Below are 57,671 nucleotides of genomic sequence, written 5' to 3' on the forward strand. Positions count from 1 at the left end.
GAGTGGGACACAGTTCACAATCTGGTATACGGATGGCAACGGCAATTACACGTCGAACGCTGGGTTGCTCGCGGCGAGTAGCAACGCTCTGAAGTCTTTCGAAACGAGCTTTCATCAGGATCTGAACGGTGACGGCGTCATTGGCGCCTCGGCTGCACCGCCGGCCGGTGCCATCAAGGTCCCAGGACCATCCAGCTTAGTCCAGGTCGATCATCCGGGCAGCGGTGACATGGATAAGCATAGCTTCGCGGCTGGAAATTTTTCTTTCATCGAAGCGTCGACCTTTGGACTTGCAAATTCTAATGCAGCTGAAACCTTGCCCGCGCTGGTCCCTCTCGCGCCGCACCAAGAGCCCGCCACTTTTTACGAGACGGTTGCTGCCGCCCACGAGACAAACGTCGCGCAGACCACCTTCGATGTGCGCAGCGCCTATTATTTTGACGGTCACCAAGCCGATTTCATTTTGCGCTAACCGAGAGCCCTTAAAGCGGCTTGATGATTTGTATGATGTCACATTTCGAGTTCGCAATTCTCCGAATGTCGACATGAACCTCTATGCAGTTCGCCTTTAGTTTTTGGGTCTCTTCGCCGGAAATCGGCCATGCCCCGTACCTCGTCAGTAGATAAACCGCATAGTCGTGCTCGATATCAGAGACTCCAGTGATGTCTGCGTAGACTGGAGTTCCCGACAATCGAAGCTTCAGATAAAGCGCGAGGGCAAGGGCCGGCTCCCATATTCCGGGCGTGGGGCCGCTGACAAATAGTGCAGGATTACCACCGGCTAACCGTCGCTCGACCAGCTTATGGCCGACGTCTTTGATGGCTTGGTCCGCATCCGAGTTAAACTGGCGCCACAGGTCAACTGACTGCTTGACCATAGGATGCAAGATACCCTGGTTGCTTACCAGCACGGCTAATACAATTGCCGAGGAAAGCATCGCTCCGATGGAAGCATTGGCCCAAATCTTCGGAATCGAGAGGATTGCCAAGCGCTCGCTCAAGACTCCCACGACCAATGCGATAGCAAGCGCCTGCATCAATACGAACGGGAATGCATAACGCATCGAGAGTGCGTCGAATCCGTCGACACCGGCGATTGGGTGGGTGAGAAAGTAGGTTGCGAGGCGCGTTGGCTCCAGCGCAAGGACCAGCAGAAGAAGCGCGTAATGCCTTCGATCCGCCTGGCCCTTCCTGATGAAGTCGATCGCTAACAGAATGACCATGAGAACGGCTGTGACTAAGCCGATAATGCGGAAGACCTGATCTCCGCGCAAATGCATCCGAAAGTCGGAAATGGCGCCCTTGAGCGTGAGTGCTGAAGACGTTTCGCGCACTGTCATCAGGAGAAAAGCAAACACTGCGCAGGCGATCAATCCAGAGAGCAGTCCAAGCCTGACGAGTCGTGGCGCCTGCAAAAAGAGTCCGCAGGAAATCGCCAGGACGGACGCTTCCAGGAGATAGAGCGAGTTAACTTCTTTCAAGATCGAAAACAAAAATGAAGCCATGGCAAGGAGCCAAAGCACATATTTTCCCGAATTGTCGTCTGTTGCGTACTTCCACGCGGACCAAACGACGAGAGCCGCGGCGCAATTGCCTTGGAATTCGGTTGGTCCAAGTCGGGGTATCAAATCGCTCCAACTCTGGTGTCCCATGTAGAGAAGGATGAAAGCGACTGCGGACGGAAGACCAAACGTTCGCAGGAATAGTGCGGCGATCAACATGGTTGTTCCAATGTCGGCCACGTATCTGAAAAGATACCAAAGCCGCATGTTGTCTCCCCATGCGTAAATCTCGATTGCCTTGAGTACATAGTAGCCGGGACGAAACCGTGTGGTCTTCCCGGACTCCAGAAGTTCTCGGTACTCAGGTGTCTGCGCGAGCCAAGTCCCGATCGACCTCAACGAGACGGTACTCCCGCCGTCGAGCGCGAATACGATGTCGTGGTCGTCGACCAGGCTGGGCTTGGCCTGATCAATCATGGGAAGCACGATTTTTGCCAAGCAGGCCATGAGCAGGATCGCGAGAATGAGTAGCGCGGCCCGGCCTTTATTTCCTGACCATCCGGGTTTAAGGCTTGGTCGTTGACTGGTTTCAAAGCGTGCGTTCATAATTCTTCTTCGGTCCCGGTTCCCACAGGTGAGGGCAACCACTGGCGGCTGGCAGGATCCGGCTCTGTCGAGACGGCAAAAACGTCAATTCTTCCAACAATTTTGATTGGCGTCGGGCGGAATACTGTTCTACTTGCAATTGGAGGTTGGTCGCAATGGGAGAGGGCGGGGTTAATTGAATGAAAGTGGTGATCCTGGCAGGAGGTCTGGGCACGCGCATTGCGGAAGAGACGACAACCCGCCCCAAGCCCATGGTCGAGATCGGCGGGCGGCCCATCCTGTGGCACATCATGAAGATCTACAGTCATCATGGCTTCCATGATTTCGTGATCTGCCTCGGCTACAAGGGGTACATGATCAAGGAGTATTTCGCGAACTACTTTCTGCATATGTCGGACGTCACGTTCCATCTGGCCGAAAACCGGATGGAGGTGCACCGCGAGACGGCCGAGCCGTGGCGTGTGACGCTCGTCGATACCGGGGAAGAGACGCAGACCGGCGGCCGATTGAAGCGCGTGCTGCCTTACGTCGCCGACGAGCAGTTCTTTGCTTTGACCTATGGTGACGGCGTGGCCGATATCGATCTTCATGCCGAAATTGCGTTCCACCGGGAGCATGGGCGCAAGGCGACCGTTTCGGTGGTGCGCCCGGCGCGACGGTTCGGCGCGGTGACCATCGAAGGAGATAAGGTCGTCAATTTCGCGGAGAAGCCGCTTGACGATGGCGGCTGGATCAATGGTGGATTTTTCCTGCTGTCGCCTTCGGTCGGCGATCTGATCGCCGGCGATCATACGGTGTGGGAGCGGGATCCGATGGAGCGACTTGCGCGCGGGGACGACCTGCGCGCCTTCGTGCATCATGGCTTCTGGCATCCGATGGATACGTTGCGCGATCGTAATTTCCTGGAAGATGAGTGGGCGAACAACCGCGCTCGTTGGAGGAAGTGGTGACGGACCCGGCGCTCTGGCGCGGCAAGAAGGTCTTCCTGACCGGACATACCGGCTTCAAGGGCGCCTGGATGGCGCTGCTGCTGCGCCGCTTCGGCGCCAGCGTCTACGGTTACGCGCTCCCCCCCACCCACCGATCCTCGCTGTTCGAGGCGGCCAATGTCGCCGGTGACATCAAGCAGCGCCTGGCCGACATCCGCGACCTCGGCACCCTCAGCGCTGCTTTGTCGGAAGCGCAGCCCGAGATCGTCATTCACATGGCTGCGCAGGCATTGGTGCGGCCCTCCTATGAGGAGCCGGTGGAGACCTTCGCGACCAACGTGATGGGTACGGTGCATGTGTTGGAGGCGGCACGGCATCTGCCTTCCGTCCGAGCCGTCCTGATCGTCACCAGCGACAAATGCTACGAGAACGACGGTAGCCAGACCGCCTTCCGCGAGGGCGATCGTCTCGGCGGCAGCGATCCCTACAGCAATAGCAAGGCCTGTGCGGAGCTCGTCGCCCATTCCTATCGCCGGAGCTTCTTTGCGGGGAGCAGCGCGGCGCGTATCGCGACGGCCCGCGCCGGCAACGTCTTCGGCGGCGGCGATTGGGCCCGTGACCGCCTGGTCCCGGATGCGATGCAGGCGTTCATGGACCGGCAGCCGCTGCGGATTCGCAACCCCAATTCGGTGCGGCCCTGGCAGCATGCGCTCGATCCTATCCTGGGCTACCTCACCCTCGTCGAGCGCCTGATGGATGACGCGAGCTTCGCCGAGGGCTGGAACTTCGGTCCGAACGCCGAGAGCGAGCAGCCGGTGCGAAATGTGGTGGAGCATCTGCAGGCGCTATGGGGCGAGGGCGCGCGCTGGGTCAGCGACGACGGTCCGCACCCGCACGAAGCCGCCTTCCTGAGGCTCGACTGCGAGCGAGCCCGCGCGCGGCTGAATTGGTCGCCCCGGCTCGACCTGCTGGGGGGGCTGACTCTCACTGTCGACTGGTACAAGGCGAATCAGCGCGGCGAGGATATGCGCCGGCTCTCACTGGACCAGCTTGAGCGCGTGTTGGCCAGCGATGCCCTGAACGGCACGTCCCAGCCGGTATCCGAAACCACCCGCGGCCTGGCATCCGCGTCCAAGGCGAAGTCATTGACATGAAATCGGCGCCAGCACCCGCAGCGGCGGGTCAACGAAGCCCTGAAGAGATCAGGGCATCGATCATGGATCTGGTGGAGGAATACTCCGCCGTCGCGCATGCGCCCAAAGCGTTCGTCGCCGGCCAGTCGCCCGTGCCGGTATCGGGGCGGGTATTTGATGCCAGCGACGTCAAGTCGCTGGTGGATTCGGCGCTCGATTTCTGGCTGACCACCGGCCGTTTCAACGACGAGTTCCAGCAGAAGCTCGCCAAGCGCGTCGGTGCGCGTTACGCCTTGACTGTCAACTCCGGCTCCTCGGCCAATCTCGTCGCCTTCTCGGCGCTCACCTCGCCCCTGCTGCGCGACCGCCAGGTGACGGCGGGCAGCGAGGTGATCACGGCCGCAACCGGCTTTCCGACGACCGTCAATCCGGCGATCACGCAAGGCATGGTGCCGGTGTTCGTCGACGTCGACATCCCCACCTACAACATCGTGCCCGAGCTGATCGAAGAGGCGATCACGCCGAAGACGCGCGCCATCATGGTGGCGCATACGCTCGGCAATCCGTTCGATCTCGGCAAGATCGCCGACATCGCCAAGCGCCACAAGCTCTGGCTGATCGAGGATTGCTGCGACGCGCTCGGAGCTACATATTCCGGCCGTCACGTCGGGACGTTCGGCGACATCGGCACGCTTAGCTTCTATCCCGCGCACCACATCACGATGGGCGAGGGCGGCGCGGTATTCACGAGCCATCCTGGCCTGCGCCGCGCGATGGAGACGTTCCGCGACTGGGGACGCGACTGCTATTGCGATCCGGGCAAGGACAACACCTGCCAGCGCCGCTTCGATTGGCAGCTCGGCGAGCTGCCCTACGGTTATGACCACAAGTACATCTACAGCCATCTCGGCTTCAATCTGAAGATCACCGACATGCAGGCGGCCGTCGGCGTCGCCCAGCTCGACCATCTCGAGGGCTTCATTGCCGCGCGGCGGCGGAATTTCGGTCTTCTGAAGAACGGGCTCAAGGCGCTCGAGGAGTTCTTCATCCTGCCCGAGCCGACGCCGAACAGTGAGCCGTCCTGGTTTGGCTTCGTGCTGACGCTCCGCCCCAGTGCGCCGTTCACGCGCGACGCCATCGTGCGTCATCTGAACGAACGCGGGATCGGCACGCGCCTGCTGTTCGCTGGCAATCTCGTGCGGCAGCCCTACATGATCGGACGGAATTTCCACGTGCACGGCTCGCTCGCCAACAGCGACACGATCATGAACCAGACGTTCTGGATCGGTGTCTATCCGGGCCTCGCTGACGAGCATATCGACTACGTGCTCGAGATCATCCGGGAGTTTTGCGCGGCAAAGGCTCGTGGCGCCAAAGGCGGGGAATGAGGCGATGAACGGAGCGCAATACATCGCGGAGTTTCTCGCGCGGGTCGGAAGCGACCGGGTTTTCCTGCTGACGGGAGGCGCCTGCGCGTTCATGATCGATGCGGTCGCGGAGCACCCGAAGCTTCACTACACCTGCTTCCAGCACGAGCAAGGCGCGGCGATGGCCGCCGATGCGCTGTGGCGCGTCAACCGCAAGGTCGGCGTGACCCTGGCGACGTCCGGCCCGGGAGCGACCAACCTCATCACCGGCGTCGCGACCTCCCATTTCGATTCCATTCCGTCGCTGCACATCACCGGCCAGGTCAACCAGCGCGAAAGCAGTGCATTCCACGGCGCCCATGTGCGCCAGGCGGGTTTCCAGGAAACCCGGATCGTGGAGATGGTCCGCCCTGTCACCAAATACGCGGTGATGGTCAGTAGCCCCGAGGAACTGCGCAAGGAGCTCGCCAAGGCCTATTCAATCGCAACCTCGGGCCGCATGGGCCCAGTTCTGATCGACGTGCCCATGGACATCCAGCAGGTCGAGGTGGGGGACGAGATCCTGCTTCCCTCCCGGATGCCCGAGCCGACGGAGGATCCGGCGAAGGTCCTGTCGGACCTGAAGAGGACGCTGGCCGAGGCGAAGCGTCCAGTGGTGCTCTGGGGCGGGGGAATCGGTCTTGCCGGCGTGGAGCGGGAGGTCGCCGACTGGCTGCGGCAGAGCGGCCTGCCATTCGTGTCCAGCTGGGCCGGCCTCAGCTATTTCGATCACGATCACCCGGGCTTTGTCGGGCAGATCGGCGTCTACGGCAATCGCGGCTCGAATTTCGTGCTGCAGAACGCGGACGCCGTACTGGTGCTCGGCAGCCGGCTCGACAATCGCCAGCGTACCGGCAACACCAAGCAGTTTGCGGTGGGTGCCACCGTCCATGTCGTTGACGTCGACAAGGAGGAACTCGCCAAATATCGCAACGACGGCTACCGCATCAGCCATCTCGACTTCGCCGAACTGCCCAACGTGCTGCGCGGGCTCGATCTCCAGCCGCTGAGCCAGGAATGGGGCAGCTATGTCGCCGAGATGAAGCAGCGCTACTACCACAAGGAGGTCAGCACCTCGGCGGCACGGCTGAACTCGTTGTCCCCCTATGACGTCATCCGTCGCGTCAACGAGATCATTGCCGAGGACGCGATCGTCATCGGCGATACCGGCGCTGCGGTGTGCTGGCTCTACCAGGCCTTCAAGGTGAAGCGACACACGTTGTTCAATCCCGGCGGCAACTCGCCGATGGGCTATGCGCTGCCGGCCGCGATCGGCGCCAAGATCGACCGCCCCGATCGCCAGGTCATCTCCTACAATGGCGATGGCGGTTTTCACCTCAACATCCAGGAATTACAGACCGTCCGGCACAACAATCTCGACATCGCGATCATCGTCATGAACAATGGGTCGTACGGGATCATCAAGCAGTTCCAGGACAGCTACATGCACGGCCGCTACAGCGCCTCGCGCGACGGCCTGAGCTTTCCGGATTTTGGGGCGTTGGCGGCGGCCTACGGCCTGCGCTATGCGCGTGTCGAGAGGCTCGACCAGATCGATCCGGCGTTGTTCACGGGCGGACCGATCGTGATCGACGTGATGCTGAGCGAGCACACGCTGATCGAGCCCAAGCTCGAGATGGGGCGTCCCATCAACGATCAGTTCCCTTATTTGAGCGAAAGCGAATACGCGTCGGGCAATCGCTTCGTCGACTATCCAAGACCGGCCTCGCTGCGAACCGTATAAGGGGCGCGGGTCCGTTACCAAAGCACTGGCGGGGATCGCGATGCGCATATTCGTGACGGGCGCCACGGGCTTTCTGGGGTCCTATGTTGCAGAAGACCTGCTCGCGCGGGGACACGACGTTGCGGTGCTGCTGCGGCCAGGCACCAGCCCATGGCGGCTGGTGGCCAGCCTGGACCGCTTGACCGTCATCGCGGGCACGCTGGAGGAATTGGGCGCCCTTGGGCGAGAACTCGTCGCCTTTGCGCCGGATGCCGTGGTGCACATGGCCTGGCGCGGGGTGGGCAACCGCGAGCGCAATAGCAAGGAGCAGGCCCGCAACATCGTCGATGCCGTGGAGCTGGCTGACCTCGCGGCGGACGCGGGGGCAACGGTCTTCGTCGGCGCGGGCTCACAGGCCGAATACGGTCCTTACAATCGCGCCATCTCGGAAGAAGACGCGCCGCACCCCACGACGCTCTACGGCGTCGCCAAGCTGGCGAGCGGGCTGATGGTCGCGCGCCGCTGCGCCGAGCGCGGACAGCGCTTTGCCTGGCTGCGCATCTTCTCGACCTATGGCCCCAAGGACGGGGATGCATGGCTGATTCCGAGCCTGATCCGGACCCTGCGCGCCGGCGGCCACATGGCTCTGACGGCCTGCGAGCAGCGCTGGGGTTTCCTCCATGCCCGCGATGCCGCGGCGGCCGTTCGTTTGGTGCTGACGAGCCCGGCGGCGCAGGGCATCTACAATCTCGGCAATCCCGAGGCGCCGCAGCTTCGCGAGACGGTTTCGCACCTGCACGAGCTGATCGGGGCCGGCGACCTCGGCTTCGGCGAGGTGCCGTACCGGCCGGATCAGGTCATGGTGCTAGCCGCGGACATGAGGCGGCTTGGGGCCCTGGGCTGGCGTCCGATGGTCGAGCTCGACCAAGGATTGCGCGACACGCTGGCTTGGCACGCGGCCGCCGAGCCTTGCGCAACGTAAGTCTCAGGGTTCTCGCGGCGCGTCGAAATTGACCCGCTCGCGCTCGAATACGACGGGTTTTTTTCGGACCTGGCCGTAGATGGCGAGGATATATTCCCCGATCATGCCCATGAAGAACAGCTGGACGCCGCCGAAGAAGAACATTGCGACGATCAGGGTGAGGATGCCGGGATCGGCGAGGCGCTGGTACAGGATCAGGCCGAGCAGCAGGTTGATCACGGCATAGGCGATGCTCACGAAAGACAACGCGAAGCCAGCATAGAGGCCGAACCGCAGCGGCGCCGAAGTGAACGAGACCAGGCCGTTGATCCCCTGGTCGATGAGCGCCGCCGCGCGATTCTTTGACAGCCCCTTCTTGCGCGCGCGCCAGGTGTATGGCACGCCGACGGCGCGGCCGCCGCATTCGAAGGTCATCATCCGCATGAAAGGATGTCCGTCGCGAACCTGCCGCATCCGCTCGACGACGCCACGATCGACGAGCTGAAAGTCACCGACGCCCGGCGGCACCTTGATTTCGGAGAAGCGAGTCAGCAGGCGATAATAGGCGTTGCGGACGCTGCGCATCAGCCGCCCTTCTTCCCGGACTGCACGGATGCCGTAGACTATCTCGTTGCCCTCTTCCCACAGCTTCACGAACTCGGGCAACAACTCCGGGGGATCCTGGAGGTCGGCAGGCATGAACAGGAGCACGGCGTCGCCGCTCGACGCCATCACGCCGTTGAACGTGTTGCGCAGGGGACCGAAATTGCGAGCGTTGACGATGATGCGCACCGATGGGTCGGCGGCGGCGATGCCGCGCAGGATTTTCACCGTGCGGTCGTCGGAAGCATTGTCGCAAAAAATGTGCTCGCGCCGATAGCCCTGAAGCTTCTCGTCGAAGATCCTCCTGACCGCCTCGTAGCAGTCCCGGACATTGACCTCTTCGTTGAAGCAAGGGGTTACGACGCTGATTGTTTTCACGAGGTGATCTCAGTAAGGCGAAGGGGACAGGATATTGCCTTTCAATAGAACATAGATGCCTCGATCAATCGTGCAAAGCAGCAACTCCGACGAAGCGGCAGTTTACGAGAATTATCGTTGGAGTTGCGATCCCTTGGACACAGCCGATGGCCCGGAAAGGTCAGCCGCGCGAGAACCAGAGCCGCGCGCGGAGTATTCGAGTCGATGACCAATCGCCAGCAGCTTGCTCTCGATCAAAATGTAGGAAGCCTTAGAATACAGAAGGGTGACTAACATTGCCAGAACCAACAAGAACGCATCGGACATCGATTTCAGCTCTTCTCTTTTTCCAACCACTGTGAAAGCCAGTCCTATGAACAGCGGATGAACCAGGTAGGCAGTGTACGAAATCGCGCCGAGCGCACGTAAGAATCCAAGGCGAAGCGCCGCGCTGAGCCGGGAGTTCGAATTCGTCAAGATCGTCGCAAGCGTCAGTGAATATAGGACCGTCAGGTAGGTGTGGCCCCAATAGTACATCGTTGTCCCAGGGCTCCAATGCAGGGCAACAAGGAAGAAGGGGATGAATGCCGCAAAGGTGCCGTTGACCTTCATCAGCGTCGAGCGATGCGCGATCATCGTTCGCCAGAGATGCGCATCACGACAAGCTAAGGCCAGCATGCCGCCAGCACAAAGGCCATCCAGCCTAAGGAAAGTCGCGACATATGGTGCAAAGGCATTTTGCGGATAGAGCAGGAAACAAGCTGCTCTGGCCAAGATCGAGCCTGTTCCTATGCAAATGAGCAGAGGAAACAGATGCCGCCGCGGGATCAAATAGACGATTACGGGAAAGATGATATAGAACTGCTCTTCGATCGCGACCGACCAGGTGACGGACGCGCCACCAGGTCCCCAATTGTTCAATTTGATGATGTACCAGTTTTGCGTGAAGGTCGCGTAGCTCCACCATGGAATCTGATGGCCAAAATAGTACCCTGCCGGCAAGAGGGCCGTCAGAATCCAAAAAACAATGAGGAGCATTGCGTAGGGGGGCAGGATCCTTAGCGCACGTCGGGCGAAGAAGACATGGAAGTAGTTATCTGCATCCCGACGATCGACCAATATTCCGATAATCAAAAATCCGGACAAAACGAAGAACAGGTCGACACCGGTGCGTCCGAAAATGACTGTCCCGCTCACGAGCTTCAAAAGAACAGTCGTCTGAGGAAGGAGGGCGCCGATGAAGTGCCACAGCAAGACAAGGAGAACGGCGAGGCCTCTGAGGCCATCGATTTCGGCGATACGAATATCCGATCGGGGCACATCGCTTCTGGAATGGGAGCCTTCGAGCAAAGGATGCGTCCGTACGGTATGGCCGGGGGGGCGAATCGTCCTAACGACGGTTCGCGGGAGCGTTTCTCAAACGCTAATGCTCGCTTCCCCGGCGCGGGTCAAGCGCGGTAACGCAACTTCTCCGCCGCGCCCGCGACCTCGCCGGTGAGGCTCTAACCTATTGATTTAATGTGCAAAGCCAAATTGGCGAACTGTGCCAGTTCCCTTGCGCTGACCGGTGGGAAGCTGATAATAACCCGCATCGATCGGGCTTGGGCGCCCGATTGGGACCAGCTTCTATCAATTGATCAGGGAATATCGCAGGCATGATCAGAATTGGCCTGCTTGGCTGTGGGCGCATAGCCAAGCGTCACGCCGATTTGTTGAGCGGCGGGCACATCAAGGGTGCCGTGCTGGCGGCCGTCTGCGACGAAGTCCCGGAGCGCGCCAATCAATTCGCCAGCAGGTACGCGGTTCCGGGGTTTCACAACCTCACGGATTTTCTCGGTCGGACCGATATGGATGTTGTTTCCGTTCTGACGCCGAGCGGATTGCATGCGCCGCATGCGATCGAGGTCGCGAAGGCGGGAAAGCACGTCATTGTCGAAAAGCCCATGGCTCTGCGGCTGGCGGATGCCGATGCGATGATTGAGGCTTGCGATGTCGCTGGCGTAAAGCTGTTCGTGGTGAAGCAGAACCGCTTCAACGTCCCGGTGGTGAAGGCCCGCGAGGCGCTGCTGGCCGGCAGGTTCGGCAAGTTGATTCTGGGTACCGTACGTGTGCGATGGTGCCGGGATCAGTCCTATTACGATCAGGACAAATGGCGTGGGACCTGGGCCTACGACGGCGGAGTTCTTGCCAACCAGGCCAGCCATCACGTCGATATGCTCGAATGGTTCTTCGGCGATGTTGTCAGCGTACATGCGCGAGCCGCCACGGCGCTCGTGAACATCGAGGCGGAGGACACGGCCGTCGCGACCTTGAGATTTCGCAACGGCGCCTTGGGGGTCATCGAGGCTACGACCGCCGTGCGGCCGAAGGATCTGGAAGGCTCGCTCTCGATCCTCGGCGAGAAGGGCACGGTGGAGATTGCGGGGTTCGCGGTCAACAAGATCCGGCATTGGCAATTTCGTGACGAGCTGCCTTCCGACGCGGATGTGATGGAAAACTTTTCGGTCAATCCTCCCAACGTGTACGGGTTCGGGCATCAGGCCTACTACGAGCATGTCGTCGATTGCTTGAGCAACCAAGGCCCGGCGCTGGTCGATGGGCTCGAGGGGCGCAAGAGCCTCGAACTCATCTCGGCTCTCTACGAATCGATCGAGACCGGCAAGGAGGTCGAGCTCCACTTCAATCCGAAGCGGTGCCGGTTGGGCGAGACATCATGATCTTGCCAACCGTCAACGAGGTTGACGTCCGCGACGTGACGTTCGGATTGCGGGTCAAGATCGTTCAGCCGTGCAACCTCTACGGTTGCGAGATCGGGGATGATTGCTTTATCGGGCCGTTCACGGAAATCCAGAAGACGGCCAGGATCGGGGCCAGGACGCGCGTGCAGTCCCACGCCTTTGTTTGCGAGTTGGTGACCATCGGTGAAGACTGCTTCATCGGTCATGGAGCCGTCTTCATCAACGACACTTTCTCGATCGGCGGGCCTGCCCGGGGCGACAAGGAGCTTTGGCACGCGACCGTTGTGGGCGATCGGGTATCGATCGGTTCGAACGCCACGATCCTTCCCGTCCGGATCTGCGACGATGTCGTCGTTGGAGCCGGGGCTGTCGTGACCCGCGATATCACCGTGCCCGGCTTTTACGTGGGAAATCCCGCCCGAAGGCTGGTCCGGAAATAGAACAGGCAGCTGTGACTGAGGGGACGCTATGAACGTACCGTTTGCGGATCTCAATCTTCAATATCAGACCATCAAGGACGAGATCGACCAGGCGATCGCTTCGGTCATCCGCGACAGCGCCTTCATCCGCGGGCCCTATGTCGATGCCTTCGAACAGGAGTTTGCCGAAGCGATCGGCGTAGGCCACTGTGTATCCTGCGCAAACGGCACCGACGCGCTCTACATCGCGCTTCGCGCGCTCGGCGTCACAGCCGGCGCCGAAGTCATCACCACCGCGCATTCGTGGGTCAGCACGTCATCCATGATCACCCATAGCGGCGCCGACGTGGTGTTCTGCGATACCGATGCGCGTACCTTCACGATCGATCCGGTTGCGATCGAAAGCGCGATCACGCCGCGCACCGTCGGCATAATCCCGGTTCACCTCTACGGACAGCCCGCGGACATGGATGCCATCATGGCGATCGCCCGCAAGCACAAGCTTTGGGTCCTGGAAGACTGTGCGCAGGCTCATTTGGCGCGGTACAGGGGACAGCAGGTCGGCACCTTCGGGGATGTCGCGACGTTCTCCTTCTATCCCGGCAAGAATCTCGGCGCGATGGGCGACGCCGGCGCCATCGTGACTAACGATGCCGCCCTTGCCAGCCGCATGGCCAAGATCGCGCGGCACGGCGGACTGACCAAGCATCAGCATGAGATCGAGGGAATCAACAGCCGGCTGGACGGTCTGCAGGCTGCGATCCTGTCGGCGAAGCTGCGGCACCTCTCGGACTGGACCAAGGCGCGCAGGGCGGCCGCCGCGATCTATGATGCCGGTCTGAACCAGATCGAGGATCTGATCGTGCCCTATGTCGCGGCCGCGCGAGAGCACGTCTATCACCTGTATACGATTCAGTATCCACGCCGCGACGAACTGGCCCGGCACCTGAACGCAAACGGTGTCCAGACGGCGGTCAACTATCCGACCGCCTTGCCGTTCCTTCAGAGCTACGAACGCCTGCATTTGCGACCGGAGCAGTTCCCGAACGCCCATCGCCATCAAAGCCGCATTCTCTCGCTGCCAATGTTCGCCGAGATCACGCCTGAACAGCAGAGCGCTGTCATTGATCTGGTGGCGAAGTTTGGCCAGTCCTAAACCATCCAATCGCCTGGGCAGATCTCTGATCGCGGCGGGATTTGGTCCCCTCGCGTCGCAGGCGTTTGCGATCGCCCTTCTGCCGGTGCTATTTCGTCTTTACGCCCCCGCCGATTTCGGCATATGGGCGGCTATCCAGGCGGCGGCGGTCACCGCGGGCTCGCTGCTCTCCTTTCGCTTTGACCTCGGCCTGGTAATCGAGCGCGACTCCGCGGCTGCGAGTGATCTTTTTTTTGCGATCGTTTGCGTCGTTTGCGCGGTGGCTCTGGTGCTCGGCTTCCTCCTCGTCCTCTCCATGGGCTCTCTTCGGGAATTCGGCATCGGGCCGCTGCCTGCGGCGCTGGGGTGGGGTTGGCTCGCTCTCGTCGGGCTCGGGGTCGCATGCCAGGCCTGGCTGATGCGCGAAGGCGCATTTGCCCAGATCTCGACGGGGGCCGTGGTGAATGCGATCGTGGCCAATCTCGTCCAGCTCGGCGGCGCTCTGAGCGGTGACGGCGCGTGGCTGGTGATCGGGAGCGTCATTGGACAGGCCGCCGCGACGCTCTTCTATGCGCGCTGCGTGCGGCGCTCCGCCGGGGCGCCCCTCCGGCCGGTGAATACGCGCGCAATGATCGCCGCGCTGGCGTCCAACAGGCGCTTCCTGCAGTTCTCGCTGCCTTTCACGGTGCTCTCCCTGCTGCGCGAGCGCGCGCCGATCTTCATCGCGGGCGCGTTCGGAACCGCCGCACAGGTCGGCCTTTACAGCCAGGCCTGGAGATTGACGCATCTTCCATCAGCTTTCACGAGCGCGGCCTTGAGGCCGGTGTTCTTTCATCGCGCGGCGACCGAAGGCCTTACCGCGCAAGGCCCGGCGATCGACCGGATCATGCGCTGGCTGCTCGTTGTCAGCAGTCCGTGGATCGCTCTGCTGGTGTTCGGAGGCGATACGCTGTTCGAGATCGTGCTCGGGCCGCGATGGCAGGGTGTAGGCGGGCTCTCGGCGATCCTCGTCGTGCCTGCATCGCTCTTCATGATGACGAACTGGATGGACCGGCTTCTCGATTCGATCGGCCGGCAAGACCTCAATCTCAAGCTCGAGGCGGTTGCCGCGATCAGCTCCGTCGGCTGTCTGTGGGCCGTGCTTGCATCCGGGTGCTCCCTGCCGGAGGCCGTGGCCCTGCAAAGCGTTGCGTTGACTCTCAGCTATCTTGCGATCCTCTGGATTTGCTATGGTGCGGCCGGGTGGAGCACCGCGAGACTGCTGAAATCCTTCGCCGTCGCCTGCATCCTCGGCGCGGCGGTCTCTGCTGTCCTTGCAGCGCTAGCGCGCTTTCTCGAACCTGTCGCGGTGATTGCGTTAGGCGTCCTGCTGGCTGGTATGATAAGTGCCTTCGCCCTATTGATGGCAAGGAGGGAATTGCGATGATTACCATCGTCGATTACGGAGTGGGGAATCCCGGCGCCCTCGTGAACATGTTGGAGTTCATCGGCTACGAGGCACGAATAACCAATCAGCCCTCGGCCATCCTCGAAGCCAGTCACCTGTTGCTGCCCGGTGTCGGCGCGTTCGACGCCGCCATGCAAAGACTGCGCGATTCCAACCTCATTCCCGCGCTCGAAAGCGCGGCCCTTGTCCGGAAAACCCCGTTGCTGGGCGTCTGCCTTGGGATGCAGCTGCTCGGGCGGGGCAGCGAGGAGGGCTCCTCGGCAGGACTGGGCTGGGTTCCAGCGGCTTCGGTTCGGATGCGGCCCGATTCCGCTCTCAAGCTCAAGGTGCCGTTCATGGGATGGGCGGACATCGAGGCCATGCCGAATGCCAAGTTGTTTGCTGGTGAGGGCCAATTCCGCTTCTACTTCACCCACAGCTATCGCATGGAATGCGACCATGCCGGCGACGTGGCGGCGACTTACCAGTTCGATCAGCCGGTCGTCTGCTCGGTGCAACACGATAATATTTACGGTGTGCAATTCCATCCCGAAAAGAGCCATCGGTTCGGCATGGCGCTGCTCCGCAATTTCGTCGAGAGAGCCGCAGGATGAGATCCCGCGTCGTTCCGGTCCTGCTGTTCGATAGCCGCCGCCGCCTCGTCAAGACGCGCCGTTTCGGCGAGCCAGTCTATGTCGGCGATCCCTTCAACGTCATTCGCATCTTCAACGAAAAGGAGGTCGACGAGATCTGCGTGCTCGACATCAACGCCTCGGTCGAGCAAAGACGGCCGGATGTCGGCTTCATCCGTGAGCTTGCGAGCGAGTGCTTCATGCCCATGAGCTATGGCGGCGGCGTCACGTCGGTTGCGGACGTGTCCCCCATCTTCGCGGCCGGCGTCGAGAAGGTTGTTCTTGGTCGCGCCGGTACGCAGACACACGTGATCCGGTCGATTGCCGACGAATTCGGATCCCAGGCCGTGACGGTCTGTGTCGATTGCAAGCACACGCAAGAGGGATGGCGGACTGCGATCGACCGCGGTCGCGTCGTGACGGATCTCGATCCAATCAAGCTGGCGCAGTTGGCTGAAGCCGCCGGTGCCGGCGAAATCCTCTTGCAAAACATCGATCGCGATGGCGAGCGCAGCGGTTACGATCTTGCACTCATCTCCGACGTGTCCAGGGCCGTCGAGCTTCCCCTGATGGCGATAGGAGGTGCGGGCGAACTCCGGCATCTGGCCGAAGGACTCGGCGCTGGTGCATCGGCCGTGGCCTCCGGCAGCACCTTCATATTCTACGGACGCCTGCGGGCAGTCCTCATCACGTATCCTTCTGCGGCTGATATCGAGCAGATGCGCGCGAACATGCGAGAGGATGCCGATGCTGCAGAGTAGCCGACGATATCAGGTCTGTTCGATCTGCGTGATGGATAACAACAATCCCGGCGTGACGTTCGACGAAACCGGCCAATGCATCTGCTGTCGGGATGCCATCGCGCGCAAGCCGCATGAATGGTGGCCGACCAAGGAGGGACGCGCCAGGCTCGAGAAAACCGTCAATAACATCAAACAGGAGATGGCAGGCAAACCCTACGATGTCATGATCGGGTTGAGCGGCGGCGTGGATAGCGCCTATCTTGCACACTTTCTCAAGCGCGAGCTCAATCTTCGGATGCTGGCCGTTCATGTCGACGGGGGCTGGAATACGGAGGCGGCCGTCCGCAATATTGAGAAGATCGTCAGGCAGCTCGACATCGATCTCTACACCTATGTGGTGGAGTGGGAGGAAATGCGCGATCTGCAACTGGCGTATCTGCGCGCCTCCGTTCTCAACCAGGACACGCCACAAGACCACGCATTCTTCTCGACTCTCTACAGGCTCGCTCACCGGTACGGTCAGCGCTATTTCATGAACGGCGTCAACTTCAGCAGTGAGAGCATCCACATCCCTGACGGCGGGTACCCCGCCATGGACGGACGCAACGTTCGCGCCATTCACAAGGCGCATGGAACGGCCCGGCTGCGGACATTTCCCCTCATGGGAACACTCCAATATCTGTGGTTGGTGCGCGTCCGCGGGCAGGTTCAGATCCTCAAGCCCCTGAACTACCTCCCCTACGATAAGGAAGCCGCAAAGCGCCTGCTGATGGATGAATACGGCTTTGTCGACTATGGCAGCAAGCACCAGGAGAGCCGCTTCACCAAGTTCTACCAGGAGATCTACCTGCCGACCCGCTATTCCTTCGACAAGCGGCGGCTTCACTATTCTGCGCTGATCGTGGCGGGGCAGATGACACGCGACGAAGCGCTGGCGCAGCTTCAGCAGCCCTTGGTCACGAAGGAGCAGGCCGCTCGCGACAAGCGCTTTATCGCCAAGAAGCTGGGAATAACGGTGAGCGAGCTGGAACGACTCGTCGCCCTGCCGTCGGTTCAGCACGAGAGCTTCGCAAACAACGCCTTGCTGTACCGGCTGAACCACTCTCTCAAAAGACTGCGAGCAGGGAGGCGATGATGGTTGTCGCGAGCTATGCGATTGCGACGCTGGCGATGATCGGCGCCGCGGCCTATCTGATCTTCCGCTGCGACAGGTTTGTCTCCGCATCGACGATGCTGCTCGGCTTCCTGCTCCTGGTTTATGGCCCCGCCTACCTGCTCTATATGCTCTGGCGCATTCCGATCTCGGCCGTGGACAAGCAGATCTCGCAGTCCGTGCATTTTCCGGAAATCACGGTCGCCTTGAATTTATCGATCGGTTTGATGTTTGTCGCGGTGGTTGCCGGGATCGAGCTGGTCAATCGGCTCATGCCGGCTGCGGTCAAGAGCGCGCGCGATGGGCTGAAGAATTGGAGCCATCAGCCCCTGGCCAGGGCTCCGGGAGAAATGTGGCTGCTGGGCATCGGTCTGGTGCTGGCGGTTTTCATGCTCTGGATCTCATACCGGGAGCATCACTTGCAGATCCTGCTCGGCTACCTCTCGACGCCGGGTGACGAGTTTGCCAAGATCGTTTATCGCCAGCAGAATGGCGGAAGCAGGGTCTACCTATTCAATCTGGTGACGGGCACCATCGCGCCGATGATCATCGTGTGGGCCGGGCTGGTTGCCTGGGGGCGGCGCTCGTGGATCCTGGGCGCTGTCACCGTGCTGCTTCTGGCCGCGACGATCCTCGGCAAGCTCGAGACGCTCAACAAGGCGCCGATCGTACTGTTCGTCCTGCAATTGCTGTTGGTCGGTTATCTTCTTTTCCGCAACAATCTCGATTGGCGCGTATGCCTTCTCGGGGTCGGCGTCGCATTCCTGATATTCATCCCGATCTTCATGATCGCAATTCCGGGCATGCAGCCGAGTGAAGCGTTCGAATTTTTCTACTACCGCGCTTTCGATTTTTCGAATGCCGCATTGATGGAGTACTGGGGCGCGATTCCGTGGCGGCTGGATCACATGTGGGGAGGCAATTTGCGCGTGCTGTCTGCGATTGTCGGTTGGAAGTGGCAGCCTTCGTACGACCTCGTTGCAAGACTGTGGAGATCTGTTGATGGAACCCACACAACGGCGATGTTTATCGCCGACGCGTGGGCGGACTTTTCCTATCTCGGGGTGGTCATCTACTCACTCGTGGTCGGCGCCCTATGCAGATGGATCGACCTGTCGCTGCTAAGGATGGGAAAGTCGGCGATGACTCTGGCGGTCCTCGCGGCGTCGTTTATAGGCATTTACAATCTCATGATTTCCGCGCTTCCGACTTCCATCGTGACTGGTGGATTGGGTTTGCCGCTTGCAGTGGCTGTGATCCAGCAGTTGAGCCGTTACTGGCAGCGAGCGAAGCCGGGTGGTCATTCAGCGGACGCAGTCGAGATCAAGGGGAGGAGTTGATGCCGGGCTCTATTCCTGTGCGGATTGTCGATGCTCTCTTAGGTTGGAAAAGCTGGAGATCGAGGTCCGTCACGCGCGGAAGCGACACCTCGGTGGATTGGCGCCGGTTGCGCGGTGTGTCGGGCAATCGACTTCAGATTGGTGGAGGCTCTATCGTTCACGCGAATATCATATTTGAAAATCAGGGAGGCGAGGTTCGCATCGGCGACCGCAGCTATCTCGGGCTGTCGACTTTGATTTGCTTTCGCAACATCGCCATCGGGGACGACGTTCTGGTTTCTTGGGGCGCTACTATCGTTGACCACGATTCGCACAGCCTGGAATGGGATTTGCGTCGAAGCGACGTTCGCGACTGGGCCCGGAATCGCAAGGACTGGACACACGTGCCCAGTGCGCCGATCGTGATCGGCGACAAGGCTTGGATCGGATTCAACGTCACGATCCTCAAGGGAGTAACGATCGGAGAGGGGGCCGTTGTCGCCGCGTGTTCGGTGGTTACACGCGACGTTCCTCCTCGTGCTCTCGTTGCGGGCAACCCGGCCCGTATCATCCGGATGCTTGACGCCGAGGACAGGATCCAACCGTCGCAATGAAGATATTTCAGAACAACGGTCTTTCGAGAGGCTTTCGCAGTCATCGGCCAAAGTCGCACGGGTCCACGTTCAGCCAGCAGATCTCTAGCTTCCTTCACAGTCGGTTTGCAGCGTTGCACATCCTGCTTCCGGTGCTCGAAGGAGATCCATTGGCATTCTACACGAACGGCGATGATGACCAATTGCAGTGCGCTTGGGCACGTGAGCATGGGGTTCGGACGAGTGACCTGACAGAGATACTGTTGGCGCAGATCGAAGAGCACAATACCGAAGTGTTTTATAACTTGGATCCCATGTTGTATGGATCCGATTTCGTAAAGAGACTGCCCGGATGTGTGAGACGCGCCATCTGCTGGCGGGCGGCACCTTCGGGCAACGTCGATCTCTCTGGATACGATCTCGTAATATGCAATTTTCCTTCAATCCTCAGGGATTGGGAGGACAGAGGATGTCGGACTGCGTATTTCGCGCCGGCATGTGATCCGGCGATGAGTGAGTATGCCGGTCGGGCGGTCAGATCGTTGGACCTCGTGTTCGTCGGAGGATTTTCTCGTCATCATGTTGCAAGGACGGCCGCTTTGAAGGAGGCTGCGTCTCTTGAGGGCGTTCGAATGAGTTTTCACCTTGAAGAAGGACGCTTGGCGCGTCTAGCCAACGCGCTTCCGTTTGTTCCCGTTCTTGGCAAGCACGCATATCCTCGTCGGGTACGAGAACTCACGGCCGGGCCGGTGTACGGACGTGAAATGTACGCTCGATTTGCAAATTCGCGTATAGTTCTGAACGGAGCGGTCGATATGGCCGGTTCTGATCGCGGGAACATGCGGTGCTTTGAAGCGACCGGCTGTGGTTCAGTTCTCCTGACGGATGCTGGAAACTACCCAGATGGCTTTATCGATGGTAAGACAATGGTGACCTATTCTTCGCCCGATCAGATTCCTGATCTGGTCCGTCGACTTCTGTCCGACCCGGCTTGGGCCTCGTCGATTGCTGAGGCCGGCAACAGCATGGTCCAAACCAAGTATAGCAAACAGCGCCAATGGATTCGATTTCAAGAATTGATCGCGGGATGATCTTCGCCTCATGAACTCGATCACCAAGAGCTCCTGGGAAGATGCAGTGTGTTGGCTTCGCGAGCAGCCAGGGCAACAGCAGCTTGTTCTGGATGCATTCTACGATGATCCGCTCATTGCGGCGGCTGAGCGTTACTACGAATCCACGGAGTGGCAAGAAGTGTCGCGGCTGTTGGCGGCCAGGCAAGGCAAGGCCTTGGACGTCGGAGCAGGACGAGGCATAGCGAGTTATGCGTTGGCACGTCAGGGATTCGAGGTCACAGCTCTCGAGCCCGATCCGAGCGCAATCGTGGGAGCGGCTGCAATCCGAAGACTATCGACCGAAGCCGAACTTGACATACAGGTCGTTGAGCACTTTTCGGAACAGCTGCCCTTCCCCGATGAAAGCTTTGACCTCGTTTTTGCCCGGGCAGTTCTCCACCACACCCGCAACCTCGAAAATGCATGCACGGAAATGTATCGCGTGCTCAAACCTGGTGGTTTGCTGCTAGCGGCAAGAGAACATGTCATCACTAGGGATAGCGACTTGCCTCGGTTCCTTGCTGCACACCCCCTGCACCATCTTTATGGCGGGGAAAATGCGTTCCGCCTGGACAGCTATCTCGGTGCATTAAAGCAAGCAGGATTTCGCTCACTTGAGGTGCTTTCACCGCTTGCAAGCCCTATCAATCTCTATCCATACACAATGGATCGCATTCGCGACGAACTGGTCGCGAAGTGTTGTGGGAAAGGTTCTCTATCGTCGCTTATGCGGTTCGCGATTCCACGAAAAGCGATCGAAGTAGCTCTTGCGATGGCCAGCTATTTCGACGACCGGCCCGGCCGGTTGTATTCGTTCGTCGCTTACAAGTAATGATTGGCAGCACTGGATACGGGACCGGAGAAGATTTGGCGCCCACCATCAAGGTCGCACACGAAGGGTGTCGGAGCATTCGTGATGCGAGCTGTCACCATTGGGTCGGGTGCGATCGTCGCGGCCGTTCGGTTGTGTCGAGAGACACGCCCGTCCACGCGGTCGTGGCCGGCAATCCAGCAACGTTCGTAAAGACGATCGAGGCTGATCGCGACGTCTCTGAGAGCAGCTGATCCATTGCCCGGCGAGAGCTCGTCAGTCCGATCTTCCGCCTCGAGAAGTGGCGCATTGCGCGCGACCGCCATCTGCGGCCCGCCGTGACGGCGGTGCTTAAGAGTTGATTCATCTCGGCTATTTCGACTATAGACCCGTCTGCCGGCTGTTTTGCCGGGCGGCCCCGTGGAAAGGACAATGAGATGATCAGGTTCGGCCTGCTAGGCTGCGGGCGCATCTCTAGACGTCATTCCGATCTCTTGGGCGGCAACCATATCGCGGGGGCCCGGCTCGTAGCCGTATGCGACTCCGAGCGAGGGCGGGCAGATGCGCTCGCCGCCAAGTTCGGGGTTCCCGCCCACTACGACCTCGACGACATGCTAGCCCGCAAGGACGTCGACGTCGTCGTGGTTCTGACCCCGAGCGGCCTTCACCCGCAGCATGCGATCGCCTGCGCGCGGGCGGGCAAGCACGTGGTGGTCGAGAAGCCGATGGCGCTGCGGTTGCAGGACGCCGACGAAATGATCCGCGCCTGCGATGAGGCGGGTGTGAAGCTTTTCGTGGTCAAGCAGAACCGATTCAATGTTCCGATCGTCAAGGCGCGCGAGGCGCTCGAGGCGAACCGGTTCGGCAAGCTCGTGCTCGGCACGGTCCGGGTGCGCTGGTGCCGCGATCAGGCCTATTACGATCAGGACCCCTGGCGCGGCACCTGGGCGTATGACGGCGGCGTCCTCACCAACCAGGCCAGCCATCACGTCGACATGCTGGAATGGTTTTTCGGCGACGTCGTCAGCGTTCATGCGCGTAGCACCACCGCGCTGGTCAAGATCGAGACCGAGGACACCGCGGTCGCGACGTTGAAGTTTCGAAATGGCGCTCTTGGCATCATCGAGGCAACGACGGCTGTTCGTCCCTCCGATCTCGAAGGCTCGCTGTCGATCCTCGGCGAAAAGGGCGCGGTGGAGGTCGGCGGCTTCGCCATGAACCAGATCCGGCACTGGCGCTTCGTCGATGAGTTGCCGTCGGACAAGGAAGTGATCGAGAGGTTCTCGGTCAACCCGCCGAACGTCTACGGCTTCGGCCATCAGGCGTACTATCAGCATGTCGTCGAGTGCCTGTCCGATCGGGGCGCCGCGCTGGTCGACGGGCTCCAGGGACGCAAGAGCCTCGAACTGATCTCGGCGCTCTACGAATCCATCGAGACGGGGCAGGAGGTCTTCCTCCGCTTCGTGCCGCGGCGCGGTCGCCTCGGCATCGCCTCTGATCACTCCGCTGTCATGCCGCTTCGCTTGCGTTGAAGGTTGAGGGCAGCCGGATGCCGCCGTGCAGCAGCAGCGGAGAGGCCACTTCCACGTTTGCCGGGCGGGGCAGAGTTGGCTTGGAACGCGCTTTTCTTCCTCTGGATGTCGGTTATGTTTCGCTACGTTTCGATTAATTCGGCAGGCTGTGAGCGTTGGGCGCTATCATGACAATCTGGATCACTGGTGCGAACGGATTCATCGGCAGGTATTTGACGCGCGAGCTTGCCCAGCGGGGATTGCCAGTCCACGGTCTTGGGCACGGCGCGCTTGATGAACCCGAGAGGCGCCGGCTTGGAATGGGCCATTGGCTCAACGGCGAGGTCGATTACACCAATCTCGGCGGGTTGGCGGTGCATACCGGGCTGCCGACCGTCTTGTTCCATCTTGCGGGCGGATCGTCCGTTGGCGCGTCCATTGCGCAGCCATACGAAGATTTTTCGCGCACGGTGGCGACCTCGGCCCGGTTGCTGGAGTGGCTACGCACCAGCGCACCCGAGTGTCACCTCGTGGTCGTGTCCAGCGCTGCGGTGTACGGTGCCGGCAATGCGGAGCGCATGAGCGAAAGGGCCCCGACCAACCCGGTATCTCCTTATGGGCAGCATAAGCTCATGATCGAGCAGCTCTGTCGCAGCTACGCGGCTACCTTCGGCTTGCAGAGCGCGATCGTGAGGCTGTTCTCGGTCTATGGCGCCAATCTGCGCAAGCAGTTGCTATGGGACCTTTGCACGCGCCTGAGCGAAGGCGCTAGGGTGTTGAAGCTCGGAGGAACCGGACAAGAACAGCGGGATTGGACCGACGTGCGCGACGTCGCGCGGCTGCTGGCGCGCATCGGCGACAACCGGCAGGATCAGCCGGTCGGTGTCATCAACGGAGGCTCCGGCGTTGCCACATCGGTTGCCGATATCGCCAGATCCATCGTCAGCAGTTGGGGAGGGGAAATTCCCATCGAGTTCTCAGGTGTGACACGTCCAGGCGACCCCTTCAGCCTCGTTGCCGATCCCGGTTTGCTGAATGCACTGTCTTTCGAGTGGCAAATCGCCGTTCGGGCCGGGATCGCCGACTACGTCGCCTGGTTCAAGGAGCAGCATCGTTGAGTCTGCCGCTCCGTGTCGGTTTCACCTTCATACCCCCTCGCCTGCATGCTGGAGGATTCAATTACCTCCGCAATCTGTTCGTCGCGCTGCACAGATATCGTCCCGGCGAGTTGGAAGCTGTCGTGTTTGCGGGCCTGTCGGACGACGACAACGACCTGGCGACCTTTGCAGGGATTCCCGGGGTTGAAGTCGTCAAGCGGAGGGCATTCGAGCGCGACCATTCAGGCCTAACGAGCGCACTCGTTGCCGGGATCGATTTCGCCGCGGCGGCCGCCTTCCGTTCGGCGGGCGTTGACGTTGTGTTCGAGCACGCGCGCTTCTTTGGCTGGCGGCTTCCACTCCCCGCTGTTTCCTGGTTTCCGGATTTGCAGCACAGGAGTCTTCCTCATCTCTTTTCGAGAGCGGCCTGGTGGCGTCGCGAGATTGGTTTCCGTATGCAACTCGCGTCGGGACGCTCCATCGTCCTAAGTAGCAAGAGTGCCCTCGACGATTGCCGGCAGTTCTATCCGCGTGCTGGAAACCAGATGTCGGTCGTCAGATTCGCCAGTCGCCCGACCGATGATCTTCTCGCGGTGAACCCGCACGGGATCATCCGTCTCTATGATCTGCCCGAGCAATATTTCTATTTGCCCAATCAGTTCTGGCGGCACAAGAATCACAAGCTGGTTCTGAATGCACTGGCGCTTCTGGCGAACCGTGGGATAAAGGCCGTCGTGGCGGTGTCAGGTGGTCCCGACGAACCACCCGACTATTTCAAAGCGATCATGCGGGAGGTCGAGGAACGCGGGCTCAGGGAGAATTTCCGATACCTTGGGATGATTCCTCTCGATCATGTTTATGCGCTGCTCCGGTCCTGCACGGCCCTCATCAATCCCTCGCGCTTCGAAGGCTGGAGCACGACGGTGGAAGAAGCGAAATCGTTCGAGGTGCCCATGATCGTTTCGAATCTGGCGGTGCACCGCGAGCAGACGGGTGGCGCGGCACTCTTCTTCGACGTCGACGATGCCGCGGCGCTTGCCGGGTATCTTGCCGAGGCCCTCTCCACGGACGAGCCGCTCCGTGTGAGGCAGTTAGGATCGTCCGTCGAAGCCCGAGTCGCAAAATTCGCCGAAGATTTCACGGATGCCATCAAGCGCGCAGCTGGGCGGGATTCCGCGTCTTTCTGAGCCGTCGAGTGGACGCGTAGACTTTGCTGCAGATGCCTTCACGGCTTGTGTGCTTCTGCTTCGTTTACGCTCGCCTGACGCTGTTCACAACGCGACGATAGCGAGCAAGCGCGATTTCCTCGGAGTATTTCCAGGCAACGTCGGCCGCACGAAGGCCTTTGTCTGTTGTCGACTGGCGGTCTCTGGCGGCCTCGCGGATCGTGCGGGCCAGCTCTGCCGGGTTTTCCGGCGGAACGACCCATCCGATTGCCTCTTCGTTGAGTACGAGAGCCCCTTCCGAGTTCGGTTCGCAGGCCACGATCACTGGCCGGCCCACGGCGAGGATGTTGTAGAGGCGGCTCGGTATCGAAGCGCCGGCTACATTGCGACGGTAGGGAATAATCCAGAGATCGGCGGCGGACAGGAATTCGACGAGCTCATTCTCGGCGACCGGCCGCAGAATGGTGACGTTCTCGAGTCGGTCCTTCGCGAACAGATCGTTCAGCTCCTTCCAGCCCACGCCCCATCCGGACAGGATGAAGTGGATATTGTCATCGTTCCGCAGCAGTCTTGCCGCGTGAAAGACCGTCGCAGGGTCGTGTGTGAAGCCGAGATTGCCGGACAGGCCGACGATGAGGCGTGAGGCATCAGGCGAGCGGAATCGGCTGGTGGGATCCGTCTGGCGATATCCGATTGGGATTAGCGGCCAATTGGGTATGTAGTGGATCTTGCCGGCCTCGACACCGCGATACTTCTGGATGAGGGGAGGGACATCCCGTCCAATCACGACGATTGCATCCAGGCGCCTGAACAACTGGGTATTTGCGGCGTGAATCAGCCGGACGGGGAAAGAGCTGGACTGCGCGATGCCGGCCGCTTCCAATATCTCGGGATAGAGGTCGTAAATGAGAAGCACGGTGGCGGCTCCCTTCAGCTTGGCGGCCAGGAGAACGGCATAGGGCAAAGTGAAGGGCGTCGTGACGCAGAACACGGTATCTTTGGGGCCTGCGCGCCTGAGAACGGCAAAAAACATCCGCACTGCAAGCAAACAGATCGCCAGGGAGCGCCGTACGAGAGCGGAGCCGCCGGGATTCCAGGTGCTTATCTCGACGACGCCCGGTTTGCCCGGCGGGTCTATCTCGCCGGAACCGGGAGTTGCCGAGATGACGGTTACCTGATGATCAGCGGCGAGTGTGTTGGCAATCCTTCCGACATAAGCTGCTGTTGTGCTCGTATCCGGCGGATAGAATTGTGCTGCGATGAGCAGCTTCGCGGGCTTTTCCATGAGTGGATTGATCTTCGCCCTTCACCCTCGGGGCGCCCAGGGTGCGTCGGCTCGTTGCTCCGCCAAATATGCCGCATAGGCGCGGCGAATTCCATCTTCCAGCGAAGTCTGCGCACGCCAGCCGAGGTTCGCGAGGCGGCTCACGTCCAGCAGCTTGCGCGGCGTCCCATCGGGCCGGGATGTGTCGAACTTGATCTCGCCGCGATAGTCGACCACCCCGGCAACGACGCGCGCGAATTCGCCGATGGTGATGTCTTCGCCGGTGCCGACATTGACTAGCTCCGTGCTCGAATAGGTCTTCATCAGGTGCACGCAGGCATCGGCCATGTCGTCGACATAGAGGAACTCCCGGCGCGGCGTGCCAGTACCCCAGACGACGACGCTCCTGGCGCCTGCGACCTTCGCCTCGTGGAAGCGGCGGATCAGGGCGGCGACGACATGGCTGAACTCGGGATGATAGTTGTCCCCTGGACCGTAGAGATTGGTCGGCATAACGCTGATGAAGTCGCATCCATACTGAGAGCGATAAGCCTCCGCCATCTTGATGCCGGCGATCTTGGCGATCGCGTAGGGCTCATTGGTCGGCTCCAAGGCCCCCGTGAGCATCGAATCCTCGCGCAAGGGCTGCTCGGCGAGCTTCGGATAGATGCAGGACGAGCCCAGAAACATCAGCTTCTTCACGTTGTTCAGATGCGCCGCGTGTATCACATTGGCCGCGACCGCGATGTTGTCGTAAATGAACTCGGCGCGCAGCGTATCGTTGGCAACGATACCGCCGACCTTGGCGGCGGCGAGAAACACGACTTTAGGCCGCATCTTCTCGAACCAGCCGAACACGGCAGCCTGGTTGCGGAGATCGACCTCGCGACGATCGACCGTGACGAGCTTCACGTCTTCCCCCGCCAGCCGGCGCACCAACGCGCTGCCGACCATACCGCGATGGCCCGCGACATAGACAGTCTCGCCTGCCAGCTCAAACGGTGCGGTTGCCACCAACTACGTCCCGCTTTGCCTCTGCAAGGTCGCTCGCCACCATCTCCTCGACGAGCTGCGCAAACGTCCGCTTCGGTGTCCAGCCGAGCGCCGCGCGTGCTTTGCTGGCATCACCGACGAGCAGGTCGACCTCGGTGGGGCGGAAATAGGTAGGATCCACGCGCACCACGGTCTTGCCGTTCTTGGTGTCGACGCCGGTCTCGTCGATCCCGGAGCCGCGCCATTCGATGCGACGTCCGACCTGCGAGAATGCCAGCTCCACCATCTCCCGCACGGAACGCGTCTCCCCGGTGGCGAGCACGAAGTCGTCAGGCTTCTCCGCCTGGAGAATCTTGTGCATGCCCTCGACATAATCGCGAGCATGACCCCAGTCGCGCTTGGCCGACAGATTGCCGAGATAGAGTGTCTGTTCGAGACCGACTTCGATGCGAGCCACACCGCGCGTGATCTTCCGGGTGACGAAAGTCTCGCCGCGGATCGGGCTCTCGTGGTTGAACAGGATGCCGTTGCTCGCGAACATGGCGTAGGCCTCGCGATAATTCACCGTGATCCAGTAGCCATAGAGCTTAGCCACCCCGTAGGGCGAACGGGGATAGAACGGCGTGGTTTCCTTTTGCGGGATTTCCTGGACGAGACCGTAAAGCTCGGAGGTCGAGGCCTGATAGAACCGCGTCTCCTTCTCCATGCCGAGGATGCGAATCGCCTCCAGCAAACGCAATACGCCGATCGCGTCGGCGTTGGCGGTGTATTCGGGGCTCTCGAAACTGACGGCGACGTGGCTCTGGGCGGCGAGGTTGTAGATCTCGGTTGGCCGGATCTGCTGGACCAGACGGATCAGATTGGTCGAGTCCGTCATGTCGCCGTAGTGCATCAGGAACGGCACGTCGCCGGCATGCGGATCCTGATAGAGATGATCGACGCGCGCGGTGTTGAACGAAGACGAGCGGCGCTTGATGCCGTGCACGACATAGCCGAGCGACAGCAGGTACTCGGCAAGATAGGCGCCGTCCTGGCCGGTTACGCCTGTGATGAGCGCAACGCGTCTTCCACGATCGTTAGTGACGGTATTCATCTGGCTCCGAACGCGAGGGCAGCTGTGAGACTCAATACTGGATAGCCCAGCGGCTCAAAAAAATCCACTGAAGTGAAGCGACGGCGCTTTGATCAGCAGAACTAGCGGCGACGATCACACCGGGCGCCGGTTCCCCCACGCCGCTCAAAAGGCTTCGGTTTTTCCGCTCGCATAACAGTCCCGGGGCTCCGGCCGACGCCGGACGCGGTCTCGCGCTCGCTCCCGTGGACGTATGCAGGTCGTCGATACGAGCTGGATATCGCCGATGCCAATTAGGATCGGCTTTGAGGCCTCGGGTTTGACAACCCCGACCTTGTGCCTGATAGATAACACAAAATTGTGCCGCCTCAGAGCTGGCAGCAATATCGGGGCAGGCTGTCGATCGCGGCAGGAGCGGTTTTTGTGCAGAAAGTCTTGACGCGTCCTGGAGCCATTTGGCCGCTGTTCGTCGTTCCGGCGATTTACGCTATTTTCGAAAGCGTCAAGACGGTCTCGCTGAAGGGCTCTTTCGGCGAGTTCGTCGATCCGGACGCCGCATACTATATCGCTTGCGTAAATCTGCTTGCGGGCAACAGCCTTCATTTTGTGCTACACCCCGGAATTGGGATCATATATTTCGGCGCGGCTGTTCTTGCTATCGCCAAAGCCATCCGCTATCCGGGGGCGCTGGGCGCCCAAGCGCTACTGCATTTCGACGAACTCTCCCAAATCATCCGGCTGTCCTTGGTTCTCGCGGTAGCTGCCGCCACTATCGGTGCAGGATTGATTGTCGCGCGAGAGACGAGGGATCGCTTTTGCGGGATTGCGCTTCAGCTCGGACTTTTTGCAACGGTCGCCGCGCTGACATATGGCGGCCGCATCATGCCGGAGTCACTTCTGATCGCGGTCGCCATCATGCTCGTCGCGGTGACTTATTCGGCGGTTCGCGGCGAATTCACTCACCGCCGTTTTGATGTTGCCGCCGGCGTGCTCGTGGGCATTGGCTTGTCGACGAAGATCCTGTTCGCACCCTTTCTGCTGCTCTATCCGATAGCGGTCGGGTTCCGTTCCGGGGCGCTGGCGACCTATTGGATCTGTGCGTTGCTGAGTCTAACGCTGCTGGTCTTGCCGCTCCACTCTGAACTCGGGGTATTCGGTTCCTATATCGAGGGCATAGTGAAGCACAGAGGGCCGTACGGCTCCGGTCTTCCCGGCTTCCTGGATTTCCACGTCGCCGCTGTCGCTTTTATGAACCTTGCCCGGGACTATGGCATACAGATATCAGCGGCACTCATCTCATTTGCCGTCGCATTCATCTTCCGCCATTCCGACCACGGAGCTTTCCGAATCTTGCTCGCCGTGACAGCGGTTCTGTGCGGTTCGATCGCAATGATCGCGAAGCAGTATACCGCGTACTACCTTGTCCCGGGATTGGCCATGGTACCCTTCATGGTGGCTTTGGCCTTCACGCTTGTTCCTGTCTCGTCGAAATCTGGTTTCGTCGCCCAGCGGCTCTGCGCGGCCGTCCTCATCCTGGTCTGCGTTGCGGGTCCCACGAAGCAAGCCTGGGGGTGGTATAAGGGAGCGCTGTCGCAGAACGCTGACGAAAAACGGGTAGTTTCGGGTCTCGCCAAAATGCAAGGGGCTTGCTTTCTCGCACCGTCCTACAGTGTCGGAATGTATAACTACCCGATTGCTTTCGGGTTTTTGTACGGAGCTCGGTTGGACGATCAGGTTGCCTTTTTTAATGTTGCGCTCAAGGAAGCATTTGGCGGAATGTTCCCAAATTACGAATATTTTGAACAGAAGGTCTTCAGGCCGGGAGCGATGGTTGATTTCAACGAATTCGTAGGACCTGACGGGTGCGCGGCGGTCGTCAGCAGCTACCCCTTGAACCGGGATTCCGAAGTGTTCGGCGGTCGCGCGACGGATCTCTGCAGGGTCGGCGGGCTCAACGTATTGTTGATCCGCCGCACTTGCGAGGAGCTGGACCTACCCAAAAGCGGGGCACAGGTGCGGGGGCAATGAATACAGCGCAGAAAATTGCGATCGCCCGCAACATTTACAAGCTCGTGCGATCGATGCGGTCGGTGTTGGGACTGAAAGACACTGTCGTCGTCTCGCGGAGCGGCATAGTCTACGAGCTTGATTTGTCCGAAGGAATTGACCTGGCGATCTACCTCAACGACTATTTCGAACGAAATACGCGTCGGGCGCTTGACCGGCTCGTGGTTCCTTCGAGTGTGGTTCTGGACATTGGCGCGAACATTGGGGCGCACACGCTCCATCTCGCAAAGCTCGTTGGCCCCGGAGGACGTGTTCTGGCGTTCGAACCGACCGACTTTGCGTATGGCAAGTTGCGTCGGAACATCGAACTCAATCCGACGCTCGCGCCAAGAATTAAGGCGTCGCAGTCGTTCGTGACTTGCGACACAGGAGGCAGCGTTCCGGAGGAGATTTACTCGAGTTGGCCCCTCGAATCTGATGACCAGCTGCACGCGATGCACCTGGGGCGCAAAATGACCGCCTCGCACGCAAATGCCGTGAGCGTGGATAGCTTGTGCAGCGAGATGGGGGATCGCGTCGTAAGTCTCATCAAGCTCGACGTTGATGGGTTCGAATGCGACGTGCTTCGTGGCGCGCGCGAGACCTTGAGAGGGCCGCGACCGGTCTTTGTCATGGAACTTGCTCCGCACGTCTTGAACGAACGGGGCTCTTCGTTGGACGAGCTGGTGTCGTTCTTCATGCTGAACAGATACTCATTTCAAGATGAGCAAACTTTCGAGGCGCTTCCATCCACGGCGGAAGGATTAAGTCGGCTGATCCCGACGAATGGAAGCATCAATGTTGTTGCACGACCGACCTAGCCGAACATTGACAAGTACCGGATCATGATGCCGCAATCGGACAAGAGTTCCACTCAGGATGAGTTGCTTTCGAATCGGAAACGGGAGCTGCTTCAGCACGTCGAAAGTACGGCTGATGTCCAGGAGGACTGGCGGAAGCTAAATTCAGCTTACTACGAAAGCGACCGTAGCTTCGTGCGGTTCCTGATTCCGTCGGGCCAGAGGGTTCTTGAAGTCGGGTGCGGCCGTGGCGATCTTCTGAGTGCGCTGGAGCCGTCTCATGGTGTCGGGATCGATTTCAGTCCGACCATGATCGCCAAAGCGAGAGGGCGTCATCCGCATCTCACGTTTGTTTGCGAGGACGTCGAGCAGCCCGGCGCCTTTGAGAAGCTTGAAGGAACGTTCGACTACATACTGATCGCGGACACGATCGGGATGCTGGAAGATATAGACGGTACTTTGCGCGCGCTGCATCGCGTATGCTCGCCGTCTACGCGTCTCGTGATTGCTTACTACTCGCCATTGTGGGAGCCGATTCTGAAACTCGGGGAGCTCGTGCGGCTCAAGAGTCGTCAGCCGGGCATCAATTATCTCTCCGGCGCCGACTTCATCAACATGATGGATCTTGCAGATTTCGAGGTCCTGAAGCTCGAGCGGAAACAATTGCTGCCGCGCAGTTTGCTCGGGTTCGGTACATTTGTTAACCGGTTTATCGCACCGCTTCCTGGTATTCGCGCCCTCTGCCTTCGGACCTACGTCGTTGGGCGGCCGATCAAACGGAACTTGGATCGATCCCTATCTGCAAGTGTCTTGATACCTTGCCGTAACGAGAAGGGGAATGTCGAAAATGCCGTTCGCAGGATGCCGAAATTCGGCCTGCGTCAGGAGCTAATTTTCGTAGAGGGCAATTCGACGGATGGCACCTATGAAGAGTGCCTGAGGGTGCAGGATACCTACAAAGATCAGTGGGACATCAAGGTTTTTAAGCAGGACGGGAAGGGCAAAGGCGACGCGGTACGAAAGGGATTCGCGGCCGCCAGTTGTGATGTCCTCATGATTCTGGACGCCGACCTGACCATGCCGCCGGAGGATCTTCCAAAATACCACTTCGCCATCGAGAGCGGGAAGGCCGAGTTCGTGAACGGGACGCGCCTCGTTTATCCAATGGAGGACGAAGCAATGCGTCCTCTCAACCTGTTGGCAAATCGCCTGTTCGCGTGGTTGTTCACGTTCCTTGTCAATACCCGTCTAACTGACACCCTATGTGGTACGAAGGCATTGCTGCGCAGCGATTATGAAGAGCTGGCCCGGAATAGATCTTATTTCGGAGAATTCGATCCATTCGGTGACTTCGACCTTATTTTCGGTGCGGCGAAGCATAATCTGAAAATCATCGAGGTGCCAATCAAGTATAGAGCGCGCACCTTTGGTGAGACACAGATCTCGCGCTTTAGGGACGGCTGGTTGTTGTTCAAAATGGTATGGTTCGCTTATCGGAAACTGAAGGCTATCTGAGTTCGACATGGCACTTCGTGAAGGACTTGATCAGCGACAGGTCGCCCATAGAGACGTCTGGGCGCGCAAGGAGACTATCCGTCGAATATATCGCGATTATCACAGCCGATTGCTCCAGTATTGTCCGCAAGGAAGGCTGCTCGAAGTTGGAAGTGGTACGGCACACATAAAAGAGATTAGGGGTGACGTCGTTTCAACCGACATCCTAGCATTCCCCGGCATAGACGTCGTGGGGGATGCACATTCGCTCCCATTTGCTAACGATTGCTTTTCGGGTGTCGTGATGATCGATGTACTTCATCACCTGGAGCGCCCAATTGAATTCTTGCGGGAAGCAGGTCGAGTTCTTCGGTCCGGCGGCCGGTTAGCAATGATTGAACCCGCGATGACTATGGTGGCTTACCCATTTTATCACTACATTCACGAAGAGCCGGTTGATCTGAAGATTGATCCGTTCACTGCTGTGATCCGCGACCCCCTCAGAGATCCCTTCGACGCTAATCAGGCGATCCCCACGCTTTTGTTCGCAACAGACCAGAGTCGAAAGCGGCTCGAAGCGGAGATCGAACAATTTCGGGTCGTTGAGGTGGATTGGCTAAGTTTGCTTGCGTATCCCCTCAGCGGAGGACTCAAAGAGTGGTGCCTGATCCCGCCGAGATTTTTGGATTCGCTGCTGAGGGTTGAGGCGATGATGCCTAAGTTTGTGCGAAGAAACGCCGGATTTCGCATCCTTGCTGTGTTAGAGAAAGTGTAGACGAGAAGCGAATTGTCTTAGGTGCTTAGGTGCGGCAGGCCCCGCCATGGGGCGGCTCTATACCGACGCACGTCAAATTCGTATTCACGAACAATGTAAAAGGCTGAAATCCACGCGACCTTTGCGCAGGGGCAATGACGTTCGTCCGCAGACGAATGACTTCCTGTTCGTTTCGAGCCGCTCTCATGGATCGCCGGTCTGCGCCAAAGCTGCGGCGCGGCGATATTCAGACCGAGCTTCCATTGGCTTCTGTTTAGCGCAATTCACAATGCCCCCGGCAACACCCACGCCAATGACGTACATCCAACCCTCGTGGAAATCGAAGAGATGGGAGTTAAATAGTGAGGTGAAGATGTTTTGGACTACTACAAGCATGCCGATCCAGCAGGCGAGCCCATCACCCCAAAACAGCATCAGATGTAGTATCCAGATCGTATATAGAACGACAATGCCCATTAGACCCCATTGCACGGCGACATGCAGCGTCTGGTTATGGGGGTTCGGGAACACCCTAACGCCTGGAATCCAAGAGGGGTCTGTCGAGGCCCTTTCGAAGAGGCCTTGCGTGGAGCCGGTGCCATGCCCTTTCAAAGGAGCCTGCACGAAAAACTGAACGGCGTGGCGCCAATACTCTAGACGCTCGCCCATAGATGTTGGGATTCCCTTTTGCATGTAGAGTTGGTAGTCCTGCGAAAAGGTGTCGGCCGTCCGACGCAGCTGCGGTGAGGCTTGCCATGCGATAGCGGCTAAGGCGAGCAGCGATACGGTGATGACAGCGACACTGCGCCCCCTTAGATGAAGCAAACCAAACATACCGAGCATGATCGGCATGGTAACCAACGCGGTGCGGGAGATGACGACGAATGCCATGTTAGCCACGAAGCTAAGTGCTAGCAGGGTCAACAGTCCGGCGAGCCAATAGCGCTGCTCGCGCAGCAGTGTCATCACCGGATATGCAAGCGCGACGGCACACAGGGTGAATTCCTGGCTCTGGTCGATGTAGTTTTTGACAAAGATCCCTCGCTCAAGCGGATCATAAGGTCTCAACGATAGACCCGGATAGAGGACGACCAGCCAGGACATCACAGCTAGGATTGCGCAGGATGCGAGGAAGGCGACGAACATCCAGTGGCCGCGCTGCGACCGTTCGAAATGGTAGAGCAACACGGGCAGTACGAGAAGCTTGACGGTCGGGCTGACGGCATGGAGGCGCTGGCCCCAAGCTGCGTCCGACCAGAGTGTGCCGATCAGTGCGAGCAGAACGAGCGCGATAGGCGCCGCACAGATCGGACGTGTCAGCGACCTCAAAAACGCCTTGAGCTCAAGGAACGGTACGATGCAAACCAAAAATACGGCATTGAAGATCGCCGTGAGGGACGTCGACCAAGGTAGCGACGCCACGGTAAGAATTGCAAATAGATCGGCCGTCTCGCCCCACGCTGCTGGGCTACGAAAACGGCGCCGCAGCGTCTGGCCTGTGGTTTCTCGCAAAAGTGCTGTCACAAAGCCTCCGAGCCAAGGGCGAAACGAGATCCTGACGATGACTCTATTAAGCTCGACCGCTCAAAGACGGCTTGGGATGTTCTAGTCCATAGGAGCAATTCGCGGGTCCCGTCGGCTCAGCTGATCATTCGGTCGGCCTCCCAAGCAGCGATACTTGCAGCATGGAGGGGCTCGTCACCTGAACCCGGCTGACGTGCCCAAACCTTGCTCTAGCAAGACAGCTTACCATGCCTATAAAGCCCACCTTACGGTACCCTAGCAGATTACCCATCAGATTTCATCGTCGTTGCCCGTTTAGCAGTCCAAGGGTCAATCTACAAAGAGGGCCTGCGCTAAATGAACAGGCGACTTAGGGAATTCCGGCGGTTGCGATTGATCTGCTTGGAACAAGCGTCGGCCGCCTCGACAGAGCTTGAAAAGAATGCTTTTTGGAAATCAGTCAATATGAGCTCGCTCTTGAGTCGAGCACGCTCTCTAGGACGGGCAGTCGAGCAAGCAACAGGATGGGGGTGAAAGGCGGACTTCAATCGCAATCCCAGCGACGAATGAGAGAGTTTCGGGCAAGGGCGAATATGATTCCAGCTTATATCACCAGTCTTTTCTGGTTTGCGATTTTGCTTGGGGTTGCAATCTTCGTTGCTCTCTACGTACCTTGGTGAGTACCCGGCACGATCTTTCTCGCTGTACGAAGCCACGCCCCGCCACTGGCCCTCAATCTTGTTTCGCGAAAGGTGGTGAGCTCCTTAAGGAGCGACACCCGCCGCAGCTGGGCCCCATTAAGTAGTCCTTCGAGTAGGGGAAGGACCTCTCGGGCCTGAACGTAAGCTTCCATGCTTACCGCGTGTTGGTCGAACCCGTGGTCTTCAAGACGGGCATCTATCTCGGCTGCGGCATTCGGATCCAGTTGCCACTCCAATGCATTTCGAACAATGTAAAATTCGGCAATGCTTTGGACTGAGGGAGATTTGTCGGACACATCAATACGCCGCAGCGTTGTTTCGATTGCCTTTTGGCGGGACATAGACAATGGTCTATGACGCAGTATCCGGTACCGCTGGATCTCCCAGGGTAGCTCAGCGATGTCGATCGCGAGCAACCACTCGACGGCCGACAGCGGGGCGAGGTCGCGAAAAATCACGGCTTGAACAGCCTGATAGTGTTCGGTCTTCTCTCCAGGAAGAAGTTGGGGCGGTGCGGACACAACGCTTCGAATTGAGGGGGCAAGACGCGCGCCGTATGCGATTGGTTCAGCTCGACAGGAGCATTCATCGACCTCGCGCCTCGGATCGGGGGCTAGGCGCCGGTGCAACAACTATTTCCCCGTTCATCAAATGTACAGGGCTGGTTTCCAAAGCTGCTTCGCGATCGGAAGGGGCGCAATTTGCAGATTGGTCCACCAAGCTCTTTCATTTCCGTGTCGGTGCAGGGATCGGTGGAGATCGGCAAAGCGGGACGGTAAACTCGTCGCTGACCTTGCGTCCCAATGTTCGTGGCTGGGCGAACTTGAGGTGATGTGCGTCGGCGGGGTCTTCTGGCAGATCAGACACCCTTGGCTGCGGATGAAGGCGAGGTGATCATTGCTCCGTCTTCGGGGCGGCTCTTTCGGGAAGGCGAGGCCAGCTTGCGATTGCCCAGCGGGGCGAGCAGCCACATCGATGTTGCTGGACGCCCTCGCAGGGCCTTCGTCGGGAGGAGCTGATGGGGAGGGCAGGCTGCTGGTCTGCGGAATGGATGTCGGACAGAGGGGCATCCCCCATCCGCTTTTGATAAGCGACTTCAAGAACCCGGGCATCCGCCTCCAGGAGAGTGTTCTTGAGGGGGAGGCTGATCCTGGCCCAGGTGAGCAGTTCATCGTCGTCCTCCTGGGCGGATAGCTGGCCCAGGAGCCGGTCCAGGAGCTCGGCGGAGCGTTCGGGCAGCAATGGGGGGGGGGGCCGGTTCAGGACGCTGCCAGGCGGCCTTCTTTGTGGTCCTGATGCGGCCTGTGGCTTGGGAGCAACCGGAGACTCTGTGGCGACGTCAGGCGCGTCCAAATCGTCCTCTCCCGCGATGCCGACCAAGGCAAACAGGGCATAGCGGCGGGCATAAGTCAGCGCAGAGCCCATCCGGTGCGGCGCTTCGACCTTCTTGGAGGCGCAGACCGGAAGGTCGGAGGAGATCCATTCCCCGGAGGCGTGGGCAAGCAGGGTGGTGAGGTGGATCTGACCGGTTGGCTGCTTAATCCGGATGGTCTGGATGGTGGCGATCTCCTGCTGGCTTAGGGTCTTGCGGACGATGTCCAGGCCGCTCGCGAGGGAGGCGTAGCGGAAGGTCCGGTCGTCCTCCCGCGGGAAGGGCGACCGATCACAGCTGTCAGGGTCTTTTCGGGGTTCGTCAGCTCAGCCTGGAACAGCGCTGCGGGACGCGGTGACCCACATGTTGTGTTGCAACTGGGCCATGTGTTTCTCGGCCGCAGCTTCCTCGGTAAAGGCCCAGGGCAGCATAAACTTGGCTTCGAAGACGGCGCCGGTCTGCTCGACGGTCCCATCCAGCGTTGCCGCCATCCATTTGTGCACGGGATGCCGGATGCGCTTTTGGATATCCTGACGGTGTGACCGCTCGCGCCTTGGTACCAGGCGCGGTTCAAGACCTCTGTCACGGTCCCAAGCTGAACGATCAGATTGTCCGAGAGATCCTGCGGTTCGATTTCGCCGCGCTTTTCCCGCCACAGGCGGATGAGGTTCTCCTGGTCATCCCCCATGATGATGCGGGCATCCGAGCCGCCGATGAAATGCCGGCGGTCGTTCGGGTTGAATCTGATGATTTGATTTGGCGCGTCTGGGCCAACCGTTGTCACCGGTATCTCCTACGCAAGACCAAGCGGCTTACTTGCCGCACTGCCTGAAGCCCCGCGTCCGCGAGGCGAGATGCCGGCGCGATGATTGGCGTTGGCGCCCGGTCGAATCAGTAACGCTCCAATCGCCGTGGAACGCCAGTCCTTTCTGCGGCAATATCATTGCTCGTTTTAGCGGCAGGAATGGCTCTTGTTCTCCCGCGCTAAGGGCGAGGACGACGGAGGCTGACCAGCACTAGGCGACAAAACGAAGCCAATTTACGCCTCAAGGCAAATAGCTGGATGCAAACGCACGGCGCATACAAGGATCCTGTCTACGCGCGATATGTTGAAAAAACGCAGTGATTGTCGGAAGATCGGTTGTATCCCTTCCAGCGTGGGCAAGACAGCTTATGCGTCCCGCAGTCTTCTTTGATCGTGACGGCGTCCTCAACGAGGACGACGGCTATGCTTTCGATCCGGACAAGATCCGGTGGGTGGAAGGCGCCCAACAGGCCGTAAGAGCAGTCAATGACGCCGGGTATTTTGCGTTTGTGGTGACGAACCAATCAGGAGTTGCGAGGGGGTTTTACGAGGAGCGGCATGTTCGCAATTTGCACGAATGGATGTCGCGCGAGCTTAAAGGCTTTGGCGCGCATATCGATGCGTTCGAATTTTGCCCGCATCATCCCGATGGTCTGATTGAGCGTTACCGCGTCCTCTGCAACTGTCGTAAGCCGCAGCCGGGAATGATCAGGGCCCTTCTTGAGCGGTACCCAGTTGATATCGATGCTAGCTTCATGATCGGCGACAAGCAGAGTGATCTTGATGCGGCGCAAGCGGCCGGCATCGCGGCCTATCTGTTCGATGGGGTAAACCTTCATTCGTTCATCGTCCGGCTATTAATGGACCGGTCTCCGGCCTGAAAAACTGTCGCACCGCGGAGGTGCGGGAACGGAGGATTGATGCCGTCGATTCACAATCGACGGATCGATCGCTGGCTAGTGAAATCCGGGAGGGAAGTTTGGCGTCAAAGCGACAAATCGAAGCCAATCGCGCAAACGCAGCGAAGAGTACCGGCCCGCAAACCAGCGCTGGGAAAGCAATAGCAAGCCGCAACGCTTATCGGCATGGATTATCTCGCTGGGACGAAGCCGCTGGTTCGGGTTTCGGCGGGTTCGATGCAGTTCTTGCCGAGGAGCTCAAAGGCGCGAATATGGAAGCCGCACTTCAAGATGTGGTCCAAGCCAGGAGCCGACAGGATCGGCTGCGGGCTCTGAGACTAAGTCTGATCCTGACCGTGGTTGAGAGCGCTGAACCAAAGCAAATGAGATTTCTGTCGAGCTTGGAGCGGTATGAGAAGGCTGCGCTTTCGCGTCAGCGGCGGGGGCTCAAACGCTTGAAGCGGCACAACGTGTGAGGATCACAAGCGGGTCGAAACCATAGAACTCAAGTGCGCGTTTTAGCAGGGAGCATCGTCCGATTGGACGGTTTGCGTTCCTCTGTTAGTATTTCAAGGTATTGGAGGCTGCATGAACTACATTTTCCCACCGCTGGCCGTCGGCATCACCATCGGCCTTTTTGTGGTCTACGCGATGGTGCGGCAGAACTTTCGCCGATCGAGGCCGGCAGATGAAGTTCCTCGCTGGCCGGATTCCGGTCTGAGGTAGGAACCCTAGCGACTTACGTCGGCATTCGCAGGACAACCGGCCTACGAGGGTCAGCGGTCGCCGACCGTTGCGAATCGAAAAAACCGAAATTTCGCTTGCGCCGTTGGGCAAAACAGTGGCTTATGAGGTGCTGGTCCCGCCGCAAATGGAGCCCAGCGAATGGCCGACGAATGCAAGGCTTTGTCCGATTTGCCCGAAGTAGCTAAGCTTAACGGAGAATTCCGCAGGAACTACGGGAAGCTTCTTGGAGCTTTCTTATATCTGCGTTCGATCAGCGCCGCTCGTGGACGGTCCTGGTTCTTCACCGCCTTGCTGTCAGCAGTTTGCTCCGCGGCGCTTGCGTGGCTGGGAAGGCGCGGCATTTCGTTTTGAGCCTCAGAAAAGATGCTGGAGGAGATTATCCAATCGAGGCACTCGCCATATGCTGGCTCCCGGGGCGCCGAAAATCAAAGGCGTGCGACTCACGAGAAAGCCACCGCCTCCAGCCGCTGTACGGAGCTCTCACGTCTAAGTGCTAACGCGAGTAGCCGAGGGGCCGCTCAAACTACCCCGCCGAAGTCGATGCCTTCTTTCGCGAGCTGTTCAGCTTCCTCGGCCGACGCGGCAGGTTTCGTATCCAGATAGGGATGCTCGGAAGCCGGCAGAATGGTGCGGATGTTCTGGCCATCCGCCCGCGTGATACGAGCAGTCCAGCGCTTATGGCCGTGCTCAACTCGCTGGATGTGATACTGTTTGTACGTAATCATGAGCCTCTAACGCAACTGACTCGACGCTTCATCCTTTCTAGCCAAAAGGGACGCCGCCGCACAATAGATCTTAAAATTTGGTTAAGATGGCGCCGAACGGCAGATAGACTGAGCTAAGGTTCAAAGAAAAACCCGCCGGCCCAAGAGCCGGCGGGAATTAACTGAGATTGCGACCGAATTTATGGTCGCGCCGCTAGTTTATCAGAGAGGATCGGCAGCGAGAATGGGCGCAACTGCTCGTTTTTAAGCCAGCCGCAAGGTCTCTAGTTGATGCACCACTCGCCGAGAACGAGGTTTCGACCGTGGCGCTTTCGACGGAGGCGGGGGGCGTTCAATTGTCGGCCAATGGTTCAGGGTTGTTTCAACTCCTGCATGCTCGGAGGCCAGATGGGCTTGTCAGCCCGGGATGTCGAAGCGGCGCCATTGATGCGAGATGCTAGTCACGATCCCTGACCACTGGGATGACGTCATGTGCAGCAACATCAAATTCCAGCTTAGCGATGCGCTCAAAAATCCGCGCGGTGATCTTCTCGGACTCAGAGATGGTCAGGATCGAATGATCGACATCAATTCTTCTCTGAGGAATCTGGCGAAGATCGCTTTGACGCCCATAGTGCGATCCCAAAACAAGCCTCAAATCTCAACGTGAAGGCAAGCACAAGCTCTTTGATCGCAGGTAGTTAGGCCAACTGCCAAAGTATTTCTCCGATATGCAGGTCCCTCCGGAATTCCTGAAGTCACTGGAGCAAACGCGGCGGCTCTCGTGACGTGAGGACTGGTGCCACTCACATTGAAGCCATCCAGTTCGCCATCGATCAGTACGCCGGGCTGCCATCGGCAACCGGCAGTTCCTTAACAAGCCGCACAGCATCGGCTAAGTGTCTTCAACAAGAACGCTCTATCACACCACGTTCTCCAGTCGTTCGATGAGCGTTCTGGTTGACGGCGGAGATACAACCGGAAGATGCGAACGCGGTTGTATTTGGAACGCGTTCGTCTTCGAAGTTATGTGACTCGCGAGTAAGGTAGGTTTACTGCCCGCCGTCGGCCCCCAAACGCCGGCGGCGGGCTTTATGTGAGTTGCGGAGTGGCAAAGCGTACCAAGACACCTCCGAAGCCGGACATGCCGGGCCTCATCCGCCCGCAGTTGGCAACCCTGAAGATGAAGGCGCCTCCAGGGGCTCAGTGGATTCACGAAATCAATACGACGGCTACCGCTTCCAGCTCCACATTGACGGTGATAACCGCAGGGCCTTCACCAGGAACGGCCACAACTGGGTAAACCGTTTTTCCGTCATTGCCGGTGCCTTCCACATCCCCGGACAGCAATCATCCAAGAGGAGCGGACCAACTCTTCCGAGCTGCAGGCCGACCTCGCCAAAGGCGACCAGGACCGTTTTTTGTACTTTGCCTTCGACCTCCTGTAGCTCGGTGGTCAAGACCTGCGCAGACTGTCTCTAGCGCAACGCAATCGGCAATGCGGATCTGCGGATCGCCATCCCTTCCTCTTTGAGCAATTGTCTGCTCGGATTGGCAACCGTTTTGCTGTCGACTAGACCGAATCACGGTGCGGAGTGCTGCGGCTCACGCTGGGGTATGGGCATCTCAGCGCGCGGGGCGCGGCCCTGTATCATCCCGGGCGGCTCCCATCCCGTCTGCAGCCTGTATTTGGCGGAGCAGATGGTCGACGCTAGCTTGCTTTGCTGGAATGGCGCAGCCTTCGAACTGACGCAGGAAGGCAGGAGCATCGCGAGCTGACCGTACCTCATCCGCGGTTCGCTTATGAAACTGAAGGCTGCCGAGGCCCGTATCGTTTGTCATGAAGTTCTGCGAGCGTTGCGACAACATCCGCTGGGTCTGCGAGACCCATCCTAGCCGCCCGATGTTCGGTCATTGGGCCTGTCCCTGTGGTGCTCCAGGCGAGCCCTGTCCCGATTGCAAAAGGACGGCGGGCGATCCGGACGACTTTACCTTCGGGCGTAATCACCTTATCGAGATGCACGGGTAGGATTGCCCCCCTTGCAGCTGAATCTCGAGAAACCTCCCGGCAATGTCCTTCCGGATCTGTGCCGAGGAATGTCTAGTCAGGCTAAGATTTCCCGCGCTGTGAATAGCCAAGCCAACGACAATGCGCTTAAGCAGGATCGCAATGTCGACTCGTCTCGCATAACGGCGCTCCCGATCCGAAGAAAGACCTTTGATCTCTGCGACAAGATCGAGCAGCGCACCTTTCAGCTCGCTTCGTGACAGTTGGAGTAATGCCGGGTGAGCCAGGAAGGCAAGAACGGTGATCTCGAAGTCACTGTACGACCAGGCGGAGCGGCTGCAGGCGCCTTGGTTCAAGACCTGGTCGCATACGAGGACCTGCACATTCGAAATCCGGTGGAAGATAACTTTGCTGCCGCAATAAGCACACGAGCATAGGTCACCGAAGATATTGGCGAGATCATTTCCTTTGCGCCCGCGACGCGACAGATTTTGTTGGCGTGCCACCTGCGCAGCATCAAAAGTGGCCTTGTCTATGACTGCAGGGTAATAGCTGGAAACGGGAGGGCCGCTCGGGATGCCTCTCTTATGGCCTGCGGCGAAAGACTTCGGCTGGTACTCACCGTAGGTCGCCCGGTTCCTGAGCATTGAATCGATGGTGGTGTGGTCCCAATTAAGCGATCCGGTGAAGGTCGGCACCTTTTCCTCGTCTAGATAACTCGCAATGGCGTAGCTGCCCAACCCGCCAATCGCGAGCTGGAAGATCTTTCGCAGGGTTTCGGCACGGTCCGGTAGGAACACGAATGACAGCCGGTTCGGAGTGAGCCCGAGCCAACTAGGTGCTGCTGAGATCTTTTTGCTACTTTTAGACATAGTAATTTCAGTCCCGCATGGTGGTTGCGTCAGCTAAGCGGACGCTCGATTCGTGCTTACAGGCAAACGATTCCCCGCCCTCAAACGCAACTGAAGCGCTTGTTCCCGCGGTGAAGGCTAGCTCTCAGCACAAGTACTCACGCGCCTGTGAGGGGAGGGAATCTCCATACCTAACAATAGCTTAATCGCAAAATTCCCGGACAATGTTGCGTGATTTTTGTGCAACACCTGTCCGAAAACAAGCTCTATGGACCCGTTTCGAGCCGTTCTGTTGTTGTGTGTGCACGGAGCATCGATCATGGTGACCGGGCGACGGAGGGGGGCATCCCGAGGTCGTCCCGTTTAGGTCATTCGCTTAAGTCCCTCGCGTTCATGCGGGTGTGTCCGAAGGCGCGAAGGGGGCCAAGGCGGTGATTTAGAGGGGGTTGGGGAATTGGCCGTCCGGTCAGTGACCTTCCCTGAAGAGCAACTTGGAGGTTTAACATGAAGTTGGTTAAGAGCCTTTTGCTCGGCTCAGCGGCGGGTCTGATCGCCGTGGGCGGAGCGCAGGCAGCCGATCTGCCCGTGAAGGCCAAGGCGGTCGAATACGTGAAGATCTGCTCGCTGTACGGCGCGGGTTTCTACTACATCCCGGGCACCGACACCTGCATCAAGCTGGGTGGTTATCTGCGCGCTGAAGTCGCGCTGAACACCAACTCGGACTTCAGCGGTCAGCTGACGTCGAACAACGGCGCGCGCAACCGTCTGACGAACTACTACACCATGCGCGCTCGTGAAGATCTCAACATCGACACGCGCACCGCGACCGAGTACGGCGTCGTCCGTACCTTCTTCGACGGCGTGTTCTCCTGGACCACCGGCAACTACGCCGGCACGGGCAGCGCGACCGGTGCCACCGCCTACAGCGGCACGCTGGCGCTCAACACCTCCGGCGCCACCCCGGCGCTCGTTGGTTCGTCGATCAACGGCACCGACGGCAACACCTCGGGCGGTTCGCTCGGCGTGTACTACGCCTTCATCCAGTTCGCTGGTTTCACCATGGGTAAGGCCGTGTCGCAGTTCGACGCGCCCTGGACCAACTATCCCGGCAACAACTTCGACAGCCTCGTCGGCGGTTCCGGCACGGTCACTGGTGTCAACCAGTTCACCTACACCGCTGACTTCGGTCAGGGCGTGACGGCGTCGTTCTCGGCTGAAGACGCGACGGCCTACTATCAGGCCGGCAACGTCAACCTGGCAGGCGCTTCGGTGACGGGCATCGCGGGTGGCGCTTATGGCTCCAACGCCATCGGTGGCTCGCGTTCGCCGAACCTCGTCGGTATGGTCCGCGTCGACCAGGCCTGGGGTCTGTTCCAGGCATCGGTTGCTGCGCATGACAACCACGTTGCCTATTACGGTCCGACCGAAATTACCGGTCACCCCGACGACAAGTGGGGCTGGGCAGTTCAGCTCGCTCTGTCGATCAAGAACATCCCGACTGGTGCGGGTGACGTGATCAACATTTCGGGCGTCTACACCGACGGTGCGACCCGCTACAACTTCCAGAACCTCGCGGGCGGCAGCTACTCGATGTTCAGCGGCACGAACGTCGCGGGTGCCTACCAGAGCGTTGGCTTCGCCTATGCTCCGGACACCGTGTTCACCTCGGCGGCCGGTGGCTCGTCGCAGGAGACCGTGAAGACCTGGGGCTTCCGTGGTGCCTACACCCACAACTGGGATCCCTACTGGAACACCGCGCTGTACGGTGCCTACGCTCAGGCGCAGTTCGGCTCGCTCGCCAAGACGAGCCTGTGCGGTATCGGTGGTACGTTCGCGGTCGCTGGCGTGACCTCGTGCAACCCGGACTTCGCGGTTGCCCAGGTCGGTGTCATCACCCGCTGGACCCCGGTCAAGAACCTCACGTTCTCGGCTGACCTGAACTGGACCCACCTCGACCAGAAGTACGCCGGCACCTTCGCTTATGCTGGTTCCGGCACGACGGCCAAGCCGGCCGCTGTGTACGAGCTCAAGGATCAGGACACCATTACCCTGCTCCTCCGCGCTCAGCGCAACTGGTAAGTACGGTCTAACATTGGAGCTCTCGGTGGAAAGCCGCCGAGAGCTCCTCAGAGCCCTCGGCCGGAGACTGCCGAGGGCTCTGGTGTTTTGGAAGATCACGAGTCGTCGATTTCGAACAGTCGGGCAGCCAGTCGAACATTCTTTGCAATTGCTAAAAGCTCAGTGTTCAACTCAGCCAACCTCACTTTATTAAAGTCGGCGAACATCGTTGAGCTCAGGCTTACCTACTTTTCGGCTAGCTTAGCTATTCCGGTCGCTACTTGCTTACCCACATCTGACGAAACGGGCATCATTGAAGCGAGTTCGCCGCTCGAGTAGGCCGGCACGCAGAGTTTTGGTCTGACGGGCTACAGGTCAATTCCCGCAACGCCCAGTCCTTCGTCCAGGTCCATTATTGCCTCAATTAGCCACTGACGCTCGGTGATACCGAGTTACCGTGCCCAAACGCCGCGCGGTATGAACGGACTGACGTAGCGGCACGGTGTGCCTAAGAGGCGGGGCCCATAAATCAGTGCTTTGGGCGAGCCGCTCGGCAGACTGGGCAGACGCTGAAGATTGCTTGCCTGATGCGAGACACAACGGGTTTGTTGGTCCAACAGGGATGTGAGACAGCGCTCAAGTTCATCAATGGGGAATGGCTTTCGCAGAACGGGGCTGTTCGTGAAATCGGCCGGCAGGCCGTCTGCTCCGTACCGAGTTGCGAATGGGAACGGGATTCTTCGGCTTTGCAGTGCTTCTGCAATAGACTGAGAACTCTCTTTCCCAAGCTGCACGTCTAAGATGGCCGTTCTAAGTCGGCTGAGCGCGCCAGCCTCAAACGTTCGGCTAGGTCGCTCGCTTCACTAACAACGGAATGGCCAATCTCGTCCAATAATGTCAGTCACCATCCTACGGATGAACGATTGATCCGCAGCCAAGGTTGCCTGACGATCGTGTGATCACGGCATGACAAGCGGGTAAGGGGGCCTGACGCAATGTGCGGCACTCCTTGCGCTTCAGCGATGAGGCTGCTCGGCATAGGGTCCGTTGAGATCTCCCGCCGGCGAGCCAGCGGACTGCTAACTTAGGAACGAGCTCTAGGCATCCACATTCCCTTGTGAGGTGCAATCGGGAGCCTGAGCATGGCAATGTTAATCGTGATGGACCATAGAGGCGACAGCCGTCACTTCTTCGATGATTCCAGTGCAGCCTTGGAAGAGGCGGAAAAGCTCTTCCTGGAATTTACCCGGAAAGGATACACAGCAAGTGTTCGGAACGGGCCAGGAGAGGTCCGCAAGATCACTTCTTTCGATCCGACCTCTGAAGAAACATTGGTCTTCCCGCGCCTCGTTGGCGGATGATCATCAGGTAAAGAACATGCATGATCCAGCTTGGTCGCTGGGGCCGCGGGTTGGCCATTACAAGGCTGTGTCAAGCCGCTGAGGACGAAAAAACGGTCCGTGCGCGGTCGTAAATGCTTTCGCCTCAGCAGCGAGTCGACTTCGACACGAAGGGATACTTCGACGGCGGCCTTCACCGGACGGATGCGACTTCGAGAAGAAGTGCGCGAACCGAATTTTTCTGCAGAACTAACCCAATTTTCCTCAGGTATTTTCAATTTACTAGCCCGGCTGGTCAATGATTTGGCCCCTACCGGGATGCTGAGACTACCGCTCGTCCGCGATCACCTTGCCGTCATTCGGCAGCGCGCCGGGGCCGACCAGTTCGACGGCGCCACCGAGCTTCGTCACGGCGCGCAAGGTGCGGGCGATCTCTTCGCGCAGCGCTTCGCTCGCGCTCGCCGTTTCCGCTCGCAATGTCATCGCGTCGGTCTCGCCCTGTCGTGTGACGACGAGGCGCAGTCTTCCGAGCGAGGAATGACGCTTGCCGATCTCGGCGACCTGCTCGGGACGGACGAACATGCCCTTGACCTTGGTGGTCTGGTCGGCGCGGCCCATCCAGCCCTTGATGCGCATATTGGTGCGCCCGCATCGGCTTGGACCTGGCAGAGCGGCGGTGAGGTCGCCGAGGGCAAGGCGGATCCAGGGATGATGCGGGTCGAGCGAGGTCACCACGATCTCGCCGACGTCGCCGGGCGCCACGGGATCCCCGGTGCCAGGCTTGACGATCTCCATGATCAGGTCCTCGTTCACGACCATGCCCTCGCGCGCCCCGGTCTCGAACGCAATGAGGCCGAGATCGGCGGTGCCAAAGGCCTGGTAGGCGTCGATGCCGCGCGCCTTGATTTCGGCCTGGAGCGAGGGCGGGAACGCGGCACCCGAAACCAGCGCGCGCTTGATCGAGGAGACGTCGCGGCCCGAACTCGCTGCGGCATCGAGCAAGATCTTCAGAAAGTCCGGCGTGCCGCTGTAGCCAACCGGGCGGTAAGCCTCGATCAGCTCGAACTGCTGCTCGGTATTGCCGGGGCCTGCGGGAATCACGGCGCAGCCGAGCGCACGCGCCGATGCGTCGAAGATGAAGCCGCCGGGGGTGAGATGGTAACTGAAGGTGTTGAGGACGATGTCATCGGGCCGGAACCCGGCCGCGAAAAGGGCTCTCGCGCCGCGCCAGGGGTCGGCCTGCCGTCCCTCCGGCTCGAAGATCGGGCCGGGCGAGGTGAAGAGGCGGGCGAATGAGCCGGGGGCGGCCGCCACGAAGCCTCCGAAGGGCACAGAGGCCTTGTGCAGGGCGGGCAGTTCCGACTTGCGCAACACCGGCAGGGTCGCCAGAGCCGCTCTGGAGGTCACGGCGGCGGGATCAAGACCTCTCAGCCGCTCGGCGTAAGCCGGGGCGGCCATCGCGGCTCGCAGGACCTCCGGCAGGCGGGAGAACAGATCGGCCTCGCGGCCTGCCGGCTCGCGCGTCTCGCGGGCGTCGTAATGGGCGGTCATGGCTGTTCTTTCCGTGTTGGCATCCGTTGCGCGCCGCCACCGGCATGGGTATCAGACCGCCATTGGTGAGGCCGAGAGAGGACCCGATGGCGGACAAGGGAAGCATTGCGGCGGATGAGGCTGCGGATGTCGTCGTGCGCCTGAAGGGCCGCATGATCGACGAGGCGCTGCCGCTGTGGTCGACGGTCGGCTGGGATCGGGCCACGGGCGGCTTCATCGATCGGCTGCACCCGGACGGTACCGCGGATGCGGCTGCGCCGCGGCGCGTGTTCGTGCAGGCCCGCCAAATCTATTGCTACGCCAAGGCGGCGCAGCTGGGCTGGTATCCCGAGGGGCGCGCCATCGCGCTGAAGGGCCTGGAACATCTGCTGGCCAAAGCCAAAGCGCCCGACGGCCGGCCGGGCTTCGTTCACCGGCTGACGCCGGAGGGGACGGTGCTGGACGGCCGGCGCGACGCCTATGATCACGGTTTCATCCTGTTTGCTCTCGCGACCGTCTACGCGCTCGACCGGGACGCACAGGTTCGAGCCGAGATCGACGCGCTGCTCGCTTTCCTCGACGGCCATCTCCGTTCGCCGCATGGCGGCGTGCATGAAGGCCTTCCGGTCTCGTTGCCGCGGCGGCAGAACCCGCACATGCATCTGTTCGAGGCGATGATCGCCTGTTTCGACGCGACCCACGATCTGTCGTTCCAGAACCGAGCCGGCGAATTCTTCGCGCTGTTCCTGGCCAATCTCTACGACAAGCAGAAGCGCATCCTGACGGAGTATTTCGAGGAGGACTGGTCGAAGATCGAGCCGGTCAGCGTCGAGCCGGGGCACCAGGCGGAATGGGTCTGGCTGCTGAAGGGCTTCGAACGCATCACGGGCTGCCCGACCGGGCAGCGGCGCGCCGAGCTGCTCGCGACCGCGATGCGCTATCGCGACGAGGCCACAGGCTGCATGATCGACGAGGGGGACGATATCGGCAACATTCGCCGGCACACGCGCCGGCTGTGGCCGCAGACCGAGATCGCGAAAGCCTGGATCGCGCAGGCCGAATCCGGCGAGGCCGGCGCGGCGGACGAAGCGCGCGCGGCGCTGGTGCGGCTCGAACGGCATTATCTCAGCCATCCCGTGAGGGGCGGCTGGTACGACCAGTTCGACCGCGACGGCAAATCGCTGATCGACACCATTCCTGCGTCGTCGTTCTATCATGTTCTCTGCGCGGTCACGGAAGCGGAGCAGGTGCTCGAGGGTTAAAGCCAGCGCTTGCGCCGCTTGAAGCTCTTGAGGTTCTTGAAGCTCTTGCGCTCGTCGCCGGCGCCGCCGAGATAGAATTCCTTGACGTCCTCGTTATCGCGCAATTCGTCGGCGGTGCCGTCGAGCACGACCTTGCCCTGCTCCATGATATAACCGTGGCTTGCCACCGACAGCGCGGCGCGTGCGTTCTGCTCCACGAGGAGGATGGTGACGCCGAGGTCGCGGTTGATCTTCTGGATGATCGAGAACACCTCTTTCACCAGCAGCGGCGACAGACCCATCGAGGGCTCGTCCATCAGGATCATTTTCGGGCGCGCCATCAGCGCACGGCCGATCGCCAGCATCTGCTGCTCGCCGCCGGAGAGATAGCCGGCGAGGCCGGTGCGCTCCTTCAGGCGTGGGAAATAGTTGAAGACCATGTCGAGATCGGAATCGACCTCTCGGTCCCTGCGGGTGAAGGCGCCGAGCTTGAGGTTCTCCAGCGACGTCATGTCGGCGACGATGCGTCGGCCCTCCATCACCTGGAAGATGCCGCGGCGGACGATCTTGTCGGGGTCGATGCCGTTGATGCGCTCGTTTTCGAACAGGATCTCTCCTCGGGTGACCTCGCCGTCCTCGGTCTTGAGCAGCCCGGAGATCGCCTTCAGCGTCGTCGACTTGCCGGCGCCGTTGGCGCCCAGCAGCGCCACGATCGCGCCCTTGGGAACGTCGAGGCTGAGGCCGCGCAGCACCAGGATGACGTCGTCATAGACGACCTCGATGTTGCGCACGGCGAGGAGGGCGGCGGGCGGCACTGCGGCCGGCTTGGTGCGGGATGCGTCGAGGGTGTCGGTCATTGGTGTGTCTACCAGATTGCTCGTCATGCCCGGGCTTGTCCCGGGCATCCACGTACTTCGTGCCGTGAGGTCAGGCGTGGATGGCCGGGACAAGCCCGGCCATGACGTCCGAGTTTGCGCTCACCAGCCCAGCAGCTCCGGCTTGCGCGGCAGCTCGACGGTCTTGACCTTCTCGAGCTTGATCGTGCCCTTGGCCATGAGGTCGTTGAGGTCGCCGTCGGTCGCGCCCGAGATCTTGGTGCGATAGAGATCGACCTTCAGCGTGCCGCGATGGTCCTTGTCGGTCCAGGTCGAGGGATTGCAGACGCCTTCCATCCCGGCCGGCACCCAATCCTTCTTCTGGTAGAAGCCCTTGGCGACGTTGTCGCCGGTGGCGCCGCCGTTCTTGGCAGCCCAGTCGATCGCCTCCTTCATGTACAGCGCGGAGCAGACGGCCGCGATGTAGTGGACGGGACGATAGACCTTGCCGCTGGCGTCGGACATCTTCGAGATTTCCATGACCGTCTTCATGCCGGGCGCATCGCCGCCCCAGCTCACCGCCGTGCGCAAGGGGAAGATCACGCCGTTGGCGGCATCGCCGGCCGTCTTGGCAGCGTTCTCATCCATGCCCCAGACATTGCCGAGAAACTGGATGTCGACCCCGGCCGTCTTGCAGGCCTTCAGGACGGAGATGTTGGAAGCCGCGGTGTTGCCGAGATAGGCGTAGTTGGCGCCGGAGGATTTCAGGCTCAGGCACTGTGCGCTGTAGTCACCCGGTGTGAGCGCGAACACCAGCGGCGGCAGCACCTCGAAGCCGAGCTCTTGCGCCATGGCTTCGCCGGCCGCCTTCGGCGCGTTCGGATAGGGGTGGTTGGCGCCCATGTGCACGAATTTCGGCTTGCCGCCCTTGCCCTTGGCCTTCCAGTCCTCCGCCGCCCACATCATCATGGCGCGCAGCGAGTCCGAATAGCTCGGGCCGTAGAAGAAATTGTAGGGCGCGGGCTTGGCCTTGCCGCTGACGCCTTCGGGATCGGTGAGTGCGGCGGCATAGGAGCCGGACATGTCCGGGATCTTGTCCTGGGCGAGGAAGCCGGTCAGCGCCTCGGTGTCGGCGGTGCCCCAGCCCATGATCGCGGCGACCTTGCTGTCCGGCGCGGACCACTTCTTGTAGAGTGCGATTGCGCGCGGCACCTGGTAGCCATAGTCGTTGGTGTCGACGTTGAGCTGCTTGCCGCCGACGCCGCCGTTCTTGTTGACCCAGGCGAAGGTGTCGGCGACGGCCTGGCCGTAGGGCGTGCCGACGTCGGAGGTGCCGCCGGAATAGTCGGCGAGGTGTCCGATCGCGATCTGCGCCTGCGCGCCGGCCGAAAATGCGGCGATCGCGAGCGCGAGCGATGCGGTGCTCAAAAGGGACTTCATCGTCATGGGTTTCCTCCTGTTTATTGTTTAAGTGAAGTTGCCCGCGCTCAATGCGAGAACGGGTAGAGTTTCCAGTACGCCTTGACCTGTCGCCAGCGATGCGCGAGCCCGTCAGGCTCGAACATCAGGAACGCGATGATGATCACCCCGATCGCGATCTCGCGCAGGAAGGTGATGTTGGTATTGAGCGACAGCGCCTTGTCGATCGCGCCGCCCTTCAAATACAGGCTGATGAATTCCATGGATTCCGGCAGCAGCACCACGAAGGCGGTGCCCATCAGCGTGCCCATGACGGAGCCGGTGCCGCCGATGATGATCATGGCCAGGAACAGGATCGAGCGTTCGATGCCGAAACCTTCCTGCGACACCACGAGCTGGTAGTGAGCGTAGAGCGCACCGGCGATGCCGGCGAAGAAGGCGGCGAGCCCGAACGACAGCGTGCGGTACTTCGTCAGGTTGATGCCCATGATCTCGGCGGAGAGATAATGGTCACGGATCGCCACCAGCGCGCGGCCGTCACGCGTGCGCATCAGGTTTGTGACGAGGATGTAGCTCGCAACCACATAGGCCAGCACGACATAGAAATATTGCTTATCGCCGCGCAGCGTGTAGCCGAAGATCGAGAACGGATTGGCGCTCGCCGGCACCGAGCCGCCCGTGAACCACTCGGCGCGGGAGAAGAAGTCGAGCAGGATGTATTGCGCGGCCAGCGTCGCGATGACGAGGTACAGCCCCTTCAGCCGCGCCGCCGGGATGCCGAAGATCAGGCCGACCAGCGCGGTGACGACGCCCGCGAGCGGGATCGCGAAGAATACGGGGATCGGCGCATTGTTGGAGATGTAGGCCGAGGTGAAAGCGCCGAGCAGGAAGAACGCGGCGTGCCCGATCGAGATCTGGCCGGTGAAGCCGACGAGGATATTGAGGCCGAGCGCGGCGATCGAGAAGATGCCGATCTGAATCAGGATGCTCAGCCAGTAGCCGCTGAAGAATTGCGGCGCGAGGCACAGCAGCGCTACGCCCGCGATGGCGAAGTTGCGGCTGGTGGTGGTCGGGAAGATCGTGGTGTCCGCCGCGTAGGAGGTGCGGAAGTCACCAGCAGGAATGAGGGCAGGGCCGGCCATGGGTCAGATCCGCTCGATGTCGTGGGTGCCGAACAGCCCGTAGGGCTTGATCATCAGCACGATGATGAGGACGTAGAACGGCGCGATCTCGTAGAGATTGCCCCAGTGCAGATACTCGCTGTCGACATATTGCGCGACGTTCTCGAGCAGGCCGATGATGATGCCGCCGAGCACGGCCCCGCCGACGGAGTCGAGTCCGCCGAGGATTGCCGCCGGAAATACCTTGATGCCATAGGCGGCAAGGCCCGACGACACGCCGTTCACGACTGCGACGACGACGCCCGCGACCGCCGAGACCGTCGCCGAGATCGCCCAGGCCATCGCGAACACGCTCTTGACGGAAATGCCGAGCGATTGCGCGACCTGCTGGTTGAACGCCGTGGCGCGCATCGCAAGACCGTATTTGGACGCACGGAAGAACCAGGCCATGCCGACCATCATGGCGACCGACACCACGAGGCTCATGACGTAGACGGTCTGGATCTGTAAGCCCAACAGGCTGACCGACTGGCTCTCGAATACGCGCGGGAACGGCTGCGGATTGACGCCGAACATCCATTTCAGCGTCGCCTGCAGCACGGTGGAGAGGCCGATCGTCACCATGATGACGGAAATGATGGGCTCGCCGATCATCGGCCGCAGGATGAGCACCTGGACCGCGATGCCGAACACGAACATGAACACCAGCGTCATCGGCATGCCGATCCAGAACGGCACCTGGTATTTCGCAAGCAGCGCCCAGCACACCCAGGCCCCGACCAGCAGCAGCTCGCCTTGCGCGAAGTTGACGACCTGGGTCGCCTTGTAGATCAGCACGAACGACATCGCGACCACGCCGTAGAGCGTGCCGACCACGAGGCCGTTGACCAGGAGCTGGATGAGGAAGGCGGTGTTCATGTGATGATGCTCGATGACGAGTCCGGCGCGCTCTTGTCCTGTCCCCCTGTGGGAGAGGGTGGCTTCGCGAAGCGAAGACGGGTGAGGGGCTGTCTCGGCGGTAACGGTGCGGAGAGAGAAGCCCTCGCCCGACCGAGGGTGTCGTTGGCTGCGGAGATGCCCTCTCCCACAAGGGGAGAGAGCGCATCGGCCGGCATCGTGCGCTTGGTCGGAAGGTGCTTCACTCCGCCGCCTCCGCCATATGCCCGTGCATCCCCAGATCCACCACGCGCAGCGTGGTGCGCACCCGCTGGGTGGTGCCGTCCTGGAAGCGGATCACGGTGTCGACGGGGATGTCGGCATCGCCGCGGTAGATGGCGTCGATGATCCCGGCGTATTTCTCGTTGATGACGCTGCGGCGCACCTTTCGCGTGCGGGTGAGCTCGCCGTCGTCGGCATCGAGCTCCTTGTAGAGCAAGAGGAAGCGCGAGATGCGCTGCGCGGGCGGCAGCGTGGCATTGACGGTCTCGACCTCCTTGCGAAGCAGCGCATAGACCTCGGGCCGCGAGGCGAGGTCGCTGTAGGTGGTGAAGGAAAGGCGGTTCTTCTCCGCCCATTTCGAGATGATGGAGTAGCGAATGCAGATCATCGCCGCGAGCGCGTCACGGCCGGCGCCCAGCACCACGGCTTCGGCGATATAGGGCGAGAATTTCAGCTTGTTCTCGATGAATTGCGGCGAGAAGCGCTCGCCGCGCGAGGTCTCGGCGAGATCCTTGATGCGGTCGATGACGACGAGTTGCTGGTTGGCGTTGAAATAGCCGGCATCGCCCGACAACATCCAGCCGTCCCTGATGTCGGCGACGCTCGCCTCGGGATTCTTGTAGTAGCCGAGGAACATGTTGGGATGCCGCACCACGATCTCGCCGACCCCGTGGACGTCGGGATTGTCGATGCGGATCTCCACATTGTCGGCCATCGGCACGCCGGTCGTGTCAGGATCGACCTTGCCCTCGGGATGCAGCGTGTAGGCTCCGAGCAGCTCGGTCTGGCCGTACAGCGTGCGCAGCGGCACGCCCATGGCCTGGAAGAACTTGAAGGTCTCGGGGCCGAGCGCCGCGCCGCCGGTCGCGGCCGAGCGCAGGCGGGTGAAGCCGAGGCGATCGCGCAGCGCGCGGAACAGGATCGCGTCGGCAAGGCCTGAACGCTTGCCCTGTTCGAGCGCGGCAAGGCCCGATTTCATCCCAACCTCGAACAGGCGCTGCTTGAGAGGCGTGGCGTCCATCACCTTGGCCCGGACGTCGGCGGCGATGGATTCCCAGACCCTGGGCGCAAAAAGCACGAATGTCGGCGCGATCTCGCGCAGATCGTTCATCATCGTGTCGGGCTCTTCGACGAAGTTGATCTTCATCCGGCAGAGCAGGCCTTTGCCGAGCACGTAGACCTGCTCCATGATCCACGGCAGCGGCAGCACCGAGACGTATTCGTCGTCCGGGCCCTTGGGGTCGAAGGCGAGGTAGGTCGCGCAGTGACCGAGCACGCGGCCGGCGGCGAGCATCGCGAGCTTGGGATGGGACGTGGTGCCCGACGTGGTGCAGAGGATCGCGACGTCCTCGCCCTTGGTGGCATCGACCAGTCTGTCGTAAAGTTCGGGCTCGCGCGCCGCACGGGCGCGGCCGAGCCCGGCAAATGTCTCCGCCGACATCAGCCTGGGATCGTCGTATTTCCGCATGCCGCGCGGATCGGAATAGATGATGTGCTTCAGCTTCGGCGCGCGCTCGGCGAGGGTGAGCAGCTTGTCGACCTGCTCCTCGTCCTCGGCGAAGACCAGCTGCGCCTCGCCATAGTTGAGGAGATAGGAGGCCTCCTCGTCGAGCACGTCGCGATAAAGCCCGAGGCTGAGGCCGCCGATGGCGTGCGTCGCCACTTCCGCCGCGACCCAGTCCGGCCGGTTGTCGCCGATGATGCCGACGACGTCGCCGCGGCCAAGGCCCATCTCGACGAGACCGAGCGCGAAGTCGCGGACGCGGGCCTGATAGTCGTTCCAGGTGAACAAACGCCAGAGCCCGAGATCCTTCTCGCGCAATGCGATCTCGTTGCCGTGCTCCTTGGCGTTGAGCCGGAGCATCTTCGGATAGGTGTCGGCCTGGGCGACGCGGCCTGCGTAATCCATCATGCCGCGCACTCCGGAGCTGCGGGCTCGTCGTCGGGATCGACCAGCACCTCGTCTTCTTCGCCGAGATAAGCGCGCCTGACGTGGGGATCGGCGAGCACCGCCGCCGGGTCGCCCTCGGCGATCTTCTTGCCGAAATCCAGCACCATGACGCGATGGGAGATGTCCATCACCACGCCCATGTCGTGCTCGATCATCACCACCGTCATCCCGAACTCCTCGTTGAGATCGACGATGTAGCGGGCCATGTCCTCCTTCTCCTCGAAGTTCATGCCGGCCATCGGCTCGTCGAGGAGAATGAGGCGCGGCTCCAGCGCCATGGCGCGGGCGAGCTCCACGCGCTTGCGCAGGCCGTAGGACAGGGTGCCGGCTTGCGCCTTCCGCACCGACTGGAGATCGAGGAAGTCGATGATCTCCTCGACCTTGCGGCGGTGCTCGAGCTCCTCCTTGCGCGCGCCGGTGAGCCAGTACAGCGAGCCCGTGAGGAAGTTGTTTTTGAGGAGGTGATGGCGGCCGACCATGATGTTGTCGAGCACGCTCATGTGGTGGAACAGCGCCAGATTCTGGAAGGTGCGGCCGATCCCGAGCGAGGCCCGCGCATTCGGCGTCAGGCCGGTGATGTCGCGATCCCCATAGAAGAGCTGGCCTTCGGTCGGCTTGTAGCGACCGGAAATACAGTTCACGATCGAGGTCTTGCCGGCGCCGTTGGGCCCGATGATCGAGAACAGCTCGCCGTCCTTGATGGCGAAACTGACATCGGTCAGCGCACGGACGCCGCCGAATCGCAAGGACACGCCGCGCACTTCGAGACTGGTAGCCACCAAACGAAACCCTCCCGGTGATGGCGCTTTTTAGCGGCGCTCTTCGTCCGTTCCGTCGGGCGATCCTAGTACGGTGGTGCCGGTGAGGCCATGCAGCAGATGGTCTCGACCGGAGCCGCGCCACTCTCGTTCCCGCTGGGATCGAAAGCCGCATCTCCCGAGGTGGTCCTCAATAGGGGAAAGCGCTATTTTGAAATGTCTCCCGGCTGACAATTCTGCGACAAAGTTTGCCGGGCGGCCGCGGCCTTCATCTTTCGTCGGATGGCGGTCGCAATAATCATGTTGCAATGCAACAGAAGGTGGAGTGACGAAACGGTGCGGCTGGCCGCGAGATCATGATTTCAGAAGATCATCTGAAGCGCGTCGCCGCGTGGTCGCGCGAGCTCACGCAAGCGGAGATCGAGGTCGCGCGTGCCGGAATCACGGAGCGGTCCTACGGCACCGGCGAGACCGTGTTCATGCGCGGCGATATCTTTGCCTATTGGGCCGGCATGGTGGGCGGCCTTGCCCGCATGGGCGGGGTCTCGCGGGACGGCAAGGAGACCAGCCTCGCCGGGCTGACGGCAGGAGCCTGGTTCGGCGAAGGCAGCGTGCTGAAGAACGAGCCGCGGCGCTATGACGTGGTCGCGCTGCGCGACAGCCGCGTCGCGTTGATGGAACGCAGCGCCTTCATGTGGCTGTTCGAGAACAGCGTCGGCTTCAACCGCTTTCTGGTGCGCCAGCTCAACGAACGGCTCGGCCAGTTCATCGGCATGCTCGAGGTCAATCGCACGCTGGATGCCACCGCACGCCTTGCCCGCAGCATCGCCTCGCTGTTCAACCCGATCCTCTATCCGGAATCGACCGCCCATCTGGAGATCACCCAGGAGGAGATCGGTGCGCTCTCCGGCATGTCGCGCCAGAACGCCAACCGCGCGCTGAACCGGCTGGAGAAGGAGGGGCTGCTGCGGCTCGAATATGGCGGCGTGACCATCCTCGATGTCGAGCGGCTGCGCGGATACGGTGACTAAGGCGGTTCATCGCGCATTGGCGGGCGCGTGCACCGGCCACAGATCGGCGCGCCAGCGGATCGCGATCGCCAGCATCGCGATGAAGCCCGCGGCGGCATAGAGTGAACCGGTCGCGGAATAGCCGATGACGTCGATCAGGCTGCCGGCCGCGAGCAATCCGA

At 60.4% G+C, this 57,671-nt stretch carries 51 protein-coding genes and 2 pseudogenes (1 of these 53 running past the window's edge); 32 read left to right on the top strand and 21 right to left on the bottom strand.

Annotated features, from left to right (window positions below):
• A pseudogene (locus RPS27_RS23555) lies at positions 1–472 on the top strand (hypothetical protein); the annotation flags it as partial.
• A 10-nt stretch (positions 473–482) separates the two neighbouring features.
• Here RPS27_RS23555 and RPS27_RS23560 read toward each other — a convergent pair.
• The gene (locus RPS27_RS23560) at positions 483–2,108 is read right to left on the bottom strand and encodes a hypothetical protein (protein ID WP_313754580.1); all 1,626 of its coding nucleotides are present in this window, start codon (positions 2,106–2,108) and stop codon (positions 483–485) included.
• 179 nt (positions 2,109–2,287) lie between these two features.
• Here RPS27_RS23560 and rfbF point away from each other — a divergent pair, with 179 nt between their 5' ends.
• Genes rfbF through RPS27_RS23585 form a run of 5 tightly spaced genes read left to right on the top strand, consistent with a single transcriptional unit; the run spans position 2,288 to position 8,281 of the window.
• Positions 2,288–3,058, top strand: coding sequence for a glucose-1-phosphate cytidylyltransferase (gene rfbF / locus RPS27_RS23565; protein ID WP_313754581.1), 771 nt, complete (start codon positions 2,288–2,290; stop codon positions 3,056–3,058).
• Entirely contained in the window at positions 3,055–4,191 is a 1,137-nt protein-coding gene (rfbG, locus tag RPS27_RS23570) for a CDP-glucose 4,6-dehydratase (RefSeq protein WP_313754582.1), read from the top strand. Before rfbF ends, rfbG begins: the two co-directional genes overlap by 4 nt.
• Entirely contained in the window at positions 4,188–5,558 is a 1,371-nt protein-coding gene (rfbH, locus tag RPS27_RS23575; protein WP_313754583.1) for a lipopolysaccharide biosynthesis protein RfbH, read from the top strand. The genes rfbG and rfbH overlap by 4 nt, the downstream gene beginning before the upstream one ends.
• Positions 5,559–5,562: 4 nt before the next feature.
• Positions 5,563–7,320 carry a thiamine pyrophosphate-binding protein gene (locus RPS27_RS23580; RefSeq protein WP_313754584.1) on the top strand — a complete coding sequence of 586 codons (1,758 nt, stop codon included), beginning with the start codon at positions 5,563–5,565 and terminating at the stop codon, positions 7,318–7,320.
• 40 nt (positions 7,321–7,360) lie between these two features.
• Positions 7,361–8,281 (top strand): NAD(P)-dependent oxidoreductase, encoded by a 921-nt coding sequence (locus RPS27_RS23585; protein WP_313754585.1) that lies wholly within the window; start codon positions 7,361–7,363, stop codon positions 8,279–8,281.
• Between the two features lie 3 nt (positions 8,282–8,284).
• Here RPS27_RS23585 and RPS27_RS23590 read toward each other — a convergent pair whose 3' ends face one another.
• A complete protein-coding gene (locus tag RPS27_RS23590) occupies positions 8,285–9,241 on the bottom strand; it encodes a glycosyltransferase family 2 protein (RefSeq protein WP_313754586.1) in 957 nt (318 codons plus the stop codon).
• Positions 9,242–9,352: 111 nt separating this feature from the next.
• Positions 9,353–10,570, bottom strand: a complete 1,218-nt coding sequence (locus tag RPS27_RS23595; protein WP_313754587.1) for an acyltransferase — start codon at positions 10,568–10,570, stop codon at positions 9,353–9,355.
• A 305-nt stretch (positions 10,571–10,875) separates the two neighbouring features.
• On the opposite strand from RPS27_RS23595, the gene RPS27_RS23600 reads away from it, so the two are divergent.
• From RPS27_RS23600 to RPS27_RS23665, 14 genes are all read left to right on the top strand, one after another.
• Positions 10,876–11,937 (top strand): Gfo/Idh/MocA family oxidoreductase, encoded by a 1,062-nt coding sequence (locus tag RPS27_RS23600; protein WP_313754588.1) that lies wholly within the window; start codon positions 10,876–10,878, stop codon positions 11,935–11,937.
• A complete protein-coding gene (locus RPS27_RS23605; RefSeq protein WP_313754589.1) occupies positions 11,934–12,398 on the top strand; it encodes an acyltransferase in 465 nt (154 codons plus the stop codon). Before RPS27_RS23600 ends, RPS27_RS23605 begins: the two co-directional genes overlap by 4 nt.
• A gap of 28 nt (positions 12,399–12,426) precedes the next feature.
• The gene (locus RPS27_RS23610; RefSeq protein WP_313754590.1) at positions 12,427–13,533 is read left to right on the top strand and encodes a DegT/DnrJ/EryC1/StrS family aminotransferase; all 1,107 of its coding nucleotides are present in this window, start codon (positions 12,427–12,429) and stop codon (positions 13,531–13,533) included.
• On the top strand, positions 13,520–14,938 hold the full coding sequence (locus RPS27_RS23615; protein ID WP_313754591.1) for an oligosaccharide flippase family protein: 1,419 nt from the start codon (positions 13,520–13,522) through the stop codon (positions 14,936–14,938). Before RPS27_RS23610 ends, RPS27_RS23615 begins: the two co-directional genes overlap by 14 nt.
• Positions 14,935–15,552, top strand: coding sequence for an imidazole glycerol phosphate synthase subunit HisH (gene hisH, locus RPS27_RS23620; protein ID WP_313754592.1), 618 nt, complete (start codon positions 14,935–14,937; stop codon positions 15,550–15,552). The genes RPS27_RS23615 and hisH overlap by 4 nt, the downstream gene beginning before the upstream one ends.
• The gene (locus RPS27_RS23625) at positions 15,549–16,331 is read left to right on the top strand and encodes a HisA/HisF-related TIM barrel protein (RefSeq protein WP_313754593.1); all 783 of its coding nucleotides are present in this window, start codon (positions 15,549–15,551) and stop codon (positions 16,329–16,331) included. The genes hisH and RPS27_RS23625 overlap by 4 nt, the downstream gene beginning before the upstream one ends.
• Positions 16,318–17,448, top strand: a complete 1,131-nt coding sequence (locus RPS27_RS23630; protein ID WP_313754594.1) for an N-acetyl sugar amidotransferase — start codon at positions 16,318–16,320, stop codon at positions 17,446–17,448. Before RPS27_RS23625 ends, RPS27_RS23630 begins: the two co-directional genes overlap by 14 nt.
• Complete coding sequence (locus RPS27_RS23635; protein WP_313754595.1) at positions 17,445–18,806, top strand: hypothetical protein; 1,362 nt, start codon at positions 17,445–17,447, stop codon at positions 18,804–18,806. Before RPS27_RS23630 ends, RPS27_RS23635 begins: the two co-directional genes overlap by 4 nt.
• On the top strand, positions 18,806–19,399 hold the full coding sequence (locus tag RPS27_RS23640) for an acyltransferase (protein WP_313754596.1): 594 nt from the start codon (positions 18,806–18,808) through the stop codon (positions 19,397–19,399). Before RPS27_RS23635 ends, RPS27_RS23640 begins: the two co-directional genes overlap by 1 nt.
• 149 nt (positions 19,400–19,548) lie before the next feature.
• Positions 19,549–20,469 (top strand): glycosyltransferase, encoded by a 921-nt coding sequence (locus RPS27_RS23645; RefSeq protein ID WP_313754597.1) that lies wholly within the window; start codon positions 19,549–19,551, stop codon positions 20,467–20,469.
• Between the two features lie 10 nt (positions 20,470–20,479).
• Positions 20,480–21,322: a class I SAM-dependent methyltransferase gene (locus RPS27_RS23650; protein WP_313754598.1), complete on the top strand. Its 843-nt coding sequence runs from the start codon at positions 20,480–20,482 to the stop codon at positions 21,320–21,322.
• Between the two features lie 416 nt (positions 21,323–21,738).
• Positions 21,739–22,833: a Gfo/Idh/MocA family oxidoreductase gene (locus RPS27_RS23655; RefSeq protein WP_313754599.1), complete on the top strand. Its 1,095-nt coding sequence runs from the start codon at positions 21,739–21,741 to the stop codon at positions 22,831–22,833.
• Between the two features lie 167 nt (positions 22,834–23,000).
• On the top strand, positions 23,001–23,930 hold the full coding sequence (locus tag RPS27_RS23660) for an SDR family oxidoreductase (RefSeq protein ID WP_313754600.1): 930 nt from the start codon (positions 23,001–23,003) through the stop codon (positions 23,928–23,930).
• Positions 23,927–25,096 carry a glycosyltransferase family 1 protein gene (locus RPS27_RS23665; RefSeq protein ID WP_313754601.1) on the top strand — a complete coding sequence of 390 codons (1,170 nt, stop codon included), beginning with the start codon at positions 23,927–23,929 and terminating at the stop codon, positions 25,094–25,096. The genes RPS27_RS23660 and RPS27_RS23665 overlap by 4 nt, the downstream gene beginning before the upstream one ends.
• A 64-nt stretch (positions 25,097–25,160) precedes the next feature.
• Here the strand turns inward: RPS27_RS23665 and RPS27_RS23670 are convergent, their stop codons facing one another.
• The 3 genes from RPS27_RS23670 to gmd are packed head-to-tail and all read right to left on the bottom strand — an operon-like array spanning position 25,161 to position 28,425.
• Complete coding sequence (locus tag RPS27_RS23670; RefSeq protein WP_313754602.1) at positions 25,161–26,360, bottom strand: glycosyltransferase family 4 protein; 1,200 nt, start codon at positions 26,358–26,360, stop codon at positions 25,161–25,163.
• Positions 26,361–26,381: 21 nt separating this feature from the next.
• Entirely contained in the window at positions 26,382–27,353 is a 972-nt protein-coding gene (locus tag RPS27_RS23675) for a GDP-L-fucose synthase (RefSeq protein WP_313754603.1), read from the bottom strand.
• Entirely contained in the window at positions 27,334–28,425 is a 1,092-nt protein-coding gene (gmd, locus tag RPS27_RS23680) for a GDP-mannose 4,6-dehydratase (protein WP_313754604.1), read from the bottom strand. The genes RPS27_RS23675 and gmd overlap by 20 nt, the downstream gene beginning before the upstream one ends.
• Positions 28,426–28,827: 402 nt before the next feature.
• Here gmd and RPS27_RS23685 point away from each other — a divergent pair, with 402 nt between their 5' ends.
• Genes RPS27_RS23685 through RPS27_RS23700 form a run of 4 tightly spaced genes read left to right on the top strand, consistent with a single transcriptional unit; the run spans position 28,828 to position 33,519 of the window.
• Complete coding sequence (locus tag RPS27_RS23685; RefSeq protein WP_313754605.1) at positions 28,828–30,432, top strand: hypothetical protein; 1,605 nt, start codon at positions 28,828–28,830, stop codon at positions 30,430–30,432.
• Positions 30,429–31,271, top strand: coding sequence for an FkbM family methyltransferase (locus RPS27_RS23690; protein ID WP_313754606.1), 843 nt, complete (start codon positions 30,429–30,431; stop codon positions 31,269–31,271). Before RPS27_RS23685 ends, RPS27_RS23690 begins: the two co-directional genes overlap by 4 nt.
• A 24-nt stretch (positions 31,272–31,295) precedes the next feature.
• Entirely contained in the window at positions 31,296–32,765 is a 1,470-nt protein-coding gene (locus RPS27_RS23695) for a glycosyltransferase (protein ID WP_313754607.1), read from the top strand.
• Between the two features lie 7 nt (positions 32,766–32,772).
• Positions 32,773–33,519: a methyltransferase domain-containing protein gene (locus tag RPS27_RS23700; protein WP_313754608.1), complete on the top strand. Its 747-nt coding sequence runs from the start codon at positions 32,773–32,775 to the stop codon at positions 33,517–33,519.
• A gap of 183 nt (positions 33,520–33,702) precedes the next feature.
• Here the strand turns inward: RPS27_RS23700 and RPS27_RS23705 are convergent, their stop codons facing one another.
• From RPS27_RS23705 to RPS27_RS23720, 4 genes and pseudogenes are all read right to left on the bottom strand, one after another.
• The gene (locus RPS27_RS23705) at positions 33,703–35,022 is read right to left on the bottom strand and encodes an O-antigen ligase family protein (RefSeq protein WP_313754609.1); all 1,320 of its coding nucleotides are present in this window, start codon (positions 35,020–35,022) and stop codon (positions 33,703–33,705) included.
• Between the two features lie 643 nt (positions 35,023–35,665).
• Positions 35,666–36,223 carry a hypothetical protein gene (locus tag RPS27_RS23710; protein WP_313754610.1) on the bottom strand — a complete coding sequence of 186 codons (558 nt, stop codon included), beginning with the start codon at positions 36,221–36,223 and terminating at the stop codon, positions 35,666–35,668.
• Positions 36,224–36,596: 373 nt separating this feature from the next.
• A complete protein-coding gene (locus RPS27_RS23715) occupies positions 36,597–37,304 on the bottom strand; it encodes an ERF family protein (protein WP_313754686.1) in 708 nt (235 codons plus the stop codon).
• 105 nt (positions 37,305–37,409) lie between these two features.
• Positions 37,410–37,825, bottom strand: a pseudogene (locus RPS27_RS23720) (YqaJ viral recombinase family protein); the annotation flags it as partial.
• Between the two features lie 422 nt (positions 37,826–38,247).
• On the opposite strand from RPS27_RS23720, the gene RPS27_RS23725 reads away from it, so the two are divergent.
• From RPS27_RS23725 to RPS27_RS23740, 4 genes are all read left to right on the top strand, one after another.
• Positions 38,248–38,760 (top strand): HAD family hydrolase, encoded by a 513-nt coding sequence (locus RPS27_RS23725; RefSeq protein ID WP_313754611.1) that lies wholly within the window; start codon positions 38,248–38,250, stop codon positions 38,758–38,760.
• Positions 38,761–38,858: 98 nt separating this feature from the next.
• On the top strand, positions 38,859–39,254 hold the full coding sequence (locus RPS27_RS23730) for a hypothetical protein (protein WP_313754612.1): 396 nt from the start codon (positions 38,859–38,861) through the stop codon (positions 39,252–39,254).
• Positions 39,255–39,366: 112 nt separating this feature from the next.
• Positions 39,367–39,504, top strand: coding sequence for a hypothetical protein (locus RPS27_RS23735; protein WP_313754613.1), 138 nt, complete (start codon positions 39,367–39,369; stop codon positions 39,502–39,504).
• 159 nt (positions 39,505–39,663) lie between these two features.
• Positions 39,664–39,876: a hypothetical protein gene (locus RPS27_RS23740; protein WP_313754614.1), complete on the top strand. Its 213-nt coding sequence runs from the start codon at positions 39,664–39,666 to the stop codon at positions 39,874–39,876.
• A gap of 167 nt (positions 39,877–40,043) precedes the next feature.
• Here RPS27_RS23740 and RPS27_RS23745 read toward each other — a convergent pair whose 3' ends face one another.
• From RPS27_RS23745 to RPS27_RS23755, 3 genes are all read right to left on the bottom strand, one after another.
• On the bottom strand, positions 40,044–40,250 hold the full coding sequence (locus RPS27_RS23745) for a hypothetical protein (protein WP_194403363.1): 207 nt from the start codon (positions 40,248–40,250) through the stop codon (positions 40,044–40,046).
• A 436-nt stretch (positions 40,251–40,686) separates the two neighbouring features.
• Entirely contained in the window at positions 40,687–40,875 is a 189-nt protein-coding gene (locus RPS27_RS23750; protein ID WP_313754615.1) for a hypothetical protein, read from the bottom strand.
• A gap of 1,358 nt (positions 40,876–42,233) precedes the next feature.
• Complete coding sequence (locus RPS27_RS23755; protein ID WP_313754616.1) at positions 42,234–43,109, bottom strand: recombinase family protein; 876 nt, start codon at positions 43,107–43,109, stop codon at positions 42,234–42,236.
• A 483-nt stretch (positions 43,110–43,592) separates the two neighbouring features.
• Here RPS27_RS23755 and RPS27_RS23760 point away from each other — a divergent pair, with 483 nt between their 5' ends.
• Both RPS27_RS23760 and RPS27_RS23765 read left to right on the top strand, forming a co-directional pair.
• On the top strand, positions 43,593–45,167 hold the full coding sequence (locus RPS27_RS23760; protein WP_313754617.1) for a porin: 1,575 nt from the start codon (positions 43,593–43,595) through the stop codon (positions 45,165–45,167).
• Positions 45,168–46,288: 1,121 nt separating this feature from the next.
• On the top strand, positions 46,289–46,507 hold the full coding sequence (locus RPS27_RS23765; protein WP_313754618.1) for a hypothetical protein: 219 nt from the start codon (positions 46,289–46,291) through the stop codon (positions 46,505–46,507).
• 306 nt (positions 46,508–46,813) lie between these two features.
• Here the strand turns inward: RPS27_RS23765 and RPS27_RS23770 are convergent, their stop codons facing one another.
• Positions 46,814–48,037 (bottom strand): phenylacetate--CoA ligase family protein, encoded by a 1,224-nt coding sequence (locus tag RPS27_RS23770; RefSeq protein ID WP_313754619.1) that lies wholly within the window; start codon positions 48,035–48,037, stop codon positions 46,814–46,816.
• 86 nt (positions 48,038–48,123) lie between these two features.
• Between RPS27_RS23770 and RPS27_RS23775 the strand changes: the two genes are divergently transcribed.
• Positions 48,124–49,278 (top strand): AGE family epimerase/isomerase, encoded by a 1,155-nt coding sequence (locus tag RPS27_RS23775; protein ID WP_313754620.1) that lies wholly within the window; start codon positions 48,124–48,126, stop codon positions 49,276–49,278.
• Here the strand turns inward: RPS27_RS23775 and RPS27_RS23780 are convergent.
• From RPS27_RS23780 to RPS27_RS23805, 6 genes are all read right to left on the bottom strand, one after another.
• Positions 49,275–50,114: an ABC transporter ATP-binding protein gene (locus RPS27_RS23780; protein ID WP_313754621.1), complete on the bottom strand. Its 840-nt coding sequence runs from the start codon at positions 50,112–50,114 to the stop codon at positions 49,275–49,277. The genes RPS27_RS23775 and RPS27_RS23780 overlap by 4 nt on opposite strands.
• A gap of 120 nt (positions 50,115–50,234) precedes the next feature.
• Positions 50,235–51,518 carry an ABC transporter substrate-binding protein gene (locus RPS27_RS23785; RefSeq protein WP_313754622.1) on the bottom strand — a complete coding sequence of 428 codons (1,284 nt, stop codon included), beginning with the start codon at positions 51,516–51,518 and terminating at the stop codon, positions 50,235–50,237.
• Between the two features lie 41 nt (positions 51,519–51,559).
• The gene (locus tag RPS27_RS23790) at positions 51,560–52,633 is read right to left on the bottom strand and encodes a branched-chain amino acid ABC transporter permease (protein WP_194403353.1); all 1,074 of its coding nucleotides are present in this window, start codon (positions 52,631–52,633) and stop codon (positions 51,560–51,562) included.
• Between the two features lie 3 nt (positions 52,634–52,636).
• Positions 52,637–53,530, bottom strand: coding sequence for a branched-chain amino acid ABC transporter permease (locus RPS27_RS23795; protein WP_194403352.1), 894 nt, complete (start codon positions 53,528–53,530; stop codon positions 52,637–52,639).
• Positions 53,531–53,750: 220 nt separating this feature from the next.
• Positions 53,751–55,682, bottom strand: coding sequence for a long-chain fatty acid--CoA ligase (locus RPS27_RS23800; RefSeq protein ID WP_313754623.1), 1,932 nt, complete (start codon positions 55,680–55,682; stop codon positions 53,751–53,753).
• On the bottom strand, positions 55,679–56,500 hold the full coding sequence (locus RPS27_RS23805; RefSeq protein WP_194403350.1) for an ABC transporter ATP-binding protein: 822 nt from the start codon (positions 56,498–56,500) through the stop codon (positions 55,679–55,681). The genes RPS27_RS23800 and RPS27_RS23805 overlap by 4 nt, the downstream gene beginning before the upstream one ends.
• A gap of 335 nt (positions 56,501–56,835) precedes the next feature.
• On the opposite strand from RPS27_RS23805, the gene RPS27_RS23810 reads away from it, so the two are divergent.
• Positions 56,836–57,510, top strand: coding sequence for a Crp/Fnr family transcriptional regulator (locus tag RPS27_RS23810; protein WP_194403349.1), 675 nt, complete (start codon positions 56,836–56,838; stop codon positions 57,508–57,510).
• A 6-nt stretch (positions 57,511–57,516) separates the two neighbouring features.
• On the opposite strand, the gene RPS27_RS23815 is transcribed toward RPS27_RS23810, so the two are convergent.
• Positions 57,517–57,671: the 3' portion of an MFS transporter gene (locus RPS27_RS23815; protein WP_211419818.1), read on the bottom strand. It continues 1,108 nt past the right edge of the window; the window shows 155 of its 1,263 coding nt (coding positions 1,109–1,263); the start codon falls outside the window, past its right edge; the stop codon is at positions 57,517–57,519.

It is taken from the genome of Bradyrhizobium sp. WYCCWR 12699 (assembly GCF_032144035.1).
Taxonomy (GTDB): Bacteria; Pseudomonadota; Alphaproteobacteria; order Rhizobiales; family Xanthobacteraceae; genus Bradyrhizobium.

Coding starts and splice junctions, on each gene's coding strand:
- RPS27_RS23770 (WP_313754619.1), bottom strand. CDS start 48,037: ATGACCGCCCATTACGACGCCCGCGAGACGCGCGAGCCGGCAGGCCGC.
- RPS27_RS23745 (WP_194403363.1), bottom strand. CDS start 40,250: ATGATTACGTACAAACAGTATCACATCCAGCGAGTTGAGCACGGCCAT.
- RPS27_RS23785 (WP_313754622.1), bottom strand. CDS start 51,518: ATGACGATGAAGTCCCTTTTGAGCACCGCATCGCTCGCGCTCGCGATC.
- RPS27_RS23560 (WP_313754580.1), bottom strand. CDS start 2,108: ATGAACGCACGCTTTGAAACCAGTCAACGACCAAGCCTTAAACCCGGA.
- RPS27_RS23640 (WP_313754596.1), top strand. CDS start 18,806: ATGCCGGGCTCTATTCCTGTGCGGATTGTCGATGCTCTCTTAGGTTGG.
- RPS27_RS23690 (WP_313754606.1), top strand. CDS start 30,429: ATGAATACAGCGCAGAAAATTGCGATCGCCCGCAACATTTACAAGCTC.
- RPS27_RS23650 (WP_313754598.1), top strand. CDS start 20,480: ATGAACTCGATCACCAAGAGCTCCTGGGAAGATGCAGTGTGTTGGCTT.
- RPS27_RS23635 (WP_313754595.1), top strand. CDS start 17,445: ATGATGGTTGTCGCGAGCTATGCGATTGCGACGCTGGCGATGATCGGC.
- gmd (WP_313754604.1), bottom strand. CDS start 28,425: ATGAATACCGTCACTAACGATCGTGGAAGACGCGTTGCGCTCATCACA.
- RPS27_RS23625 (WP_313754593.1), top strand. CDS start 15,549: ATGAGATCCCGCGTCGTTCCGGTCCTGCTGTTCGATAGCCGCCGCCGC.
- RPS27_RS23670 (WP_313754602.1), bottom strand. CDS start 26,360: ATGGAAAAGCCCGCGAAGCTGCTCATCGCAGCACAATTCTATCCGCCG.
- RPS27_RS23700 (WP_313754608.1), top strand. CDS start 32,773: ATGGCACTTCGTGAAGGACTTGATCAGCGACAGGTCGCCCATAGAGAC.
- rfbH (WP_313754583.1), top strand. CDS start 4,188: ATGAAATCGGCGCCAGCACCCGCAGCGGCGGGTCAACGAAGCCCTGAA.
- RPS27_RS23765 (WP_313754618.1), top strand. CDS start 46,289: ATGGCAATGTTAATCGTGATGGACCATAGAGGCGACAGCCGTCACTTC.
- RPS27_RS23755 (WP_313754616.1), bottom strand. CDS start 43,109: ATGTCTAAAAGTAGCAAAAAGATCTCAGCAGCACCTAGTTGGCTCGGG.
- RPS27_RS23580 (WP_313754584.1), top strand. CDS start 5,563: ATGAACGGAGCGCAATACATCGCGGAGTTTCTCGCGCGGGTCGGAAGC.
- hisH (WP_313754592.1), top strand. CDS start 14,935: ATGATTACCATCGTCGATTACGGAGTGGGGAATCCCGGCGCCCTCGTG.
- RPS27_RS23775 (WP_313754620.1), top strand. CDS start 48,124: ATGGCGGACAAGGGAAGCATTGCGGCGGATGAGGCTGCGGATGTCGTC.
- RPS27_RS23780 (WP_313754621.1), bottom strand. CDS start 50,114: ATGACCGACACCCTCGACGCATCCCGCACCAAGCCGGCCGCAGTGCCG.
- RPS27_RS23790 (WP_194403353.1), bottom strand. CDS start 52,633: ATGGCCGGCCCTGCCCTCATTCCTGCTGGTGACTTCCGCACCTCCTAC.
- RPS27_RS23760 (WP_313754617.1), top strand. CDS start 43,593: ATGAAGTTGGTTAAGAGCCTTTTGCTCGGCTCAGCGGCGGGTCTGATC.
- RPS27_RS23740 (WP_313754614.1), top strand. CDS start 39,664: ATGGCCGACGAATGCAAGGCTTTGTCCGATTTGCCCGAAGTAGCTAAG.
- RPS27_RS23585 (WP_313754585.1), top strand. CDS start 7,361: ATGCGCATATTCGTGACGGGCGCCACGGGCTTTCTGGGGTCCTATGTT.
- RPS27_RS23630 (WP_313754594.1), top strand. CDS start 16,318: ATGCTGCAGAGTAGCCGACGATATCAGGTCTGTTCGATCTGCGTGATG.
- RPS27_RS23795 (WP_194403352.1), bottom strand. CDS start 53,530: ATGAACACCGCCTTCCTCATCCAGCTCCTGGTCAACGGCCTCGTGGTC.
- RPS27_RS23725 (WP_313754611.1), top strand. CDS start 38,248: ATGCGTCCCGCAGTCTTCTTTGATCGTGACGGCGTCCTCAACGAGGAC.
- RPS27_RS23800 (WP_313754623.1), bottom strand. CDS start 55,682: ATGATGGATTACGCAGGCCGCGTCGCCCAGGCCGACACCTATCCGAAG.
- RPS27_RS23600 (WP_313754588.1), top strand. CDS start 10,876: ATGATCAGAATTGGCCTGCTTGGCTGTGGGCGCATAGCCAAGCGTCAC.
- RPS27_RS23605 (WP_313754589.1), top strand. CDS start 11,934: ATGATCTTGCCAACCGTCAACGAGGTTGACGTCCGCGACGTGACGTTC.
- RPS27_RS23655 (WP_313754599.1), top strand. CDS start 21,739: ATGATCAGGTTCGGCCTGCTAGGCTGCGGGCGCATCTCTAGACGTCAT.
- RPS27_RS23735 (WP_313754613.1), top strand. CDS start 39,367: ATGAACTACATTTTCCCACCGCTGGCCGTCGGCATCACCATCGGCCTT.
- RPS27_RS23660 (WP_313754600.1), top strand. CDS start 23,001: ATGACAATCTGGATCACTGGTGCGAACGGATTCATCGGCAGGTATTTG.
- RPS27_RS23810 (WP_194403349.1), top strand. CDS start 56,836: ATGATTTCAGAAGATCATCTGAAGCGCGTCGCCGCGTGGTCGCGCGAG.
- RPS27_RS23695 (WP_313754607.1), top strand. CDS start 31,296: ATGATGCCGCAATCGGACAAGAGTTCCACTCAGGATGAGTTGCTTTCG.
- RPS27_RS23610 (WP_313754590.1), top strand. CDS start 12,427: ATGAACGTACCGTTTGCGGATCTCAATCTTCAATATCAGACCATCAAG.
- rfbF (WP_313754581.1), top strand. CDS start 2,288: ATGAAAGTGGTGATCCTGGCAGGAGGTCTGGGCACGCGCATTGCGGAA.